57 protein-coding genes and 2 other annotated features (1 of these 59 running past the window's edge) are annotated in these 57,671 nt (G+C 44.5%); of the genes, 44 read left to right on the plus strand and 13 right to left on the minus strand.

The window, feature by feature from the left end; genetic code table 11:
* A partial coding sequence (locus FC07_RS02340) for a zinc ribbon domain-containing protein (RefSeq protein ID WP_157050111.1) occupies positions 1 to 194 on the plus strand: 194 nt, incomplete at its 5' end.
* A gap of 183 nt (positions 195 to 377) precedes the next feature.
* Positions 378 to 1,733 carry an 8-oxoguanine deaminase gene (locus FC07_RS02345; RefSeq protein WP_057903517.1) on the plus strand — a complete coding sequence of 452 codons (1,356 nt, stop codon included), beginning with the start codon at positions 378 to 380 and terminating at the stop codon, positions 1,731 to 1,733.
* Between the two features lie 45 nt (positions 1,734 to 1,778).
* On the opposite strand, the gene FC07_RS02350 is transcribed toward FC07_RS02345, so the two are convergent.
* The 3 genes from FC07_RS02350 to FC07_RS02360 form a co-directional block, all read right to left on the minus strand.
* The gene (locus tag FC07_RS02350; protein ID WP_057903518.1) at positions 1,779 to 2,276 is read right to left on the minus strand and encodes a universal stress protein; all 498 of its coding nucleotides are present in this window, start codon (positions 2,274 to 2,276) and stop codon (positions 1,779 to 1,781) included.
* 77 nt (positions 2,277 to 2,353) lie between these two features.
* The gene (locus tag FC07_RS02355; protein ID WP_057903519.1) at positions 2,354 to 2,629 is read right to left on the minus strand and encodes a hypothetical protein; all 276 of its coding nucleotides are present in this window, start codon (positions 2,627 to 2,629) and stop codon (positions 2,354 to 2,356) included.
* Positions 2,630 to 2,921: 292 nt separating this feature from the next.
* On the minus strand, positions 2,922 to 4,196 hold the full coding sequence (locus FC07_RS02360) for a replication-associated recombination protein A (protein ID WP_057903520.1): 1,275 nt from the start codon (positions 4,194 to 4,196) through the stop codon (positions 2,922 to 2,924).
* Positions 4,197 to 4,302: 106 nt separating this feature from the next.
* Between FC07_RS02360 and FC07_RS02365 the strand changes: the two genes are divergently transcribed.
* The 3 genes from FC07_RS02365 (at position 4,303) to FC07_RS02375 (ending at position 7,125) form a co-directional block, all read left to right on the plus strand.
* Positions 4,303 to 6,195, plus strand: coding sequence for a hypothetical protein (locus FC07_RS02365; RefSeq protein WP_057903521.1), 1,893 nt, complete (start codon positions 4,303 to 4,305; stop codon positions 6,193 to 6,195).
* Positions 6,196 to 6,206: 11 nt separating this feature from the next.
* Positions 6,207 to 6,821, plus strand: coding sequence for a DUF1054 family protein (locus FC07_RS02370; protein ID WP_057903522.1), 615 nt, complete (start codon positions 6,207 to 6,209; stop codon positions 6,819 to 6,821).
* Between the two features lie 100 nt (positions 6,822 to 6,921).
* Positions 6,922 to 7,125, plus strand: a complete 204-nt coding sequence (locus tag FC07_RS02375; protein ID WP_057903523.1) for a DUF4649 family protein — start codon at positions 6,922 to 6,924, stop codon at positions 7,123 to 7,125.
* A gap of 64 nt (positions 7,126 to 7,189) precedes the next feature.
* On the opposite strand, the gene rpsD is transcribed toward FC07_RS02375, so the two are convergent.
* Together rpsD and FC07_RS02385 are read right to left on the minus strand one after the other, a co-directional pair.
* Positions 7,190 to 7,798: a 30S ribosomal protein S4 gene (gene rpsD / locus FC07_RS02380; RefSeq protein ID WP_057903524.1), complete on the minus strand. Its 609-nt coding sequence runs from the start codon at positions 7,796 to 7,798 to the stop codon at positions 7,190 to 7,192.
* Between the two features lie 205 nt (positions 7,799 to 8,003).
* Complete coding sequence (locus FC07_RS02385) at positions 8,004 to 8,474, minus strand: GAF domain-containing protein (protein ID WP_057903525.1); 471 nt, start codon at positions 8,472 to 8,474, stop codon at positions 8,004 to 8,006.
* Positions 8,475 to 8,638: 164 nt separating this feature from the next.
* Here FC07_RS02385 and ezrA point away from each other — a divergent pair, with 164 nt between their 5' ends.
* From ezrA to FC07_RS02470, 17 genes are all read left to right on the plus strand, one after another.
* The gene (gene ezrA / locus FC07_RS02390; protein ID WP_057903526.1) at positions 8,639 to 10,354 is read left to right on the plus strand and encodes a septation ring formation regulator EzrA; all 1,716 of its coding nucleotides are present in this window, start codon (positions 8,639 to 8,641) and stop codon (positions 10,352 to 10,354) included.
* Between the two features lie 110 nt (positions 10,355 to 10,464).
* On the plus strand, positions 10,465 to 11,613 hold the full coding sequence (locus FC07_RS02395; RefSeq protein ID WP_057903527.1) for a cysteine desulfurase family protein: 1,149 nt from the start codon (positions 10,465 to 10,467) through the stop codon (positions 11,611 to 11,613).
* Positions 11,614 to 11,629: 16 nt separating this feature from the next.
* A complete protein-coding gene (thiI, locus tag FC07_RS02400; RefSeq protein ID WP_057903528.1) occupies positions 11,630 to 12,847 on the plus strand; it encodes a tRNA uracil 4-sulfurtransferase ThiI in 1,218 nt (405 codons plus the stop codon).
* A gap of 61 nt (positions 12,848 to 12,908) precedes the next feature.
* Positions 12,909 to 13,119 (plus strand) — a binding site (T-box leader).
* 53 nt (positions 13,120 to 13,172) lie between these two features.
* Entirely contained in the window at positions 13,173 to 15,836 is a 2,664-nt protein-coding gene (locus FC07_RS02405; protein ID WP_057903529.1) for a valine--tRNA ligase, read from the plus strand.
* Positions 15,837 to 15,929: 93 nt separating this feature from the next.
* On the plus strand, positions 15,930 to 16,637 hold the full coding sequence (locus tag FC07_RS02410; RefSeq protein ID WP_057903530.1) for a pentapeptide repeat-containing protein: 708 nt from the start codon (positions 15,930 to 15,932) through the stop codon (positions 16,635 to 16,637).
* An 82-nt stretch (positions 16,638 to 16,719) separates the two neighbouring features.
* The gene (locus tag FC07_RS02415; protein ID WP_057903531.1) at positions 16,720 to 18,042 is read left to right on the plus strand and encodes a bifunctional folylpolyglutamate synthase/dihydrofolate synthase; all 1,323 of its coding nucleotides are present in this window, start codon (positions 16,720 to 16,722) and stop codon (positions 18,040 to 18,042) included.
* A 14-nt stretch (positions 18,043 to 18,056) separates the two neighbouring features.
* Complete coding sequence (locus FC07_RS02420; protein WP_057903580.1) at positions 18,057 to 18,713, plus strand: HAD family hydrolase; 657 nt, start codon at positions 18,057 to 18,059, stop codon at positions 18,711 to 18,713.
* A 229-nt stretch (positions 18,714 to 18,942) separates the two neighbouring features.
* The gene (radC, locus tag FC07_RS02425) at positions 18,943 to 19,611 is read left to right on the plus strand and encodes a RadC family protein (RefSeq protein ID WP_057903532.1); all 669 of its coding nucleotides are present in this window, start codon (positions 18,943 to 18,945) and stop codon (positions 19,609 to 19,611) included.
* 75 nt (positions 19,612 to 19,686) lie between these two features.
* Positions 19,687 to 19,890 carry a cold-shock protein gene (locus FC07_RS02430; protein ID WP_057903533.1) on the plus strand — a complete coding sequence of 68 codons (204 nt, stop codon included), beginning with the start codon at positions 19,687 to 19,689 and terminating at the stop codon, positions 19,888 to 19,890.
* Positions 19,891 to 20,201: 311 nt separating this feature from the next.
* Positions 20,202 to 21,203, plus strand: a complete 1,002-nt coding sequence (locus tag FC07_RS02435) for a rod shape-determining protein (protein WP_057903534.1) — start codon at positions 20,202 to 20,204, stop codon at positions 21,201 to 21,203.
* Positions 21,204 to 21,322: 119 nt separating this feature from the next.
* Positions 21,323 to 22,183, plus strand: coding sequence for a rod shape-determining protein MreC (mreC, locus tag FC07_RS02440; RefSeq protein WP_057903535.1), 861 nt, complete (start codon positions 21,323 to 21,325; stop codon positions 22,181 to 22,183).
* A 1-nt stretch (position 22,184) separates the two neighbouring features.
* Positions 22,185 to 22,712 (plus strand): rod shape-determining protein MreD, encoded by a 528-nt coding sequence (mreD, locus tag FC07_RS02445; protein WP_057903536.1) that lies wholly within the window; start codon positions 22,185 to 22,187, stop codon positions 22,710 to 22,712.
* 19 nt (positions 22,713 to 22,731) lie between these two features.
* Positions 22,732 to 23,403: a septum site-determining protein MinC gene (locus FC07_RS02450; RefSeq protein WP_057903537.1), complete on the plus strand. Its 672-nt coding sequence runs from the start codon at positions 22,732 to 22,734 to the stop codon at positions 23,401 to 23,403.
* A gap of 2 nt (positions 23,404 to 23,405) precedes the next feature.
* Positions 23,406 to 24,203: a septum site-determining protein MinD gene (gene minD, locus FC07_RS02455; RefSeq protein ID WP_057903538.1), complete on the plus strand. Its 798-nt coding sequence runs from the start codon at positions 23,406 to 23,408 to the stop codon at positions 24,201 to 24,203.
* A gap of 48 nt (positions 24,204 to 24,251) precedes the next feature.
* Positions 24,252 to 24,480: a binding site (T-box leader), on the plus strand.
* Between the two features lie 173 nt (positions 24,481 to 24,653).
* The gene (locus FC07_RS02460; protein ID WP_057903539.1) at positions 24,654 to 25,295 is read left to right on the plus strand and encodes an amino acid ABC transporter permease; all 642 of its coding nucleotides are present in this window, start codon (positions 24,654 to 24,656) and stop codon (positions 25,293 to 25,295) included.
* A 14-nt stretch (positions 25,296 to 25,309) separates the two neighbouring features.
* Positions 25,310 to 25,942 carry an amino acid ABC transporter ATP-binding protein gene (locus FC07_RS02465; RefSeq protein ID WP_057903540.1) on the plus strand — a complete coding sequence of 211 codons (633 nt, stop codon included), beginning with the start codon at positions 25,310 to 25,312 and terminating at the stop codon, positions 25,940 to 25,942.
* A gap of 14 nt (positions 25,943 to 25,956) precedes the next feature.
* Positions 25,957 to 26,787 carry an amino acid ABC transporter substrate-binding protein gene (locus FC07_RS02470; protein WP_057903541.1) on the plus strand — a complete coding sequence of 277 codons (831 nt, stop codon included), beginning with the start codon at positions 25,957 to 25,959 and terminating at the stop codon, positions 26,785 to 26,787.
* Positions 26,788 to 26,838: 51 nt separating this feature from the next.
* On the opposite strand, the gene FC07_RS02475 is transcribed toward FC07_RS02470, so the two are convergent.
* Positions 26,839 to 28,212: an aspartate kinase gene (locus FC07_RS02475; RefSeq protein WP_057903542.1), complete on the minus strand. Its 1,374-nt coding sequence runs from the start codon at positions 28,210 to 28,212 to the stop codon at positions 26,839 to 26,841.
* Between the two features lie 224 nt (positions 28,213 to 28,436).
* On the opposite strand from FC07_RS02475, the gene FC07_RS02480 reads away from it, so the two are divergent.
* A complete protein-coding gene (locus tag FC07_RS02480) occupies positions 28,437 to 28,652 on the plus strand; it encodes a hypothetical protein (protein WP_155797753.1) in 216 nt (71 codons plus the stop codon).
* A 93-nt stretch (positions 28,653 to 28,745) separates the two neighbouring features.
* Here FC07_RS02480 and FC07_RS15540 read toward each other — a convergent pair whose 3' ends face one another.
* A complete protein-coding gene (locus FC07_RS15540) occupies positions 28,746 to 28,862 on the minus strand; it encodes a DUF4044 domain-containing protein (protein ID WP_083483170.1) in 117 nt (38 codons plus the stop codon).
* 169 nt (positions 28,863 to 29,031) lie between these two features.
* Between FC07_RS15540 and FC07_RS02485 the strand changes: the two genes are divergently transcribed.
* From FC07_RS02485 to dapF, 18 genes are all read left to right on the plus strand, one after another.
* Positions 29,032 to 29,385: a DUF3397 family protein gene (locus FC07_RS02485; protein WP_057903544.1), complete on the plus strand. Its 354-nt coding sequence runs from the start codon at positions 29,032 to 29,034 to the stop codon at positions 29,383 to 29,385.
* 181 nt (positions 29,386 to 29,566) lie between these two features.
* A complete protein-coding gene (gene mraZ, locus FC07_RS02490; protein WP_057903545.1) occupies positions 29,567 to 29,998 on the plus strand; it encodes a division/cell wall cluster transcriptional repressor MraZ in 432 nt (143 codons plus the stop codon).
* Positions 29,999 to 30,015: 17 nt separating this feature from the next.
* Positions 30,016 to 30,963, plus strand: a complete 948-nt coding sequence (rsmH, locus tag FC07_RS02495; protein WP_235807437.1) for a 16S rRNA (cytosine(1402)-N(4))-methyltransferase RsmH — start codon at positions 30,016 to 30,018, stop codon at positions 30,961 to 30,963.
* A 32-nt stretch (positions 30,964 to 30,995) separates the two neighbouring features.
* Complete coding sequence (ftsL2, locus tag FC07_RS02500; RefSeq protein ID WP_235807438.1) at positions 30,996 to 31,394, plus strand: cell division protein FtsL; 399 nt, start codon at positions 30,996 to 30,998, stop codon at positions 31,392 to 31,394.
* On the plus strand, positions 31,395 to 33,551 hold the full coding sequence (locus FC07_RS02505) for a penicillin-binding protein (RefSeq protein ID WP_057903548.1): 2,157 nt from the start codon (positions 31,395 to 31,397) through the stop codon (positions 33,549 to 33,551). It abuts the gene before it with no gap.
* 24 nt (positions 33,552 to 33,575) lie between these two features.
* Complete coding sequence (gene mraY, locus FC07_RS02510; protein ID WP_057903549.1) at positions 33,576 to 34,541, plus strand: phospho-N-acetylmuramoyl-pentapeptide-transferase; 966 nt, start codon at positions 33,576 to 33,578, stop codon at positions 34,539 to 34,541.
* A 100-nt stretch (positions 34,542 to 34,641) separates the two neighbouring features.
* The gene (murD, locus tag FC07_RS02515; protein ID WP_057903550.1) at positions 34,642 to 36,021 is read left to right on the plus strand and encodes a UDP-N-acetylmuramoyl-L-alanine--D-glutamate ligase; all 1,380 of its coding nucleotides are present in this window, start codon (positions 34,642 to 34,644) and stop codon (positions 36,019 to 36,021) included.
* A 1-nt stretch (position 36,022) separates the two neighbouring features.
* Positions 36,023 to 37,117: an undecaprenyldiphospho-muramoylpentapeptide beta-N-acetylglucosaminyltransferase gene (murG, locus tag FC07_RS02520; RefSeq protein WP_057903551.1), complete on the plus strand. Its 1,095-nt coding sequence runs from the start codon at positions 36,023 to 36,025 to the stop codon at positions 37,115 to 37,117.
* A gap of 17 nt (positions 37,118 to 37,134) precedes the next feature.
* Positions 37,135 to 37,986 (plus strand): cell division protein FtsQ/DivIB, encoded by an 852-nt coding sequence (locus FC07_RS02525; RefSeq protein WP_057903552.1) that lies wholly within the window; start codon positions 37,135 to 37,137, stop codon positions 37,984 to 37,986.
* 140 nt (positions 37,987 to 38,126) lie between these two features.
* Complete coding sequence (gene ftsA / locus FC07_RS02530) at positions 38,127 to 39,473, plus strand: cell division protein FtsA (RefSeq protein ID WP_057903553.1); 1,347 nt, start codon at positions 38,127 to 38,129, stop codon at positions 39,471 to 39,473.
* Positions 39,474 to 39,516: 43 nt separating this feature from the next.
* Positions 39,517 to 40,785, plus strand: coding sequence for a cell division protein FtsZ (gene ftsZ / locus FC07_RS02535; protein ID WP_057903554.1), 1,269 nt, complete (start codon positions 39,517 to 39,519; stop codon positions 40,783 to 40,785).
* 19 nt (positions 40,786 to 40,804) lie between these two features.
* Positions 40,805 to 41,479, plus strand: coding sequence for a YggS family pyridoxal phosphate-dependent enzyme (locus FC07_RS02540; protein ID WP_057903555.1), 675 nt, complete (start codon positions 40,805 to 40,807; stop codon positions 41,477 to 41,479).
* Positions 41,480 to 41,502: 23 nt separating this feature from the next.
* The gene (locus FC07_RS02545) at positions 41,503 to 41,973 is read left to right on the plus strand and encodes a cell division protein SepF (RefSeq protein ID WP_057903556.1); all 471 of its coding nucleotides are present in this window, start codon (positions 41,503 to 41,505) and stop codon (positions 41,971 to 41,973) included.
* 22 nt (positions 41,974 to 41,995) lie between these two features.
* Positions 41,996 to 42,286: a YggT family protein gene (locus tag FC07_RS02550; RefSeq protein WP_235807439.1), complete on the plus strand. Its 291-nt coding sequence runs from the start codon at positions 41,996 to 41,998 to the stop codon at positions 42,284 to 42,286.
* Positions 42,287 to 42,454: 168 nt separating this feature from the next.
* A complete protein-coding gene (locus tag FC07_RS02555; protein WP_057903557.1) occupies positions 42,455 to 43,237 on the plus strand; it encodes a YlmH family RNA-binding protein in 783 nt (260 codons plus the stop codon).
* Positions 43,238 to 43,255: 18 nt separating this feature from the next.
* Positions 43,256 to 44,014 carry a DivIVA domain-containing protein gene (locus tag FC07_RS02560; protein WP_057903558.1) on the plus strand — a complete coding sequence of 253 codons (759 nt, stop codon included), beginning with the start codon at positions 43,256 to 43,258 and terminating at the stop codon, positions 44,012 to 44,014.
* 264 nt (positions 44,015 to 44,278) lie between these two features.
* Positions 44,279 to 47,065 carry an isoleucine--tRNA ligase gene (gene ileS / locus FC07_RS02565; protein WP_057903559.1) on the plus strand — a complete coding sequence of 929 codons (2,787 nt, stop codon included), beginning with the start codon at positions 44,279 to 44,281 and terminating at the stop codon, positions 47,063 to 47,065.
* Between the two features lie 154 nt (positions 47,066 to 47,219).
* Positions 47,220 to 48,200 carry a diaminopimelate epimerase gene (gene dapF / locus FC07_RS02570; RefSeq protein WP_420814211.1) on the plus strand — a complete coding sequence of 327 codons (981 nt, stop codon included), beginning with the start codon at positions 47,220 to 47,222 and terminating at the stop codon, positions 48,198 to 48,200.
* 44 nt (positions 48,201 to 48,244) lie between these two features.
* Here the strand turns inward: dapF and FC07_RS02575 are convergent, their stop codons facing one another.
* Positions 48,245 to 49,426: a toxic anion resistance protein gene (locus tag FC07_RS02575; protein WP_057903561.1), complete on the minus strand. Its 1,182-nt coding sequence runs from the start codon at positions 49,424 to 49,426 to the stop codon at positions 48,245 to 48,247.
* Complete coding sequence (locus FC07_RS02580) at positions 49,413 to 50,099, minus strand: 5-bromo-4-chloroindolyl phosphate hydrolysis family protein (protein WP_057903562.1); 687 nt, start codon at positions 50,097 to 50,099, stop codon at positions 49,413 to 49,415. The genes FC07_RS02575 and FC07_RS02580 overlap by 14 nt, the downstream gene beginning before the upstream one ends.
* Before the next feature lie 177 nt (positions 50,100 to 50,276).
* Between FC07_RS02580 and FC07_RS02585 the strand changes: the two genes are divergently transcribed.
* Together FC07_RS02585 and FC07_RS02590 are read left to right on the plus strand one after the other, a co-directional pair.
* Positions 50,277 to 50,834 (plus strand): NUDIX hydrolase, encoded by a 558-nt coding sequence (locus FC07_RS02585; protein WP_057903563.1) that lies wholly within the window; start codon positions 50,277 to 50,279, stop codon positions 50,832 to 50,834.
* Positions 50,831 to 51,100 carry a hypothetical protein gene (locus FC07_RS02590; protein ID WP_057903564.1) on the plus strand — a complete coding sequence of 90 codons (270 nt, stop codon included), beginning with the start codon at positions 50,831 to 50,833 and terminating at the stop codon, positions 51,098 to 51,100. Before FC07_RS02585 ends, FC07_RS02590 begins: the two co-directional genes overlap by 4 nt.
* Before the next feature lie 550 nt (positions 51,101 to 51,650).
* Here the strand turns inward: FC07_RS02590 and FC07_RS02595 are convergent.
* Both FC07_RS02595 and FC07_RS02600 read right to left on the minus strand, forming a co-directional pair.
* Positions 51,651 to 53,231: a GIY-YIG nuclease family protein gene (locus FC07_RS02595; protein WP_083483171.1), complete on the minus strand. Its 1,581-nt coding sequence runs from the start codon at positions 53,229 to 53,231 to the stop codon at positions 51,651 to 51,653.
* Positions 53,140 to 55,674 carry a transglycosylase domain-containing protein gene (locus tag FC07_RS02600; protein ID WP_057903566.1) on the minus strand — a complete coding sequence of 845 codons (2,535 nt, stop codon included), beginning with the start codon at positions 55,672 to 55,674 and terminating at the stop codon, positions 53,140 to 53,142. Before FC07_RS02600 ends, FC07_RS02595 begins: the two co-directional genes overlap by 92 nt.
* Before the next feature lie 157 nt (positions 55,675 to 55,831).
* Between FC07_RS02600 and rarD the strand changes: the two genes are divergently transcribed.
* Positions 55,832 to 56,719 carry an EamA family transporter RarD gene (rarD, locus tag FC07_RS02605; protein ID WP_057903567.1) on the plus strand — a complete coding sequence of 296 codons (888 nt, stop codon included), beginning with the start codon at positions 55,832 to 55,834 and terminating at the stop codon, positions 56,717 to 56,719.
* A gap of 30 nt (positions 56,720 to 56,749) precedes the next feature.
* Here rarD and FC07_RS02610 read toward each other — a convergent pair whose 3' ends face one another.
* A complete protein-coding gene (locus tag FC07_RS02610; RefSeq protein ID WP_057903568.1) occupies positions 56,750 to 57,160 on the minus strand; it encodes an Hsp20/alpha crystallin family protein in 411 nt (136 codons plus the stop codon).
* 85 nt (positions 57,161 to 57,245) lie between these two features.
* Positions 57,246 to 57,671, minus strand: the 3' portion of a protein-coding gene (locus FC07_RS02615) for a biotin transporter BioY (protein WP_057903569.1). It continues 123 nt past the right edge of the window; only the last 426 of its 549 coding nucleotides appear in the window; the start codon falls outside the window, past its right edge; it ends in the stop codon at positions 57,246 to 57,248.

Raw genomic sequence — 57,671 nt, forward strand, 5'->3', positions numbered from 1 at the left:
TAGCGGATCGGCATTATCCTAGTACCCAACGGTGTTCTAATTGCGGACACGTTAAAAAAGGGCCGGATAAAATTGGCCTGCGAGGGAATGCCAAACATCAAACAAAACACCATGAATATGTTTGTTATGTTTGTGGTGTCACGTTAGATCGTGATGAAAATGCCGTTCAAAACTTATTACAACTCGCACTTTAAAATAATTAAAAAGGGGCAGGCTATGCCCTTAAACTTCAAGAGTTAGTCCCTGCGATTACCCGTTTTTCGGCTATCGGAATACTAATGATGACGGAAGTAAACGAAATTCGGAAAGGAAAAACTATATTTCTTTCTCATTATGTTGGATGACATAATTCTACATTTTGTATAGCAGTACATTAAATGACAACTTTATTAATTAAAAATGCGCACACGATTGTGACTTGTGATGAGCAAGACACCGTTTTACATGACACCAATTTACTAATTGAAAACGGCCAGATTACTTATATTGGACCACAGGTGAAACCAGCGCAACAAGTGTTGGACGCGCAATATAAACTGGTTTATCCCGGATTGGTTAATACGCATCATCATCTCTATCAAACGTTTACACGTAATCTGCCACAGGTCCAAAATATGGAATTGTTTGATTGGCTAACGACACTTTATGGGATTTGGAAAAACTTAGACGAACAAATCGTTTATGCTAGTAGCGTAACGGGACTAGGCGAACTACTTAAAAGTGGATGTACCACTGCCTTTGATCATCATTATGTTTTTCCAAAGGATCACGACACAGGTTTAATTGAAGCAGAATTTCGTGCAGCTGAAATGCTAGGTATTCGACTGCATGCCTCTCGGGGCAGCATGAGTCTCAGTCAAAAGGATGGGGGGTTGCCACCTGATGATGTCGTACAAGCGATTGATACGATTTTGAAAGATTCAGAACGCGTTGTGTCACAGTTCCATTATTCCAAGCCATTATCGATGCGTCAGGTCGTATTAGCGCCGTGTTCACCTTTTAGCGTATCAGGTGACTTAATGCGGCAAACAGCGCAATTAGCACGTCAGCTTCACGTTAGATTGCATACACATTTAGCGGAAACCAAGGATGAGGAAGCCTATGTCCAAGCCCACTTTGGGATGCGTCCCTTAGCTTATATGGCGTCGCTGGGGTGGACGGGGCCTGATGTGTGGTATGCGCATGGTATTCACTTTAATGAAGCAGAATTAAAATTTTTAGCGAAGACACAGACCGGCGTCGCACATTGCCCAATTTCGAATATGAAGTTAGCCTCTGGTATTTGTCAAATTCCGGAGATGTTACGCTTAGGTGTGCCAGTCGGTTTAGGGGTGGATGGCAGCGCCAGTAATGATGCCTCCAATTTGTTAATGGATTTACGCACAGGCTTCTTGTTACAACGTTTGGCGGCCAGTAATGCAGCGCCAACTGGTTATGACTTTTTGAAAATGGCAACGTGTGGTAGCGCACGTTTACTGGGACGCTCGGATATTGGTCGTTTAGCGGTTGGGAAGGCTGGGGATCTGTTTATGATCGATACGCGGCAATTGGGATTAGTTGGGACACTACAAGATCCGAAGGCGTTATTGGGAACGGTTGGGGTGACAGGCCCAGTTGATAGTACGGTGGTCAACGGGCAGGTCGTCGTATCAGAAGGGAAATTGGTGAATTTAGATGAAGCGGTATTTGCCGAAAAAGCAAATCGGCTACAAGCGGCATTTTTAAAACGATAAGCACCAAAAAGGCCACCCAAGCGGGCGGCCTTTTTAATAACAGGGTTATTTTGGTTGAATATCAGCTTTTTTACCAGCTTGGTTCAGTGCCGGTTTGTTGTTTAAATCAGTCCGGACGACTAACACATCACAAACGGCGGTTCGTGTTACATATTCAGTGACAGAACCAATCAGTAAACGTTCAACAGCGTTTAAACCAGTGGCACCGATCATAATCAAATCAATATCTTGCGCCTTTGGAATCTCTTTGGCAACGACTACTTTTGGTGCACCATATTCGATGCTAAAGTTGACTTTGTCAAGGCCGTTTTCCTTGGCCATTGCAACATATTGTTCCATGGTCTTTTTGGCGGTTTCGGTGACTTGTTCAACCATTGCAGAATCGAAACTAGAAACGTTTTGGAAAGCGCGGGTATCAATAACGTGCACTAAGAATAATTCGGCTTCATTACGCTTGGCAACTTCTACGGCTTTTTGGAAAGCCAATTCAGCTTCATAAGAACCATCGATTGCGACAAGAATATGTTTGTATTGTTGTAACATTTAAATCACCCCAATTCTTTTGCTACCTTTATTGTACGTTATTTAGGGACAAATTGTAAATGAAAGCAAAGTATTTCTTATAAATACTTTGCTAAGGCAATGGCAAACGCTGACGTTAAGATGGCAACGAAAATCAACAGTACCACCCAAACAATGATGATATTGCTGATAGCGCCTAAAAGGGTCACGATCCCGGTGATCACAAAGTAGGTCCGGTAACGTTTTAGGAATTGACCGAATCGGGGTTCTTTCACAGGATCGTGCATGAGAAAAGGGCGGGTTAAGTGGCGTTGTAAATAGTAAGCTAATAAAAATTGAACCAGTGCAAAAATAACCATTGCAATGTGACTCATAAAATAACCTCCATCAATAAAAAAGGACTCACCACGAAAGTGAGCCCAACAAAGTAATTGAACTTTGCGATATCTGGTAGTGCCGTTGTCATTTCTTGTGTATTGAACCCGCTGAATGGCAGGTGGGCTCAGCTGTTTAATGATACTAGCTTCCTCGTGAAAAGGCATGCTTGATCATCAACTATAAGTTGATCCCAATACTTTGTTACTTGATCGGTCAATACTAGAGTAGAAATACTCGTACACCTCAGATGATCTACTCTTATATTAGCACATGGTGCTAGGTTTGTCATTAACGACCTTTAGCGCGTTCCAATCGATCATACTGTTGTTTTAAAGCGGTTTCGTAACGGCCATTTGTTTTGGGTTGGTAATAGTGTGCTTGTTTTAACGTGTCGGGCAAGTATTGTTGTTTGACCCAATCACCAGGAAAGTCATGTGGATACTGATAGCCTTCACCACGATGTAATTGTTTTGCCCCTTGATAGTGCGCATCGCGTAAATCATTGGGAATCACACCAGCATGACCGGCTTGAACGTCAGCTAAAGCAGCGTCGATCGCTGCTATGCCGGAGTTTGATTTAGGTGATAGACAAAGGTCGATCACAGCATCCGCCAGGGGAATACGGGCTTCTGGAAAGCCTAATTGATTGGCTGCCTGTACGGCCATTACGGTGCGCTGACAGGCCTGTGGATTGGCCAGACCAATGTCTTCATAGGCAATAACGAGTAGTCGGCGGGTCAAACTCACCAGGTCACCAGCGGCGACTAAACGCGCCATATAATGTAAGGCAGCGTCTGCGTCACTACCGCGAATTGATTTTTGAAATGCTGAGATCACGTCGTAATGCGCATCCCCATCTTTATCTTGGGTGATGGCTTTGCGTTGTAGACATTCCTCGATGATCGGCAGGGTCAGATGGATAACTTGTTCGGCATCAGCAGGCGTAGACTTTGCGGCTAATTCCAGGCCGTTTAAAGCACTACGCAAGTCCCCATTGGTCATTTCAGTGAGCTGTTGCTTTGCGTCAGGGTCTAACTGGATTTTAAACTGACCCAGGCCGCGTTCAGCGTCACCTAAAGCACGTGTAATTGCTTGTGCAATATCAGCCGGTTGTAAAGGTTTCACTTCAAAAATTTGTGTTCGGCTACGAATCGCGGGGTTAATGGCGATGTAGGGATTTTCAGTGGTCGCGCCGATTAAAATAATGCGGCCATTTTCCAAATGTGGCAGTAAAAAGTCTTGTTTGGTTTTATCCAAGCGATGGATCTCATCTAACAGTAAAATCACCGTACCACTCATTTTGGCTTCTTCCGCAACGACTTGTAAGTCTTTTTTGGTGTCGGTTGCGGCGTTTAGCATACGAAATGCATATTTGGTTGAGCCGGCAATGGCACTGGCGATGCTGGTTTTACCAGTGCCAGGTGGGCCGTATAAAATCATGGAACTTAACAGTTTAGCGGTGACCATTCGTCGAATAATTTTACCAGGGCCAACTAAGTGTTGCTGGCCGACGATCTCGTCTAAATTTTGCGGCCGCATCCGGTAGGCCAAGGGCTGTTGCATGATAAGACCACCTTTCTGAATTGTGCAGCGCCATTATACCATAGACCTTTCAGAAATAATTTAAGGTATAATGAAATTGGCATCAAAAACGAGGGGGAAAACAAATATGAATTTCGGACAAGTCGTGCAGCAACAGCAGCGCATGCCGTTTTTATATGAAGGAACGTTTGCATTACAACAACAATTGACGATTGTAGATCCACAAGGGCAGGTTGCAGCAGTATCGGCGGCAACATTAGGGGTATCGCCTTATATGACGCTGAATGAAGCGGGGACTCAGGTTGCGTTTAGAACGGATCCGTTTACCGTATTAACAGCAGGCATCGCCCAGTTGCAAGCTTTGAAACAAACTGTTTTTGCCGCATTACCTGAGCAACGCTTATTGTGGCCGTTAAACCAGGTTACAGGGGTAACAACGGCCGCAGGACAGCAATTGCGCTTTACATTACCACGACGCTTAATGGTGCATTTGTTTGATGATTATTACCATGATTATTTCGAAAACTATGTGGCGTTTCAAAATCAGATCTACTTGCAACTGGCACAAAACATTCAGGCGTATCAATTTGTGTTAACGACATTATTTGGGACCCCACCGGCAGAAAGAGAGACTGACTATACAACGCTGGCGCGCTATTTAAAAACCGTTCAAATGGTCGACGGCACATCGCCGGTGATTTTTGGCGGTGAATTGCCGGACCAGCTGGCAGCGCGCGGTATTCATTATATTGAACTGACCACCTTGGGGTTCGTGCCGGAGCAGGTGGACTTATCAGCAACACAATTGGCCTTTTTAAAAGCATTCATCGTATTTTGTTTAGTCACGTCAGCACAACCAACAACGTTCAAGGCCTTCCAACAAGCGTTTAAAACCTTTATGGCGGACTACCAGGTACCAGCAGCGTTACAAGCCGCTAGTCAGTCTGTTTTAACAGCACCGGCTGCCGCAACGGTGCAACAGTCAGTTGGTCTGAAATGGGCTCAGCAGTACGCGCAACAGTTTCGATTACCGGCGCCGACACTAGCAGGCTATCAAACGCTGAGCTTGGACACACAGTTGTTGATGAAAACAGCATATCAAGCTGGTTGCCAGGTGGCTTTAATCGACAAACAGGCCGAAATAGTCAAGCTCCAGCATCAGCAATCAACTTGGCTTAAAGCGGGCCTATTACCGTTTGATCAGCAGTTGACCACGGCATTGTTGGCAGACAAGTGGTTTTTAAAGCAGCAATTGGGGCAAGCAGGTTTTCACGTGGTGCTAGGCAACCATTATCAAAGTGTAACGGCGGCCGTCGCCGATTTTCCCGATTATGCGCAACAGGCCTTAGTGGTGAAACCGAGAACAGCAAGTGCCAGTCAAGGCTTAACGATTTTTAGATTGCCACCACAACCAGCTGAGTTTGCAGCAGCGGTTAAACGGGCGTTAGCAGTTGCTGATGATTGTTTGGTAGAATCCTTTACACCTGGAACGATTTATCGCTTTTTGGTGTTAGATCAACAGATCTTAGCGGTGAATGAAGAGGCACCGGCCAATGTGGTTGGGGATGGGCGTCAGACGATTGTACAATTGGTACAACGCAAAAATCAAAAACGTGGGGTCCAGCGTCCATGGCAACCGATTCCGCTGGATGACCAAACCACATTTGATCTGCAGCAACAAGGGTTAACGGTTGCAAGTATTCCGCAACGTGGCAATCCGGCCTATTTGCGCTTAGCAGCATCCTGGATAACTGGGGCGGATGAAATCGAATCTCGTTCAGAAGTCGATCAAAGTTACCAAAAATTGGTTTTGCAGATCACCCAACACTTAAACTTACGTTATGGTAGTGTGACGTTGGCAATTGCCAATCCTTATCAAACGTATCAGGCTGATCAGCCAACGCAATTAGCTGTGATCGATGTGGATAGCATGCCACATTTAACTGCGTTTGAAGTGCCATTTTTTGGTGAAGCTGCACAACCAGCCCAGCAGATTATGAAAACGCTGGTGCAACCTTAGGGGGGATCGGAATGCCTTTTACCCAACAAGATTTTTCGGTATTTGATGATCAAACTGTAACCGGACGGTTAGCGAAAATTCAGCAACAACTTGATCCTAAGTTTACGACATTAGGCACACAGTTGGTGGCACAAGTGGCAACACCGACCCAACCAGCTTATTTACAACTTGCACGGCATGCACGTCGTTACCGCAACCCAGCGCCTAATACCTGGTTAGCAGTAGGGCCTAAGCGGCAAGGCTATAAAATGGTGCCACATTTTGAAATTGGCTTTTGGGATGATCGCCTTTTTTTATGGTTGTGTGTCTTAAACAGTGTGACAACAAAAGCGGTGTATGTGCCTTATTTAGCAGCACACCAAAAAGCGATACTGGCTTTAAAGTCAGTTGATCGGCCGTGGCAACTGTCAAATTTGCATACGACCAAGCAAGTACAGCCATTAACAGCGACCAACTTGCAGCAGCAACAACATGATTTTACCCACACCAAAAAAGGCGAATGGCTACTTGGGCTGGTTTGGTACAAGCAGCAAAAACCTTTTCAAGGCCCTGGACAAGTGGAGCGTCAGATTCAACAAGCAGTTGCCGTTTTGACACCTTTGTATCAAGATTTAATAAAGTTATAATTGAAAATTGACCAACTTTTTGAATCAAAATCTGTCTTTAAATGCAGAATAGGCTTATAATGTAGTTATTAAAAGTAAGCAATTGAAAGGGGCAATGAACATGCTTGAAATTCATTATCTTGAAGGTCAAAACGAACAAACGAAGACTTATCCAGCACCAGCTGATTTTGTACGGCAACAACAATTAGAAGTACCTGATTTTGAGGACTACACGAAGCTCACCAAGGTCACAGTTGACGGGGAACCATTGGCATTAACCGATGCAACAATGGGTGGGCTTTACAATTATTTCATTCAAAAATAGCATTAAAAAAGAGGCTTTCCCAAATTGGGAGCCTCTTTTTTTGTCTTGAAACGGATGACCAATACTAGAATTGGTTATAGTATTCAACGACTAAGGTTTCATCGATATCTGGTTCTAATTCTTCACGTTGTGGTAAACGTGTTAATGAACCTTCAAGTTTGTCAGCGTCAAAGCTTACGAAAGCAGGACGGCCAACAACAGATTCGATAGCGCCTTGGATGATGGTTAAGTTCTTAGACTTTTCACGAACAGAAACAACTTGGCCAACTTTAACTTCGTAAGAAGGAATGTCAACGCGTTTGCCATCAACCAAAATATGGCCATGGTTTACTAATTGGCGTGCTTGTGGGCGAGTTGTTGCTAAGCCTAAACGGAATACTAAGTTATCCAAACGACGTTCCAATAAGATCATGAAGTTAACACCTTGTTTACCTTCTTTGATCTTGCCGGCACGGTCGAATAAGTTAGCGAATTGGCGTTCGTTTAAACCATACATGAAACGTAACTTTTGCTTTTCACGTAATTGAACACCGTATTCAGATAATTTACGACGGTTGTTTTGGCCATGATCACCAGGTGCGTAAGGACGACGTGCTAATTCTTTACCAGTACCTGAAAGTGAAATGCCGAGACGCCGTGATTGACGCCATTTTGGACCTGTATAACGAGACATAAAAAAATCCTCCAATAAAATAAATTTGGAGTAAAATAAGCGAAATGTAAACTCAGTATACGTGCAGTTATTTTTGCAGGTTTCACCAATTGCAGCCGCTGGTTACTAACTGAGCTAAAATGCAAATAACTGTTGACGTGCTTACCGTCTACTGCTGCATATTTTACACAATGGCTAGTCTATCAGGAAAAAGCAGTGAAGTCAATTACTTTAGGGATAAGTGCTGGCTTAAAGCTTGCACAAATTCGGTTAATTGTACCCGATCAGTTTCCTTAAAGCGGTCAAATGATTGTGAATCTAAATCAAGCAACGCGATCACTTGTCCAGCCTGAAGGATGGGGACCACTAATTCCGAATTTGTGGCGCTATCACAGGCGATATGGCCTTGAAATTGGTGGACATCAGGAACTAATTGCGATTTTTGTTCGGTGTAGGCCGTTCCCACAACGCCTTTACCAGGTTGAATGTGCATGCAAGCCACTTTGCCTTGGAATGGGCCTAAGTAAAGATCATTTGCGGCAGGATCTGCAATATAAAAGCCTGCCCAGCTAACATCAGTGAGATTATCTTTTAAAAGTGCCGCTGCATTGGCTAAGTTTGTGACCCAATTGGTTTCACCTGTGAGTAACGCATCGATTTGTTGTGTCAAAAGAGAGGGGGTATTTGTGGTGGACATGACAGAATTCCTTTCCTGAAGCGAGATTAAAGTATTAAATATTTGGAAATGGTAGTGCTGATAGAATGGCACTATGCTATAATTTAGATTAGATTTTAGCCATCTAAAGAAGTTTTTGCAAGCTATTAACTTACAAAAACAAAGCACGCGACGGGGGTTTGATGATGATATACATTTTTCTAGGCATTATAATAGTTGCCTTATTGGCTTATTTTGGGGTGATTTTAGCACAGCATCGAAATTCGAAAACAATTGATCAACTGCAGTCCCAAGAACAAGCCTTAAATGAAATTCCTGTTCAAAAAGCAGTATCAGAAGCACGCAACTTAAAATTAACGGGGCAAAGTAAAAAGACGTTTACCGCGCTAGAAAAGCAATTTAAATTGCTTAACGAGAAAAATATTGCGACAATCGATGAACAGCTTTATACAGCTGAAACTGCAAATAATCATTATCATTTTTTACAAACACAACAGATGGTCAAAAAGGTCACGGAACAGTTGGCTGAAGCAGAGCAGGCCTTTAAAGAAGTGTTAGCCGGATTTGAAACGATTATTGAACAAGTCGATGAAAATAACGCAAAGCTAAAAGAATTGGAAAAAACCTACCAAAAGTTGCGTAAACAAATTTTAACGAAAAGTTTTGTTTATGGACCGGCCATTGATCAACTGGAATTAAAGTTACGCCAGTTGGAAAAGGCGCTTAAAAAGTATCGTCGGGTTACCGCAGCAGGGGACTATGATGAAGCCGCTGCAATTTTAAAGACCCAAGGCGAGGCCATTGAAACCTTGGACAAGCTGATGGTTCGAATCCCAGATCGATACAAAGAAACGAAAACGGAATTTCCAGATCAATTACGAGAATTACGGCACGGCTACGCCGAGTTGGCAGAAACCGACTATCAGTTTTATGACATTGATATTCCTAAAGAGCTGGATCAAATCGAACAAGATATTGATGCCACTAACCAATCTTTGAAAACGCTGGACTTGGAACGGGTTGAAACAGATAATCAGGCGATTGCCCAGCGCATTGATCATTTATACGATGTGATGGAAGCCGAAATTAAAGCGCGGCAAAGCGTTGAAAAGCGTAATGGTGAATTAAGTGCGTTTTTCAAACATGCGAATCAGCAAAATCGAGCGCTTTATTTTGAATTGGATCATTTGGATCAAAGTTATCATTTAAACCATGATGAGATCAGTCAATGCCAGGACCTTAAGTCGCAAATTGATGATTTAGCCAGCATTTATCAAACGGATATGGATAAAATCACGCAGAAACAAGCGGTTTATTCGATGATCAACGATAATTTTGACACAGCTTTTGCAGGCTTAACGAAGATTGAAGAACAACAAAAAGCTCTAAACGATAGTGTCCAAGGGATGCAAAAAGGCGAACAAGAAGCGCAAAAGAGTTTGCAGGGCTTTGAGTTTGAACTGCGCAATATCAAGCGTCAAGTTGAAAAGTTGAATCTGCCAGGCCTTAATCAAAAGTATTTAGATACGTTCTTTATGGTATCGGATGAACTAAAGGCGTTAGACGAAGCGCTTAATCAAACCAAAATCAATTTGGACGAGATTACCAAAGCCTTGATCACCACGCAAGCAGACTTGGATCATTTAAAAGAAGCAACCAACGATATGATCGACAGTGCTTTGTTGGCTGAACAAATGATTCAATACGCCAACCGTTATCGTCATTCACATGCGGACGTAGCCGCGGCAAGTGAACAGGCTTTTCAGAAGTTTGAAAAGGACTACGATTATAAAGGGGCGTTGGAAACCATCGCCACGGTGCTAGAACAAATTGAACCAGGTAGCTATAAGAAAGTTGAAGATAGCTATTACAATAGTAAAGACCAAGAGTTAAACGTATAAAGGGCTGTAAGGCCCTTTTTGATTGGACTTACTTTTTGTTAGTGTTGTATTTTTAATAGTTTCTGCTATAATCAATGAGGAATTTTAGACAGATATTAGGGAGTGGCATTTTGATATATTTTGATAACAGTGCAACAACAGCGGCGGCCCCGGAGGTGCTGGCAACCTATCAAAAAGTCAGTGAAGATTTTTGGGGGAATCCATCTAGCTTACACGCGTTAGGCAATAAAGCGGATGGTTTATTGCAAGCATCCCGGCAGCAGATCGCTGATTTAATGCAGGTTCAGCCAGAAGAAATCTACTTCACCAGTGGTGGTACAGAAGGCGATAATTGGGTGATTAAAGGGACCGCAATCGCGAAACGCCAATTTGGCAAGCATTTAATCACCACCGCCATTGAGCATCCAGCTGTGAAAAATTCAATGGCACAATTGGAGCAGCTCGGATTTGACGTGACGTATTTGCCTGTGAACCGGCAGGGGATGATTGACCCAGCTGATTTAAAGGCAGCCTTGCGTTCCGATACGATTTTAGTGTCGATCATGGGTGTTAATAACGAAATTGGGAGTATTCAACCTTTGGCAGAAGCGGCACAGATTTTGGCGGACTATCCCAATGTGCATTTTCATGTGGATGCGGTTCAAAGTATTGGGAAAGGCCTGATGGACCTGTTAAAATTGCCTCGAATCGACTTTTTAAGCTTTTCTGCGCATAAATTTCATGGACCACGTGGCATGGGCTTTTTATATGCTAAAAAAGGGCGTCAGCTGGCACCGTTGTTAACGGGTGGCGGCCAAGAACACGATTGGCGTAGTGGTACTGAAAACTTACCGGCCATTGCCGGGATGGCGAAGGCACTGCGGTTGGTGTTGGCGGATGAATCTGCAAAAGTAGCACGGCAACAGGCCATTAAAACTAAAATTTATAACCACTTACAAGAAAAGCCGAAAGTCACGATTTTTTCCGGCAATGATGCCCATTTTGCGCCGCATATTCTTTGTTTTGGCATTGCAGGCGTCCGTGGCGAAACGGTGGTCCATGCATTTGAAGCGCATGACATTTACATTTCAACGACGAGCGCTTGTTCTTCTAAAACCGGTGAGATCTCCGGTACATTGGCGGCCATGCACGTGCCGGATAAAGTGGCGACCAGTGCCGTGCGAATCAGTTTAGATGAAAATAATACGCTGGCGGAGGCAGATACTTTTATCAAGGCCTTTGACCAAATTTACCAACGTTTTGAAATTATTAACTCTTAAGAAAGTCAGGTGACTTATGGAATATACAGAAATTATGGTGCGTTACGGTGAATTGTCAACCAAAGGCAAAAACCGGCGGACGTTTATTGATCGTTTATGTGGCAATGCCAAAAAGGCCTTGCACGATTTTCCAGAATTAAACTTCCACCCCAAACGGGATCGGTTGCACATTGTGTTAAATGGGGCCGATAGTCAAGCAGTGATGACACGGTTAGGTTTGGTTTTTGGGATTCAAAGTTTTTCACCTAGTATTCGTCTGGAACGGGATATGGATTTAGTTCGCAAAACAGCCGTTCAAATGATGACCGAACAATTCCGACCCGGGTTGACCTTTAAAGTGAACACTCGCCGTTCAGATCATAACTTTGAAATGGACACCAACGAGATCAATGCTGATTTAGGGGATACTTTGTTAACGGCTTTGCCTGAACTCGTGGTTCAAGTGCACAATCCTGAAGTCACCTTACGCGTTGAAGTGCGTTTAGACGGCATTTACCTTTCCAGTGAAACCATCTTAGGCGCCGGTGGGTTGCCAGTGGGAACTGCCGGTCGCGGCATGCTCATGTTGTCCGGTGGCATCGACTCACCGGTTGCAGGTTACTTAGCCATGAAGCGTGGTGTTGATCTGCAAATGGTGCATTTTTTCAGTCCGCCTTATACCAGTGAAAAGGCGTTGGCCAAGGCCAAGGAGCTTACGGCTAAAATTGCGCCTTATGCCGGGTCGTTACAGTTTATTGAAGTGCCGTTTACCAAGATCCAAGAAGAAATCAAGAACAAAGTCCCTGAAGGCTATTTAATGACCGTTCAACGGCGCATGATGTTACGGATCACAGATCGGATTCGTGCAATGCGGCGTGGCTTAGCGATTTTTAATGGCGAATCCTTAGGCCAAGTTGCGTCACAAACCATGGAAAGCATGGTGGCGATCAACGATGTGACCACGACACCGATTTTACGGCCAGTTTTGTCCTTGGATAAAAACGAGATCATTAAAATCGCCAAAGATATTGATACCTTTGATCTATCAGTGATGCCATTTGAAGACTGTTGTACAATTTTTGCACCACCAGCCCTTAAAACGCGGCCTAATTTAGATCGGACTCGGCATTACGAAACGTTAATTGACGTGGACGGTTTAATTGAGGCTGCGATTGCCGGCATTCAAGTCAGTGAAATCAAACCAGGGGAACATTACTTGGTACAAGATCAAGCTGAAATTAACAGCTTACTTTAAAGTTTGGCGGGTTTTATCCCAAACAACAATTGACCCTACGTCTTTTTTTTGCTAGACTAACGTCAAAGCATTGAACAAGAGAGTAATCAATGAAGGCTGTTCAGAAAGAGCGTACGAGCTGCGAAGCGCTTCAGTTTTCCTTGATGAAGGTAGCTTGTGAGCTGTTGCGCTGAACAGATTAAGCGTAGCCGGACTGAGTTCGTTAACAGAAGAGTGGCGCTAAAAAGCGCAATTTAGGTGGTACCGCGAATACTCAAACATTCGTCCTTTGTTAAGGACGGGTGTTTTTTTTATGGGTGACCATCAAGTGAAAGGATGCGACATCATGGCTGAAACAGAAATGTCAACCAAATATGATCCACAAAAAGTTGAACCGGGTCGTTACGATCAATGGCTCAAAGATAATCGCTTTAAACCATCAGGTGATCCTGATGCAAAACCTTATTCAATCGTTATTCCACCACCAAATGTAACGGGAAAATTGCATTTAGGGCATGCGTGGGATACCACTTTACAGGACATGATCATTCGGCAAAAGCGGATGCAAGGTTACGATGTGCTGTGGCTCCCTGGTTCTGATCATGCTGGCATCGCCACCCAGGCCAAAGTTGAAGCTAAATTACGTACGGAAGGCAAAACCCGTTATGATTTAGGTCGCAGCAAGTTTATTGATGAAGTTTGGGATTGGGTCCATAAATACAGTGGTATCATTCACGAACAATGGGCAAAATTAGGAATTTCCGTTGATTATTCACGGGAACGGTTTACCTTGGATGAAGGGCTATCTAAGGCCGTTCGAACCGTTTTCGTTAAGTTATATGAAAAAGGCTTGATCTACCGTGGCGAATACATTATCAACTGGGACCCTCAAGCACGGACTGCCTTATCTGATATTGAAGTCATTCATAAAGATGATCAAGGGGCATTTTATCATGTGAAATACCCATTTGTGGATCCTGAGTATACGTTTAATGGGCAACACTACATTGAAATTGCCACCACACGGCCTGAAACCATGTTTGGTGATACGGCTGTGGCGGTTAATCCTAAGGACGAACGCTATAAAGATTTAGTGGGTCGCGACGTGATTTTGCCATTACAAGGGCGGCACATTCCAATTATTGCCGATCAATATGTTGATATGGAATTTGGGACTGGGATGGTTAAAATCACACCAGCGCATGACCCTAATGATTTCCAAGTGGGGAATCGGCATGATTTGCCACGCATCAATACCATGAACGAAGACGCAACAATGAACGAAAATGCAGGGAAGTATCAAGGCATGGATCGTTTTGAAGCGCGTAAAGCCATGGTGGCTGATTTGGAAGCCGGCGACTATATGCTGAAAATCGATCCGATTGTCCATAGTGTCGGTCATTCTGAACGAACCGGTGTGCAGGTGGAAGCTCGTTTATCAACGCAATGGTTTGTGAAGATGCAGCCATTAGCAGAAGCCGCTTTGAAAAATCAACAAACCGATCAAAAGGTTGCGTTTGTACCAGAACGGTTTGAAAATACCTTTACCCAGTGGATGGATAATGTGCATGATTGGGTGATTTCGCGTCAGTTATGGTGGGGCCATCAGATCCCAGCTTGGTATAACAAACAAACTGGTGAAACTTATGTTGGCATGGAAGCGCCTAAAGATGCCGAAAATTGGGAACAAGATCCAGATGTATTAGATACTTGGTTCAGTAGTGCGTTGTGGCCATTTTCAACCATGGGCTGGCCGGATACGGAAAGTCCAGACTACAAGCGTTATTTCCCAACTAATACACTGGTAACCGGTTATGATATTATTTTCTTCTGGGTCTCTCGGATGATCTTCCAAAGCTTGGAATTCACTCAGCAACGGCCGTTTGAGCATGTCTTGATTCACGGCTTGATTCGGGATGAACAAGGCCGCAAGATGAGTAAGTCTTTAGGCAACGGAATCGACCCAATGGAAGTCATTCAAAAGTACGGTGCAGATGCCTTACGCTGGTTCTTGGCCACGGGCTCAACGCCTGGTCAAGATGTGCGCTTCTCTTATGATAAGATGGATGCCGCTTGGAATTTCATTAATAAAATTTGGAATGCCAGTCGTTTTGTGATCATGAACTTAGGTGATATGCAGGCACCAACGCTACCAGCAGCGGACCAACGTGATTTAACAGACCGTTGGATCTTAAGCCGGTTGAATAGCACGGTGAAAGATGTGACCCGCTTATTCGATAGTTTTGAATTTGGTGAAGCAGGCCGCTTATTGTATAACTTTATTTGGAATGATTTGTGCGATTGGTACATTGAAATGAGTAAAGAAGTGCTTTACGGCCAGGATGAAGCAGCTAAAACGGCCAAACAAAATGTTTTAGGTTACGTGTTAGATCAAACATTGAAGCTGATGCATCCGATTATGCCATTTGTGACCGAAGAATTATGGCAACATATGCCGCATGAAGGAGATTCCATTGTGGTGAGCGCTTATCCAGTGGTACAGGCTGACTTAGCTGATGCTCAAGCAGAAACACAAATGGAACACTTGATCGACTTGATCCGCTCCGTACGGAATATCCGTTCTGAGGTGAATGCACCAATGTCCAGTCCAATCAACGTGTTGATCAAAACCACGGATGCCGACGTCCAAGCCGTTTTTGAAGCCAACAAAGACTACATTCAACGGTTTGTTCATCCAAAAGACTTACAAATTGGTGCGGACACCACAGCACCTAAACTGGCCATGTCTGCTGTGATCACTGGCGCTGAAGTCTATGTGCCATTGGCTGAATTGATCGATATTGATGAAGAAGTGGCGCGTTTGCAAAAAGAAGCAGACAAGTGGCAGGCTGAAGTCACACGCGCTGATAAAAAATTAGGCAACGAACGCTTTGTCGCCAATGCACCTGAAAAGGTTGTGGCTGAACAACGCGATAAACGTGCTGATTATGTGAAGAAGTTAGCTGCAACACAAGCACGAATTGCTGAATTAAAGGCAAGTCAAGCTTAGTGGCGCTGACGAGGGGACGATTCAAACGAATCGTTCCCTTTTTTTCGGTTAAATGCGTTAAACTAACAGTAAAGACTGAAAGGTGGGGGGATCATGGTTGAAAACATGACACAAACAGCATTGGAACAGGTTTTGCAGTTACCAGTGGCACAACGTGCAGGGGTTGATTTGACCCAGCGGCTTTTTGTGGCGCTGGACTTACGTAATCGGAATCTAACCCAATTAGATTTAAGGTGGAGTCGGTTTGAAAACTGTCAATTAGCAGGGGCTGACTTGTCAGATAGTCAGTTGGCCAATGCGCGGTTTATTCAGAGCAACTTACGTGGCGCTCAATTACGGCGCTGCAATTTACAGGCCACAGATTTTCGCGGGTGTGATATTCGCGAGACGCACATCGAAGGGGCTAATTTGCAACATGCGGCATTGGATCACGCCCAAACGGCAGGGATGATTGCCGATGATCAGACGCAGTTTTTCAAAATGACTTGTCCTGCTACCGGGCCATTTATCGCCTATAAAAAATGTTTTAATGAGACGTTGGTGACGTTGCTGATTCCCCGTGAGGCGAAGCGGGTGATGGGAACGGTTCGCGCTGGCCGCTGTAATCAAGCACGGGTCCTTGCGATTACCAGTTTTGATGGCAAGGAAGCCTTTGAAGAAACCACTGCCCCTTACCATCCGAACTTCGTGTATCGATTAGGCGCTACCGTCACTGTACCTGATTTTGACGACAATCGGTGGTTGGAATCTGCACCTGGCATTTACTTTTGCATGACGCCTGCAGAGGCGATTGCATACTAATTTGAAAGTCACCTAACAGTTGTTGTGAGGGGCTTTTTTTATGGTAAACTGGAAGCAGATGATGGGAACGAGGGGTTATGAGATGTATGCAGAAAATTATGAAGCCGCTTTAGAATTGATTCATAGTCGGCCTAAGATGCACAAAGAAGGTAGTTTAAAACGAATCAAACGTGCCATGGCCGCATTTGGGCACCCGGAATTGGCCCATCCGGTGATTCATGTTGCCGGGACCAATGGCAAAGGCTCGGTGGTCAATGCACTGCGTCAGATCTGCCAAGCCCATGGCCTAACGGTGGGGACCTTTACGTCACCTTTTTTAATGCGCTTTAATGAACGGATCAGCGTTGATGATGTTCCGATTCCAGATGACAAGTTGTTGGCTTTGGTGAATGAAGTTGGCCCACAAGTTGACACACTGGATCAGGCGGCACCTGACAGTCAGCTAACTGAGTTTGAATTCATTACATTATTGATGTTTGTTTATTTTTCACGTCAGCCATTGGACGTTGCCATTGTAGAAGTTGGCATCGGTGGCTTAACCGATGCAACGAATGTGGTGAAACCAGACGTTGCAGTGATCACTACCATTGGCTATGACCATATGGCACTATTAGGTGATACGTTACCAGAAATTGCCCAGCATAAAGCGGGGATCATTAAGCCACATTGTCCCGTGGTTGTTGGCCGGGTGCCAGCCGAAGCACAGGCTGTGATCGACGCCCAAGCCAAGGCTCAAGCCAGTCCCATGCTCCGGTTAGGGCATGAGTATACGGCCAGTACCGGGCAACCATTACCGGAATGGGCTGAACAATTTAATTATCAAATGTCGGGGTATCACTTTACTGCTTTGAAGATCCCCATGTTAGGGGCCTATCAAGTGGATAATGCAGCAGTGGCAATCACCGCTTTTATTGTGTTCATGACCCAAAAACACTTGCCATTGGACCCGCGTGCGCTGCAGCAAGGTTTGGCGCATGCCAGTTGGGCCGGGCGACTTGAAAAATTAAATGATGCGCCTTTGATCGTTTTAGACGGTGCTCATAACGAACCTGGGATTCGGGCGTTAGCCCAAACCTTGAAAACGACCTTTGCACAACGCGAGATTTATGTGATTTTTGCGGCATTACAAGATAAAGCAACCGATAAAATGTTACCGTTGTTGGCACAGGTACCGAATGTTCATTTAGTGTTGACGCAATTTCAAGGGCCACGCAAAACGGAAACAGCGACTGATCTAGCGCAGGCATTAACCACGGATGTGCCGCAATATGCTGTTTGGCAACAGGCCTTACAAGCCGTTTTGCAAGCGGCATCGGCGGAAGATATGATTGTGTTAACGGGCTCGTTATATTTTGTATCCGATGTCCGACAGTACTTTATGGCTGATGAGGCCACCAATCAATGATCGTGAGGGATTTTATGCTTAAAGGTGTTATTTTTGATATGGACGGGCTGATGTTCGATTCTGAAAAATTGTATTATCAAGCGAACTTAGCCGCTGCAAAAGTCATGGGGCTAGGTTATCCAGACGACTATTATGAACGCTTTATTGGGGCTTCTGACGAAGATCTCATGGGCTTTTTTGCAGCAGCTTTTGGTGGTCAGGCTCAAATGGAACGGTTTATGCAATTGACTTACGACAAGATCAATGCCTTTGTCAAAGCGGGGAAGTTAGTTAAAAAGCCAGGCTTAGATAACTTACTGGCTTTTTTAGACCAGGTACACTTGCAAAAAATTATCGCTTCCAGTAATTATCAGGATAAAATTGATGCATTTTTAACGTCTGGGCAGATTCGGCATGAGTTTCCTAAAATTGTTTCTATGGATGATGTGACGCAAGGGAAACCTGCACCAGATCTATTTTTAAAGGCAGCGGCTAAATTGAACTTGCCAAAGGACCAATTGGTGATCTTAGAGGACTCAGCAAATGGCTTCCAGGCTGCACAAAATGCCGGTATTCGGTGTATTATCGTACCGGACATCGTGCCGCCAACAGCCGAGATCAAGGCCAATGCGTGGCAGGTCTTACCAGATTTAAATGCCGTTCAGGATTTTTTAAAAACGCAATTGGTTTAATTAGCGCACCTTCTTAATAAGGAGGAGCCATGTTTCTGGCGTGACGGTTTTCGTCCGCCAGAATGGACAACCAGCGAAAATAAGACCTTTGCGCAGCAAAGTTACACAAGAGCACTTAGCTGGTGCCATGTTTCTGGCGTGACGGTCTTCGTCCGCCAGAATGGACATCCTCCGGAAATGAGATCTTTGCGTTAGCAAAGATACATTAGAGCATTTAGGAGGTGCATCAATGCTGAAACAACTAGCAGTACAGCAACCAAGAGAACAATTACAGCGTTCAGGGGCGCAAACGTTAACCGACGCCCAATTAGTGGCGTTATTATTACGCACTGGCACAACGCAGCAAACGGCTTTACAGTGTGCCCAAAGATTATTGCAAATTTACCCACTGCAAACGTTAGAAACGGCCCAGTTGGACCAGCTGCAGCAAATTTCTGGGGTTGGTCCCACCAAAGCGTTGACGTTAAAGGCGGCCATTGAATTTGGGCGCCGGGTACAACAGGCCCATTATTGGCGTTATGGGACGGTGGTTTCCAGTGAAATGTTAGGTCAACGGATGCTAGAACGACTTGCAGGAATCGATCAGGAACAATTGTGGGGGCTGTACTTGGATACGAAGAATCAGATCTTGTTGGAAAAATGTTTATTTGTAGGCACCTTGAACACATCTGTGGCCCACCCACGGGAGATTTTTCAAATTGCCGTTCAAGTGGCAGCCGCTCGTTTTATTTTGGTTCACAATCATCCTAGCGGCCAAACCACAGCATCCCATTATGACTTACGCTTTACGGAGCGGGTGCAGCATTGTGGTGAATTAATGGGCATTGAACTTTTAGATCATTTGATCGTGGGGCAGGATGCTTATTTAAGCCTAAAGGCCAGTGGCCAATTGACCTAGCGCCTTTGCTTGTGATGCCTGAATGAGCATGCTAGAATAATTGCGTTAAGTGATGTCATACAAGGGGGACGCAACATGGCACAAGGAACAGTGAAATGGTTCAACCCAGAAAAAGGGTTTGGTTTCATCACACAAGAAAGCGGACAAGATTTATTTGTGCATTTTTCTGCCATTCAATCAACTGGTTTTAAAACGTTAGAAGAAGGCCAAAAAGTGACGTTTGAGGTTGAGGATAGCCAGCGTGGGCCACAAGCCGTTAATGTGGTGAAGCAAGCATAGACCAATCAAAATTCTTGAAGGCAACGTGCTTTCAAGAATTTTTTTATGCAGGTGAATGCGTCAAACAAAGGCCACTTTTTTTGACGCAAGTCAGTGTACAGTTGGAAGTGCTTTATTGGTGCCAGCGCCTTTTTAACAATTTCTAAAAAACGATTAAGTTTTGAAAAGGGCTTATCAAAGCCTGGGTTATTCGGTATCATAGAAGGTGAGAGAAGCGGCTAAAGCATCATGATTTATGGTATAATGCCACTATTCTAGCAAAGTTAAAAATCGTTGAACGGTTCATGTTTAGATTTGAAGGAGAGAATATCGTGTTCGGATTAGGAACGAAAAATATAGGAATCGATTTAGGAACCGCCAATACCTTAGTTTATATTGATGGCAAAGGCATTGTTTTGCGTGAACCGTCGGTTGTTGCCAAGAATACCAAAAGTGGTGAGATCGTTGCTGTCGGTACGGAAGCGCGGGATATGATTGGGCGGACACCAGGGAGCATTGTGGCGATTCGACCGATGAAAGATGGGGTTATTGCAGACTATGACACCACAGCCGCAATGATGAAATATTTCATGGAAAAAACGCAAGGTGCTGCTGGTAAACCGTATGTGATGGTGTGTGTGCCAAGTGGTGTTACCGAGGTTGAAAAACGGGCTGTGATTGACGCCACACGCGTTGCAGGAGCCCGGGATGCTTATGTGATTGAAGAACCTTTTGCCGCTGCGATTGGCGCCGGGCTACCTGTCATGGACCCAACAGGCAGTATGGTGGTTGATATTGGTGGTGGGACGACTGATGTGGCCACGATTTCATTAGGTGGTATTGTTTCAAGTCGTTCGATTCGAATGGCAGGCGATAAAATCGATGAAGCCGTTATTTTCTATATCAGACAGCATTTTAATTTATTAATTGGCGAACGAACGGCTGAGGATGTTAAAATTCAAATTGCCTCTGCTTCTGTTGAAAAGGCGAAAGAGATTGAATCCATTACCGTACGTGGTCGTGATTTGATCTCCGGTTTACCTAAAACCATTGAAGTCACAGCTGTTGATGTGGCAAAAGCGATTCAAGAAGTGGTTCAAGAAGTGATCGGCGCCATTAAAGAAACGTTGGAAGAGACCTCACCTGAAATTGCGGCCGACGTGATCGATCACGGCATCGTCTTAACCGGCGGTGGGGCTCTTTTAAAGCATTTGCCTGAAGTCATCGCAGATGCCACTAAAGTTCCGGTGTTCATTGCTCAAAATCCATTGGATTGTGTGGCAATTGGCACTGGGGAATCACTTAAAAATATTGATGTCATGAAGAAACGCTAATGATAGCATTGTAAGTGGAACAAAAAAACGAATTATGAATTGGCTTGTGTGACAAACTAATTTATAATTAAAGCGTTCTAAGTTCCACTTTTTTCATGTTGCTTATTGGAGGCAAACGCATGCAGAAGTTTTTTTCAAATCGAAAACTAATTATCTTACTGATCGTGATCATTGTGAGCATGGGCTTAATGGCCTATTCTGTTACAATGCGCAATCGCAAAAGTGCCACACCGTTGGTGCAACAATTTGGCAATGATATTGTCGGCTTGGCGGACCGCGTGATTGCAGCGCCTGCTAATGGCATCAAAGGCGGTGTATCATCAATTGCAACCTTGATGAATACCTATGAAGAAAATGCTGAGTTAAAACGTCAGGTCGATGATCTGGCGCAAGCAAAGGTACAAAATCAAACATTGAAGGCTGAAAACAAAGAGCTGAAAAAGCAATTGAAATTGAATAAAACGTTGACGGATTATAGTCCGATCAGCGCAGCCGTTTTAACACGCTCACCATCGGCTTGGCAAAATAACGTTGTCATCAATCGCGGGGCCACATCAGGCATTAAGAAAAATATGCCTGTGATGGTCGGCTCTGGTTTAGTCGGGCGCGTGATCGAAGTCAATCAAACAAATTCGAAAGTGCAATTGATCAGTACGGATAATCAATCGGCCAATCGTTTCGCAGCAGATGTGACGACAAAAGCCGGCAAAACCGTTAACGGTGTGATCTCTGGTTATGATAAAACCACAGGCACATTAACGTTATCACAACTCAATACAGACGACACGATTGAAAAGGGCGATACCGTTGCCACTTCTGGCTTAGGTGGCGTCACACCAAAAGGTTTGTTTATTGGGAAAGTAACCAAGGTCAAGCATGATGAATATGATTTGGCACGTTCTGTCAGTGTCCAACCGGCTGCTGATCTTAACAACTTTAGTGTGGTCACCGTGATCAATCGTGAGGTTGGAGGCGACTAAAATGCGGAAATCGATGCTACAGTTTTGGGTCGCCATTGGACTGGTGGTGTTATTGTTTTTAGATGGTTCACTGGATTATCTGTTTCAAGATCATTTCTTGGTGTATCCCAATATGATGCAAAGTCGGTTAGTGGTTATGGCAGTGGTCATGTTGGTGTTCTTTTTACCAAAGTGGCAACACCAGCTGGTGACGCTGATGGTGATTGGCTTTTTATTTGATTTGTTTTATACCGGGATCTTAGGCATTTATATCTTTTTATTACCGTTGATCTGGTTATTTACAACTTACATTGAAGGCTTTTTCCAGGCCACGCTACCGGCAATCGGGGCCATTTATTTGATCGACTTAACGCTTTTGGAAACAATGACCTATATGCTGAATTCGTTTATGGGCTTAACTGATATGAGTGTTGCAACTTTTATTCCCAGTGTTTTAGGGATGACGCTGTTGTTAAACGTGATGTTGTTTGTGATTTTGTATTTTCCTTTCCGAGGATTGTTGCTAAAATTAGAAATGATAAGTGTGTAATTGAAATGAGGAACATTTTATGAAGGATGTCGTATTAAAGGGGCACCAGGATGGGTACCTTTTAACATTAAAAGCAACTGGTTCATTTGAGCGGATCTTAACTGAACTAACGGACTTATTTGCCCAGCTGAATCATGATCAGCAAGTGGCCAAAAAAGACCTCGTTCAGTTTAAAATTGATACAGAAAATCGTCTGTTAACGGCGCAGCAACGGCAACAAGTGCTCCATTTGATTGAACAATACCCTGCGTTTCGCGTATCGGAATTAAAGTCAAATGTCATTTTAAAAACCGAAGCACAGCGCGAAAAAGAGCAGGACTCAGTTCATATCAATCGGGCCACGATTCGCAGTGGGCAAGAAGTGACAGTTGAAGGCGACGTTCTGTTTGTAGGCCAAATTCATCATGGGGGCATTTTAAAAGCAACCGGCCACATTTTCTTATTAGGCGATGTTGCCGGTATCGTCCAAGCGGGCTTCCCGGATAATGAAGAAGCTGTGATCGTCGGTGATCTGTCAACCGCTTTTCAAGTGAGGATCGCCGATCAAGTTGCGATCATGGCAGATGATCAGCATGCGTTTACGGCGCGTTCAGTGGCGTATATCAACGATTTACATTTATTAGATTATGGCACATTGGCCGACCTAAAAACGATTCGACCGAAATTGTATAATAAAATGGGGGAGGCCTAGTCATGGGAACAGCTTTGGTAGTAACTTCTGGTAAAGGGGGCGTTGGTAAAACAACGTCTAGCGCTAACTTAGGCACTGCATTAGCCTTGCAAAATAAGCGTGTTTGTTTAATGGATCTAGATATTGGGTTGCGGAACTTGGATGTTGTGTTGGGACTTGAAAACCGCATCATTTACGATATTGTTGATGTGGCACAAGGTCGGGCAAAATTACATCAGGCTTTGGTAAAGGACAAGCGGTTTGAAGACAATCTGTATCTTTTGCCAGCGGCACAGAATACGGATAAAGATGCTTTGTTGCCAGATGAAGTCAAGGCCATCGTGGCAGAATTAAAGGAAGAATTTGATTTTGTGATTTTAGATTGTCCTGCAGGAATTGAGCAAGGGTTTCAAAATGCCATTGCCGGTGCCGATGGCGCAATCGTGATCTCAACACCTGAAATTTCAGCGGTTCGTGATGCTGATCGGGTGGTTGGCTTGTTAGAACAACAAGACATGAAGTATGAACCACGGTTGATCATCAACCGAATTCGGCAACACATGATGAACCAAGGTGACGTGATGGATATTGATGAGATCACCAAGCATTTGTCGATTAAATTATTAGGGATCGTATTAGATGATGACGGCGTGATCAAGTCATCAAATCATGGGGATCCAATTGTGTTGGATCCTAAAAACCCAGCTAGCCAAGGGTACCGCAACATTGCCCGCCGCTTGTTAGGGGAAACCGTGCCTTTAATGTCCATCAAGGAAGAAAAGGTTGGTTTTTGGCAACGGTTGTTCGGCCACAAGAAATAGTGGTTTGACATTAAAATTAAATTATGCTAATCTTATTCTCATAAATAAGGAAAAGCAGTGAACAGATCAGTAGCTTAAGGTTGCTTCGCAGAGAGTTTTCGGTTGGTGCAAGAAAACAGGCAGGTTAGGTGAACACACATCTGGGAGTTGGCGTGTTGAATTCAAGTAGGCATGCTCGGTTGAGCCCGTTAGCGCTGTAGTTAGTTTAACTACCTGAGGTAAGCGATGTGAGTCGTTTACAAAATTGAGGTGGAATCACGAGATAATCGTCCTCTAAGCGCCAATGGGTGCTTAGAGGCTTTTTTAATGGTGATTAACTAACTACTAAGGTTTATTGTGCGAACAATAAATAAATTGAGGTGGTACCACGGTATTGATCGTCCTCGTAAGCGATGCTTACGAGGATTTTTTAATTGACTGCTATTATTTTAAATTTAGGGGGGCTTTGTCATGGACTACATTTGGCAAATCATGCCATCATTACTTTCTGGTGTCAAAATGACATTATCGATTTTCTTGTTAACACTGATTGGTTCAATTCCATTAGGCATTATTGTCGGGTTAGGGCGGTCATCACGCTTTAAACCGTTACGCGATATTTTAGGTATCTACGTGTGGATCATGCGTGGGACACCACTGTTACTGCAGTTGATCGTGGTTTTCTATGGGTTACCGGTTGTTGGTATCGTATTCCAACGTTATAATGCCGCTTTGTTTGCGTTTATTTTAAACTATACGGCTTACTTCGCTGAGATCTTCCGTGGTGGGTTGCAGTCCATCGATCGCGGCCAATACGAAAGTGCGCGGGTACTGCGGTTGTCTTACGGGCAAACGATTCGTAAAATTGTGTTGCCACAAGTCACCAAAATCGTGTTGCCTTCTATCGGGAACGAAGTCATTAATTTGGTGAAGGATTCATCCTTGGTTTATGTGATCGGTTTAGGCGACTTATTGCGGGCTGGTAACGTGGCCACTGCTCGTGATGTGACCTTAGTACCGCTGGCGTTAGTGGCGATTATTTATCTGCTGCTTACCGCGGTGTTGACCTTTGCACAGCGTCGAATTGAAAATCACTTTAGTTACTTTAAATAGGAGGTGGCAAGATTATGCTTGAATTAAAAAACGTTTCAAAACAATTTAATCATCGTCAAATTTTAAATAAAATGAATTTAACGGTTAATGACGGCGATGCCATTGCCATTGTGGGTCCCTCTGGTGCCGGGAAAACCACCTTGCTCCGTTGTATTAGTGGTCTGGAAAAAATCGATTCTGGTGAGATCACCATGGATGGTGAACCCTTTGATCCGTATACCAATCGTGATAACGACCGTGTGATTGGCGTGGTTTTCCAGGACTTTCAACTGTTTCCAAATCTGAGTGTGATGGAAAATATCACGTTGGCGCCGACTTTGGTTTTAAAGCAATCCGCTGCAGAAGCTAATCAAGCAGCGCGGCAATTACTTGATCAATTGGCGTTAAGTGGTAAAGAGGATATTTACCCTTATCAACTATCTGGTGGGCAAAAACAACGGGTGGCATTGGCGCGGGCGTTGGCGATGAATCCTAAGATTTTATGTTATGACGAACCAACCAGTGCATTGGATCCTGATTTAAGACACGAAGTTGAAAAAATTATTTTGAAGCTTAAAAAGGCCGGGATGACCCAATTGGTGGTTACCCACGACCTTGAATTCGCGGAACACATTGCAGATAAAATTAAGCACGTTGAAGCGTTGTAGGGAAGGTGAACGGGATGCGAAAATGGTTGAAAGTGCTCCTGGTCAGCTGTTTCTTGCTGATTGGCTTAGGCGGGTTAACCAGCTGTGGCCGACAACAATTAAAGCAAGACTCATGGTCGACGATCAAGCAGCGTAACAAAGTGATTATTGGGTTAGATGATAGTTTTGTGCCCATGGGATTTCGGGCGAAAAGTGGCCAGTTACAAGGCTTTGATATCGACTTGGCGCGGGCTGTTTTTAAGCAGTATGGGATCAAGGTTGATTTTCAAACCATTGATTGGTCAATGAATGCAACGGAATTGAATAACCATACCATCGATTTAATTTGGAACGGGTACTCTGTCACACCAGAACGGCAAAAAGTAGTTCGTTTCTCAAAGCCTTATTTACAAAATGATCAGATCTTAGTGACATTGAAGAAAAATCATATCAACAAGTTCTCCGATATGCAAGGTAAAGAGCTAGGGGTCCAGGCCGGGTCATCTGGTTATTCGGCTTTAGAATCTGAACCAAAATTATTGAAACAATACATTCATAAACAAACACCGGTATTATATGATACGTTTAACGAAGCGTTTATTGATTTAAATGCCGGACGGATCAAGGGATTATTGATCGATAAGGTGTATGCGAATTATTACATTGCACATCAAGCAAATCGTAATGACTATCAAACCGAAGATGGTGGCTTTGCGCCAGAAAGTTTTGCAGTTGGGATGCGTAAGTCTGATAAAACAATGCAACGCAAAATCAATCAAGCTTTTAAAAAGCTATACCGTGATGGCACCATGGCCAAAATATCTGATAAGTGGTTTGGCGAAAATGATGCGATGAAACAAGATTAAGGACAATCAAAAAGTCGATTTGCTTAAAAATGAGCAAATCGACTTTTTTGATTAGCGCTGTAGCTTTTTGGCAGGCTTGAAAAAGGCCTTGTAGAGACTGCGGACTGTGTTGGCAGTGTCCTTTTCACGGATCCCAAACATAATTGAGACTGGGGAAGCGCCGTGGTTTAAGGTCACCAGGGAAACACCCGCTTGGGCAATGCTGGTCGTGGCTTTGGCCATCATCCCAATATGATCTTGAATGCCTTCACCAACGATCATGACTAAGGCGTAGTGATGGATCACCCGTAAGTCATCTGGTTTGATGGCTTGCCGAATTTCATTGAGCACTTTTGGTTCAATGTCCGGGGTCAATTCGCTTTCGCGAATGATGATCGTCACATCATCGATTCCTGATGGAATGTGTTCAAAGCTCACATGGTTCTCGTCTAAAATTTGTAGAATTTTAGCCACAAACCCGACCTGCTTGTTCATTAAGTATTTACGCACATAAATGCCTAAGAAACCTTTGTCACTGGCAATCCCTGAGATCGGCTTTTTTGGATCATAAATTTTTCGAGCAGAGATCAATGTCCCGGGTTTTTCAGGATGGTTGGTATTCTTGACCCGGACAGAGATCCCGCCTTCAATGGCTGGAATCAAGGCCTCATCATGAAAAACTGAGAAACCAGCATAAGAAAGTTCACGCATTTCACGGAAGGTGAGATGGTCAATGGGTTCTGGGTGAGGGACGATTCCAGGATTGGCGGCGTAAATCGCGTCAACGTCCGTAAAGTTTTCATATAATTCGGCTTTAAAGGCGCGGGCGAAAATGGCGCCAGTAATATCGGAGCCGCCACGCGAGAAGGTGCAAATCGCACCATTTTCAGTATAACCGAAGAAACCAGGAATAATGAGAATTTCCTTGGATTTACGGAAAGTGGCCAACTGTTGGTAGCTACTTTCTAGGACCTGTGCATCGCCCGGGCAATCTGTAACCACTAAACCAGATTCGTGCGGGCTTAAGTAATGGCTGGGCATGCCCAAATGGTTTAAAATCGCAGCGACTAATTTGGCGTTATTATCTTCGCCCGCGGCCTTAAAGGCGTCTAAAACATAAGCTTCTGATGCATAGTCTTGTTCTGGTAAGCCTAAAATATGGGTCTCGATCGGCTTGAAGTCAGCAGCCGGTAGTTCAAAACCGGCTGCAATCTCGCGGTAACGCGCTAAAATTTGAGATTGAATGGGTTCTAAAGGTTGTTTTGCCAAGTAGGCTTGGGCGTATTGGATCAATAGATCGGTCACCTTAATATCGCCACTAAATCGTTTACCTGGGGCCGAGACAACCACTGCTCGGCGTTTACTATCGGCGCGAATAATATCGATCACCTTTTGGAGCTGACTACTAGAAGCCAGGGAACTGCCCCCGAACTTTGCAACTTTCACAACCAATCCACTTCTTTCCAAAATTAAAAATAAATTAATTTTAGAATAGCAAATCCTCATAGAAAAGGCAATTAGGGATTGGGTGCATCTCGACCGATCTGCATGTGTTTGTCGGGGGGCTGTTCCTAGCAAAGAAGGGGCAAGCTTGCTAAGCGTTCCGCAGTAAACGGCATTATGATCACATGCTGTCCATTCTAGCGGCCGAAAACCGTCACGCCAGAAACATGGCACCAGCTAAAGACGCTATTGTATCTTTGCTGTCGCAAAGGTCTTATTTTCGCTGGCTGTCCATTCTGGCGGCCGAAAACCGTCACGCCAGAAACATGGCACCAGCTAAAGACGCTATTGTATCTTTGCTGTCGCAAAGGTCTAATTTTCGCTGGCTGTCCATTCTGGCGGCCGAAAATCATCACGCCAGAAACATGGCGCTAAAAAAATAGCCCCAGACCCAAAAATAGGTCTGCGACGCTGTTTGTCGTTTATTCTGGCAAGGTGTAGCGCCAAAAAAATAGCGTTGCAACAACGCTACAACGCTAAAATAACCCCAGAGAGCCAGCTGCACCGAGGAAGACGCCACCGACTGTTGCAATCAACATGATCCAAATGAAAATTTTTGTGATTTTTGTAAACGTGCTGGTTTCTTTCTTCATTGATTAGACACCTCAATTAAATCGTTTCAAGGACATTTTAAATTCTAACCTAGTTTACCTTGTCTGATTTTAGATTGCAACTAAGCTGGCCAGTTGTTTTAAACAAAACTTGCCAGTTGGCCAGGCTGCGGGTTAAGATGACATTAATGAATAGAAAGTGGGAAATGACATGCGCTATTTTTGGCTTTGGGTTGCGTTACCGTGGGTGCTTACATTGGGCTATTACGTTGTGCGTCAAGTTTTGCCGCTAACGTGGCGCCGCCGTTTACGGCCGGTGGATCTCATGACGCTGTGCTTATTGATTCCCCTTTATGTGATGCTCCGCTTTAAGTATCAATTAGCAGCCGGTAGTTTGATTTTGGTTTTTGTCATGTTAGCAGGGATGTTTAGTGCCTTTTTCCTAGCGTGGCATCGTGGTGAAATTTTATTTAAAACTTTCTTTAAGTTTTGGTGGCGCCTGATGTTCTTTGTGAACTTGATCAGTTACGTCGGATGCCTGATTGGCCTAATATTCGTGAAATAGCGACGCGGGAAACTGCGTTTTTTTTGTACCTAAAAATCGTCCCCCACACCTTGAAAAGGCTGTTAATTCAAGTTAAATATGACATTCTCGTGACAAAAAAGGGATTTCATCTTGAAGTTATGGTAGAAAGTGGGGGGATGTGGTAGACTTTAAATTGTGCATCAGTGAGTGAGGTGAGAGTATGTTTATGGGTGAGTACCATCATACGATTGACACAAAGGGTCGCTTGATCGTTCCCGCGAAATTTCGGGAAGCGTTAGGCCCTAAATTTATTGTGACACGTGGGATGGATGGCTGCCTATTTGGATACGCCGTTACGGAATGGGAACTGCTTGAGCAAAAGCTCCGACAGTTACCCTTGACAAAACGCGATGCACGGGCATTTGTTCGGTTTCTTTATTCAGCTGCAACTGAATGTGTGGTGGATAAACAAGGCCGCATCAATTTGCCAGAATTACTGCGGCAACACGCAGGACTTGAAAAAGCATGTGTGTTGCTGGGGGTTTCCAATCGTATTGAAATTTGGGACCAAAGTCGTTGGGAAAAAGCCAGCGCTGAAGCGGCCGAAAATTTTGATGACATTGCGGAAAATATGCTTGATATTGACTTTTAAAAACAAGGGAGTAACCGTTGATGGCCTTTAAGCACCAAACCGTTTTGCGACAGGAAACGATTGACCAATTACAAGTAAAACCAGATGGTATTTATGTCGATGCCACATTAGGTGGCGGCGGTCATAGTGAATTATTATTATCGCAGTTGGGACCAGCTGGGCATTTATATGCGTTTGATCAAGATCAAACGGCAATTGATAATGGTCAACAGCGTTTGGCACCTTATATTCAGCGGCAACAAGTGACGTTTATCAAGGCCAATTTTCGGTCGTTAACCGCGTCATTAGCTGAACAAGGGGTAACGGCCATTGATGGGATCATTTACGATTTAGGTGTTTCATCGCCGCAATTTGATGAAGCGCAGCGTGGCTTTAGTTACAAATTAACGGCACCACTGGATATGCGCATGGATCAAAGCGCCACCTTAACGGCACAGACGATTGTAAATGATTGGCCGTATGCTGATTTAGAACGGGTGCTTTACCGTTATGGGGAAGATCGTTTTCCAAAGCGTGTGGCGCGGGCCATTGAGCGGGAACGCCAAATCAAACCGATTGAAACGACGACAGAATTAGCTGAAATCGTTAAAACAGCGATTCCAGCAGCGGCGCGTCGTAAAGGCGGCCATCCTGCCAAACGAACGTTTCAGGCGCTACGGATTGCCGTCAATGATGAATTAGGTGCCGCGGAGGAGTCTTTGGAAGCCGCGATTGCTTTATTGAAACCAACTGGACGGGTTTGCGTGATCACATTCCAGTCCCTTGAAGATCGGTTGGTTAAAACCATTTATCGCGATCATGCGCGGCTACCAGAAATGCCACGCGGGTTACCCGTACGCGGCGATTTAGCGACGGCTGAGCTTAAAATCATTACCAAGAAACCCATTGTACCAAGTGAAACAGAATTAGCTACCAACCGCCGGGCGCACAGTGCCCACCTACGTGTTGCTGAAAAACAAATTTAAATTGAGTGATCTTATCAAATAGGATGTGGTGCATGATGCTAGATGAAAGTACAGCAAGAGATTTAACGGCCTTAACACAGCCCGAAACAACAGCCCCTCAGGTGCAGCCTGAGATACATACAGCGGCGCAACCTGCACCACAAGCAGTGCCTCGTCAGCATGTGGCCTTTTCAGTGTTTGAAAAGGCCGCCGTGGTTGCTTTAGGGTTAGTTGCTGTAGCTTTGTGTACGTTGATTGTTTCCAGCAAAATTGCATTGGCCAGTACCCAACGCAATTTAGAAAATGTTGGGCGGTCGATTACCAAAGTTGAATCGGACACCACCGATTATAAGCAAGAGGTCAACGAATTGATGCAGACGAACCATCTTGATTCTGTTGCGTCTAAAGATGGCCTAAAACTTAATGAAGCAAACATAAGGAATGTTAAATAAATGAAGTTTTTTCAAAAAGAGCGATTGTTAAATAAGGAGAATCCACGGGTGAGCCGACGTTATTTAGGCGCCACTTTCTTTGGCATTATTATTGTGGTATTTTTCATATTTATCGGTCGTTTTTCTTATATTGCCATTCATGGGCAAATTAATAATAATAATTTAAGCCAAAAAACGGCTGCACTTTATCGAAAAGATACGGTTATCAAAGCCAAGCGAGGGACGATTTACGACGCCTCTGGGAATGCCATTGCAGAGGACACCACGACTTATTCGGTTTATGCGGTTTTGGATAAAAAATATGTCAATGCCAAGCATAAAAAATTGTATGTCACGGATAAGCAAAAAGTGGCAAAGCTGTTAAGTGCGTATTTACCAATGAGCCAGGCGAAGATTTTAAAGACGTTACAAACCAAAAACGCCTTTCAAGTCGAATTTGGCACAGCAGGTAAAAATTTATCTCTGGCGATCAAACAAAAAATTGAAGCAGCTCATTTAAGCGGGGTCTACTTTACGGCAACCCCGGCCCGATTGTATCCCAACGGCATTTTTGCGTCGCATCAAATCGGTTTGGCGCAGGCGGCCAGTAATTCAACGGACACCACCCTAAAAGGTGTGATGGGAATCGAGCAAGGGTATAATACGATTTTAAGTGGTAAAAACGGCAGTAAACAAGTCGACCAAGATTCCTATGGTTACCAATTGCCAGATAGTAAAACCAAATATAAAGCGGCTAAAAATGGCAGTGATATTTACTTAACTTTGGATTCACGGTTGCAGTCTTATCTGGAAACATTAATGACGAAGGAACAAAAAAAGTTCAATCCCAAGTCAATGACGGCCGTTTTAATGAATCCGAAAACGGGGCAAATTTTAGCTGCCTCACAACGGCCAACTTTTAACCCACAAACCGGGGCGGGCTTTGGTTCAGCCAATGCTTGGCGCGATATTTTAACGGAAGATAGTTATGAACCTGGTTCTGTGATGAAAGTCTTCTCACTGGCATCGATTATCAATGCCGGTAAGTATCCCCCTAACGCCTACTATCAGTCTGGCAAGATCACAGTCGGCGGTGTCACCGTGCATGATTGGAACACTACTGGTTGGGGCAGTATTCCGTATTCTCAGGCGTTTCCAAGATCAAGTAACGTTGGGTTTGTTCATCTAGAACAGATCTTAGGTCACAAGAAATGGTTGGCTTACTTAAAGAAGTTTAAGTTCTTAAAAGCGACGCATTCTGGGTTGCCAGGTGAAGCTAGTGGCAGTGTTCAATTTGGCTCTGCTGCTGATCAGTCGATCACCGCTTTTGGGCAAGGCATCAATGTGACAGTGATGCAAATGATGCAAGGCTTCTCAGCCATTGCCAATGGCGGAAAAGAAATGAAGCCGCAGATCATCAGCAAAGTTGTGAATAGCCAAACCGGCAAAACCACCACGTATCAACCGCAACAAGTGGCAAAACCAGTCACCAAGAAAACCACTAAAAAGGTGATCAGTGCCATGCGGGATGTGGTGAATAAGAAGTATGGCACTGGGACGGCTTATAAGATCAAAGGACAAGATATTGCGGTTAAAACTGGGACGGCGCAAATTAGCGGTTCTAATGGCTATTTAACCGGATCAAATAACTATATTTTCTCAGTTGTCGGGATGGCACCTGCTAGCAATCCAAAGTATGTGTTGTACATTACCATGAAACAACCACAAAATATTCAGTCAACTGATGCCACGAACTTGTCTGATATTTTCAAACCAATGATGACGCGGGCATTAGCTTATAGCAATGTGACCACCACCAGTAGCACTGAAAGTACTGCAACCATGAAAAAGTTAAGTGGTGAAAGTGTGACGAAGGCCAAACAGGTCCTTGACAAGCAAAAGTTAAAGCCGATTCAAATTGGAACTGGGAATACGGTGGTCCAACAATCACCAGTTTCCGGTACACAGCTGTTAAGCAATCAACGGGTCTTACTATTAACCAATGGCGCCATGACCATGCCAGATGTGAGTGGTTGGTCCAAGAGTGATTTGTTGCGCTTAGAACAATTAACGGGTAAGACCTTTAAAATCACGGGGACTGGTTATGCCAAAACCCAAAGTTTACCAGCCAATTCGTTAATGAATTCGGCAAAAACCATTACTGTTACCTTAGAATAACCAAAATAGGAGCGAGAGAGAATTATGCAAGCAACAGCAACATTGATCCCCATTGTCAGCAGCTTTGCCATTACGTTTATGGTGATGCCACTGTTTATTGGTTACTTCCGGATGAAAAAGGAAGGCCAAGTGATTCGTGAAGAAGGACCGAAATGGCATGAAAAAAAATCAGGGACGCCTACCATGGGTGGTTTGGTGTTCTTGATTGCCAGTGTGATCTCAACGATTTGGGTTGCCATTTGGCAGCATCAATTGACACCACATGTTTTGATCACTTTGTTTATCCTGGTGCTCTATGGTGCCTTAGGGTTTATGGACGATTCGATTAAACTGTTTGAAAAACGGAACCTGGGTTTAAGAGCTTGGCAAAAGCTGTTAGGTCAAATCGTTGGCGGTTTGATTTTTACTTGGGTGTACGTTGCCACAGGGTTACCATTGTCATTGAACCTGCCCGGTTTGGGTGAAGTGCCGTTAGGCTTTTTATACGCGGTTTTCATTTTGATCTGGTTGGTTGGCTTCTCCAATGCGGTGAACCTCACGGATGGGTTAGATGGCTTGGTTGCTGGTACGGCGACCATTGCGTTTGTCACGTACGCGATTATTGCCCAACACGAAGGCCGCACCGATATTTTGATTTTCTGTTTAACGATTATTGGTGGCTTGATCGCATTTTTCTACTTTAATCACAAACCAGCAAAAATCTTTATGGGGGATGTCGGTTCGCTGGCCTTAGGTGGCGCCTTAGCCGCTGTTTCCATTTTGTTACACCGTGAATTTTCATTGTTATTGATCGGCTTGGTTTTTGTGATTGAAACCGCCAGTGTCATGATCCAAGTGGCAGTGTTCCATTTAACCGGTAAGCGGGTTTTCCGGATGAGTCCGATCCATCACCATTTTGAAATGCTAGGTTGGTCTGAATGGCGCGTGGTTTTGACGTTCTGGGGCTTTGGTTTATTGTGCGCAGTGGTTTACTTGGCGTTATTCTTATAAGATTCAGTTAAGAGCAGTTGGGCGGCCTTGAGCCGGACTGCTCTTTCGTTGACAATAAAGGTTAGTGTACTTATTTTATGAATAAAGGGAGATTTTGGCAGTGAAGTCAATTCAGGATTATAAAAATAAGAAAGTACTCGTATTAGGGTTAGCCAAAAGTGGGGTTAATGCAGCACGGTTGTTAGTGAAACTAGGGGCTTTCGTCACGGTAAATGATAAGAAAAAGTTTGACGATAACCCAGAGGCACAATCCTTATTAGCAGAAGGTATTCGTGTGATCACCGGCAGTCATCCGTTGGCCTTGCTAGATGAAGATTTTGCTTTGATGGTGAAAAACCCTGGTATTCCTTACGATAACCCATTGGTTGCTGGTGCTTTGAAAAAAGGCATTCCCGTGATCACGGAACCAGAATTGGCTTATGAAGTCTCAGAAGCGGCCTTTATTGGGGTCACTGGGACAAATGGGAAAACCACGACGACCACGATGATCAGTCTGATGCTGAACCAAAATCGACCGGCTGGTAAAGCCTATGTTGCTGGGAATATTGGGGTGCCTGCCAGCAAAGTGGCGCAAGAGGTTACCGCGGCCGATACCATGGTGACTGAATTATCCAGCTTTATGTTAATGGGTATTACCAAATTAAAGCCACATATTGCCGTATTGACCAATGTTTATACCGCGCATATTGACTATCATGGCAGTCGTGAAAAGTATATTGAAGCCAAAATGCGGATCGTGATGAATCAAACCGCTGACGATTACTTTGTTGTGAACTGGGACAATCCTGAATGGCGTGAACTCAGCAAACAAACTAAAGGGCAAGTGGTGCCATTTTCACGACAAGATCAGATTGAAACCGGTGCTTATGAAAAAGATGGCCTATTATATTTCCGTGGGGAAGCCATTTTACCAGCAAGTGAGATCAATGTGCCTGGCGATCATAACGTGGAAAATGCGTTGGCAGCTTTAGCAGTGGCAAAATTATCCGGCCAATCAAACGAGGCGATTGCGGAAGTGTTACGCACGTTTACTGGCGTTAAGCATCGCTTACAATTCGTGACAGAATGGCAACAACGGCGTTTCTACAATGACTCAAAGGCAACTGATATTGAAGCCACTGAAATGGCCTTAAAAGGCTTTAAACAGCCAGTCGTTCTGTTGGCAGGCGGCTTAGACCGCGGCTTTACGTTTGAACGGTTAGTGCCGGCCTTAAAGGCGCATGTCAAGGCCATGGTCTTGTTTGGTGAAACGGCCGAACTGTTGAAACAAGCAGGCGAAGCGGCAGGCATTCAAAACATCACGCTGACCAAAGATGTGGCAACAGCTTTGCCAATTGGTTATGGGTTTAGTGAACCAGGTGACATTGTCTTACTGTCACCTGCTAACGCTAGCTGGGATCAATATCCTAACTTTGAAGTGCGTGGGCAAGTCTTTATTGATGGTGTTGATGAATTGAAACGTAAAAATGGAGGACAATAACATGCGGGTTATTTTTTCAGGTGGCGGCACGGGCGGCCATATTTACCCGGCACTGGCCTTGATCCAGCGGCTACAAGAACGCCAGTTAGCAGATGATATTTTGTACGTTGGGACGCAACGTGGACTGGAAAGTCGCATTGTGCCACAAAAACAAATTGCGTTTAAAGCAATTGAACTACAAGGGTTTAAACGTTCTTTATCATTGGATAACGTTAAAACAGTTGAACTCTTTTTAAAGAGTGTTCACACGGCTAAAAAGATGATCCGCGACTTTAAACCGGATGTGGTGGTTGGCACTGGTGGGTATGTTTCCAGTGCGGTGCTTTATGCAGCGGCGCGCTTGCATATTCCGACGATCATCAATGAACAAAATAGTGTGGCTGGGGTGACCAACCGTTTCTTAGGTCATTTTGTGGATCGGATCTCCATTGCGTTTCCCGATGTTGCGGCGCAATTTCCAAAGCAAAAGGTGGTTTTAACTGGGAATCCACGGGCGCAACAAGTGGCCAACATGCAGCCGAGTGATCGGTTAAGCGATTATCATTTAACAGCGGATCAGCCCACCTTATTGATTTTTGGCGGCAGTCGTGGGGCTGAAAAAATCAACCAGGCGTTTATCGAAGCCGTACCAGCTTTAAATCAAAAGCCTTATCAAGTGTTATTTGTGTCAGGTCGCGTACATTTTGATAAAATTAAAGCGGCTTTGGCCGATCAAAAAGTGAATGCCAATATTTCCGTGCAACCTTATATCAACGATATGCCTCAAATTTTACCAGAGGTCGCTGTAATTTTAGGTCGGGCAGGAGCGACTTCCTTATCGGAGATCACAGCGCTAGGGATTCCATCGATTTTGGTGCCAAGTCCGTATGTGACCAATGATCATCAAACCAAAAATGCCAAAAGTTTGGTGAATCAGCAAGCAGCTAAAATGATTACAGAGGCCGAATTAAACGGCCAAACATTGGTTAAAACGGCTGATGACATGATGACAGATGCGGCATTGCGGCAGTCAATGGCCGCAAATGCGAAAAAATTAGGCGTGCCGGATGCGGCGGATCGCTTTATTGAAGTGATGCAGGCCTTGATCTCAGATTAAAAGAGGGGGCGAAACTGGTGGCAAAAAAACGCCAGCAACCGCAAAAGTCTGAACCAGCTGAGCTCACCCCTTGGGAAGCCTATCAGGCTCAGCAAAAACAAACAAAACAAAAAAGTTCGGGTCATAAGCGAACCATTGAAAGTAAGTTACCGAAGCTCAAAGAAGTGCGCCGCAAACGATTACGCCGCCGGTTATTGGTGTTAGTCGTGATTTTAACGGTCTGCTTGTTAGGGGCTGGTTATTTTGCCTCACCACTGAGTCGGGTAGGCACCTTGAACATTGAAGGCAAGGGGCAAACCACGTTAAGTGATCAGGCGGTATTGGATGCCACGGGCATTAAGCCTAATGATTTGGTAATCAAAACTTTGTGGCAACGTAAACAGATCACCCAACGCGCCCTTAAAAAAGAAGCCAAGCTCAGTGCGTTTCAATTTAAGCTCACTAACTACCATCAGTTAACCTTACAGTATCGTGAACATAAAATGGTGGGGGTCTTGTTGCAGGCCGGTCGATATTATCCAATTTTGTCCACAGGCCGGATCACCAACGATGGCAGTGGCAAACAATCAAAAAGTAATTATACGGTTTATAGTCAATTTACCCCAGGAAAAACGTTAACGGCCATGGTGACACAGTATGATCGGCTACCGGTTAAAATTCGCAGTGCTATTTCTGAGATTCATTATGTGCCCACCAAGGTCAACCCGCAGCGCATTCATTTATACATGACAGATGGGAATCAAGTCTATGCGACCATTAAAACATTTGCCAAAAAGATGCACTACTATCCTAATATTGCGAAGCAAATGACGAAAAAAGGAATTATCAATTTTGAGGTCGGCGCGTATTCCTATCCGGCAAAATCATAGATTGTTCATTATCTCATAGAAAACGCATTGTTTTAGGTTAAATTGAACTTTAAAAAACAAGTTTGAATGTGTTAAAATCGAGCTATATGATGTAAAAATAACTACAAATATTGAAAATAATTTAAGGAGGTTCCACACTTATGGGAAATACTGGCATCTATGTTGGGCTAGATATTGGAACCACCTCAATAAAGGTCATTGTCGCGGAGTACATTAAAGGGCAAATGAATGTTATTGGTGTGGGGAGTGAACGCTCTGAAGGCCTTAGTCGTGGTGTCGTTGTTGATATCGATAAGGCCGTGACCGCCATTCAAAAAGCAGTAAAGCAAGCAGAACAAAAAGCAAGTATTGAAATTCAACACGTTTCAGCCGGCATTCCAGCCAATTTGTTGGAAATTGAATCCTGTCAAGGGATGATCGCCGTTGCCAATGAATCACGTGAAATCAGTGATGCTGATGTAAAAAATGTGGCATCCGCTGCATTGGTCCGTAATTTACCGCCAGAACGTGAGATCTTAACGATTTCACCAGATGAATTTATTGTCGATGGTTTTGATGGCATTAAGGATCCCCGGGGCATGTTAGGGGTGCGCTTGGAAATGCATGGCACCATTTTAACAGCGCCTAAAACCGTGATCCACAATATGCGCAAGTGTATTGAACGGGCTGGTTTGGTGTTAGACCAATTGGTGGTCAGTCCATTAAGCATTGGCAAATTGGCGTTAACTGACGGTGAACAGGATTTTGGCACGGTACTGATCGATTTAGGCGGTGGCCAAAGTTCAGCAGCTGTTATTCATGATCATAAATTAAAATATACATATGTTGATCAAGAAGGCGGCGACTACATCACCAAGGATATTTCAGTGGTGTTAAACACGTCATTTGAAAATGCCGAAAAGCTCAAACGTGATTACGGTTACGCTGATTCACTACAAGCATCAGAAGCGGAAACTTTCCCAGTGGAAGTCGTGGGCCAAGATGCACCCATTTCAGTTAATGAAAAGTATTTGTCTGAAATTATTGAAGCGCGGCTCACACAGATCTTTGAAAAAATGGCAACTGCGCTTGGTCAAGCTGGCGCATTGAACCTGCCAGGTGGGATTGTGATCACCGGTGGGGTAGCCGCATTACCAGGTATGGTTGAATTAGCAAGTGATATTTTTGATCATCAGGTTAAACTTTATATTCCAGAGGCGATGGGCTTAAGACATCCTTCATTTGCACAAGCGCTAGGTTTGATCAACTACACCGCACATTTAAGCGACGTTGATTTAATCGTTGCCAGCACCTTAAGTGGTCAGATGCCAGTGACAAATACGGCAGAAGCACATACCAGTTGGCAAACACCGGTTGCAGAACCAACGCGGCCGCAAGCACAACCAAGCCAATCAGTGGCACAACCTGAGCAACAAGCACCAAAATCAACGGATGATCAAGGAATTGGCGCAAAATTCCGCAAATTCTTAGGCAACTTTTTCGAATAGCAGCTAGTGGCTTAAAAAGCCCGCAAATTTAGGAGGGAAAATTATGGAATTTTCATTAGACTCAACGCAAAACTCTGGGGCCATCATTAAAGTGATCGGTGTCGGTGGCGCTGGTGGCAATGCGGTTAATCGGATGATTGCCGAAGATGTAAAAGGGGTCGAATTTATTGCGGCCAACACGGATGTGCAAGCATTGGACAACTCTGATGCTGAAACCAAGATTCAATTAGGGGCTAAGTTGACCCGCGGTTTAGGGGCTGGCGCAACACCTGAAATTGGGCAAAAGGCCGCTGAAGAAAGTGAAGAAGCCATCGCCGAATCATTAAAAGGTGCTGACATGATCTTCGTTACAGCCGGTATGGGTGGCGGCACTGGGACTGGTGCAGCACCAATTATTGCTAAAACGGCCAAGGATCTCGGTGCATTAACCGTTGGGGTGGTCACACGGCCATTTAGTTTTGAAGGACCACGCCGGGCTAAAAATGCTGCTGAAGGCATTGCCGAAATGAAGACACATGTGGATACTTTGGTGATTATTTCCAACAACCGGTTATTGGAAATCGTGGATAAAAAGACACCAATGTTGGAAGCTTTCCAAGAAGCCGACAATGTTTTACGTCAAGGTGTCCAAGGAATTTCTGATTTGATCACCTCACCTGGCTATGTCAACTTGGATTTTGCCGATGTGAAAACCGTGATGCAAAATCAAGGTTCTGCTTTAATGGGTATCGGTTCTGCAACGGGTGAAAACCGGACTGCAGAAGCAACAAAGAAGGCCATTTCATCACCACTTTTGGAAGTGTCCATTGATGGCGCTGAACAAGTCTTATTGAACATTACCGGTGGTCCAGATCTGTCCTTATTTGAAGCCCAAGATGCATCTGATATTGTGTCACAAGCATCAACCAGTGATGTTAATATTATTTTCGGGACTTCAATCAACGAAAGTCTTGGCGATGAAGTGATCGTCACCGTGATCGCAACTGGGATCGATGCGAAGAAGGAACAAAACGCACGGCGTAACGCACGTGGTACCGCTGCACCACAACAACAAACAAAGCCACAAACGTCACAAAACACGCAACAAGCAACACCGCAAAAAGATCCATTTGGTGACTGGGACATTCGTGAAGAACCTAGTAAACGTCAAACAACAAACAACGACAACACTGAATTTGGCCAAACGAAAAAACCAGAATTTGATATTTTCAAACGTAGCCAATCTGCCGATGAAGCAAGCAATGATAACAGCGCCAACGAGAATAATAGTGGCTTAGATACACCACCATTTTTCAAACGGCGTCGGCACTAAAAAGAAGAGATGATTGAGCATGGCAATTGCAGATAATGTGGCGGCTGTTGAAGCAGCTATTGAAAAGAACAAAGCCTTGGCCAATCGCCAAGATCAAGTCACGTTGGTTGGCGTGACGAAGTACCATACCGTGGCGGAAGCCCAACAAGTGGTGGCAGCTGGTGTCAAAAACGTCGCTGAAAATCGACCAGAGGGCTTGGCTGAAAAGCAAGCCGCTTTTGCAGATCACAAAGATCTGGTTTGGCATTTTATCGGCACGTTACAACGCCGTAAAGTGAAACAAGTCATTAATGAAATTGATTATTTTCATGCATTAGATCGACGCTCACTGGCACAAGAAATCCAAAAGCGTGCTTTAAAGCCAATCAAGTGTTTTGTTGAAGTCAATGTTTCTGGCGAAGCCAGTAAATCTGGGTTGCAATTGACAGATGTGGCGCCATTTATTCAGTCGTTAGCTGAGTTTGATCGGATCCAAGTGGTCGGGCTCATGACAATGGCACCAATCGATGCGGATGCAGCGGCTCTGCACGGCTATTTCAAATCATTACGTGAAAAACGTGATGAGATCAAAGCGTTAGGCTTGGCCTGGGCGCCTTGTCAGGAACTGAGTATGGGGATGACCCATGATTATGAAATTGCCGTTCAAGAAGGCGCCACTTTTGTCCGTGTAGGCACGCGTTTGTTTGAAGCTTAATGATCTAAGGGAGGGTAGCGAAGATGAGTAAATTTAACTTAAGTAAATTTTTTGGCATGGGCGAAGAAGACTATGAGTCAACTGACAGCACGGCACCAAAGTTTACCACGGTTGCAGCGACTCCCGCAGATACAGCAGCGGCACGACCTGTTGAAAAACCACGGAAACAGCAAGCAGCAGCAAATCGTAAAAATATCGTTTCGATTAACACGCCGACCACAAAGGCCAATAAGATCATTGTGTTTGAACCACGGATCTATTCAGATGCGAAAGAAGTGGCCACCCATTTGTTGAACAATCGGGCAGTGGTGTTGAGCTTTAAACGCATTGAGCAAGGGCAAGCAAAACGAATCGTTGACTTTTTAAGTGGTACCGTGTTTGCCATTAATGGTGATATTCAACGTGTTGGTGAAGACATCTTTTTGTGCACGCCAGCAAACTATGAAATTGATGGTGGGTTAACGGAAGCCTTGCGTCAAGATAATTTTAAATAACAAGGTATAAGGAGGCCCACGTTTGAGCGCAGTAATTATTGGACTTTACATGGTTTTAAATTGGCTGATCAAGGCTTACATTGTGTTATTAATGGTGTTTGTACTGATGTCCTGGTTCCCAGGGGCCTATCAAACCAAACTTGGTGAGATTTTAGGTCGGATCTGTGCACCATTTCTGAACGTTTTTTACCGCATCGTGCCAGCATTTGGTGGCATTAGTTTTGCCCCTTGGGTGGCCATGATCGTTTTATGGTTAGTCCAGCGTGGGTTGTATGTTTTAGCAAGCTTTTTGTTACGCCTTACCGGTCAGTAAAAAGTGTTTCGCGCAGCGACCGACCGCTTGTAAAGCAAAGTAGCCATTAAAGATGTTAGGAGGTGCCATGTTTCTGTCGTGATGGTTTTCGTCCGACAGAATGGACATCCTCCGAAATCAGATTTTGCGAAGCAAAGTAGCCATTAAAGATGTTAGGAGGTCAGCACAGTGGATCAAGCTGTTTATCAACATTTTCGCAAAGATGAAGCGCCATTTATTGATCAAGTGGGCAGTTGGCTTCAAGAAGTGTCCGATCAATACCGTCCTTACCTTTCGGATTTTTTAGATCCACGTCAGCAATATATTGTTGAAGCCATTATCGGTGAAAAAGGGGACGTTCGTTATACATTTGCCGGTGGGTATGAAGCGGCTGAACGGCGCCGTGTGCTGATTTATCCTGACTATTTCCAACCGGAGGCGGCGGACTTTGAATTACAATTATTTGAAATTCGGTATCCGCAAAAATTTGCCACGTTATCACATGGTAAAATTTTAGGCACCTTGGTTAACGCAGGTGTGGATCGCGGTGTTTTTGGCGATATTATGACGGATGGTGAACGGTGGCAGTTTGTGGTAGAAGCCAGTATGGCGCATTATATTGCTGAACAAGTGACTAAAATTGGGCGGGTTACCGTGCATTTAGATCCTTGTGACTATCGGCAATTATTGCGACCAAAAGATGCCTGGACTTTGGAACATGTCACCGTCACGTCATTACGAGTAGACGCTTTAATCTCAGCGGTTTATAATATTTCGCGCCAACGGTCCAAAGCGTTGGTTGAAAATGGTAAAATAAAACTAAATTGGCAAGCTTTTGAGCGGCCAGACTTTGAACTAGGCCTACTGGACATTATTTCGGTGCGTGGTTACGGTCGGATCCAGGTGCGCGAATTACTTGGCAAAAGCAAAAAGGAAAAGTACCGACTATTATTAGGTGTTTTGAGAAAATAGTAGAAAGCAGGTTTTCAAATGGCATTAACCCCGTTAGATATTCATAATAAAGAATTCAATGTTAAAATGCGTGGCTACGATCAAGATCAGGTCAATGATTTCTTGGATCAGATCATCAAAGATTACGAAGCAGCTTTGAAGCAAAAAGATGATCTACAAACGGAATTGAAAGCAAGCGAAGAAAAGGTCACTTACTTTAATCAATTAAAAGACGCATTGAACCAATCGATTATCGTCGCACAAGAAGCGGCTGATAAGGTGAAGACTAATGCGCAAAAAGAAGCCGACATTATTAATCAAGAGGCCCAAAAGAATGCGCAAAACATGTTAAATGAGGCCACTGAAAAATCAAACCGGATTTTAGCAGATGCGTCTGAAAAGGCCAAGCAAATTGCCGGCGAGACCGAAGACCTTAAGAAACAAACGCGGGTCTTCCGTCAACGGTTGCAAGTGATGTTAGAATCACAACTTGAAATCGTTAAAAGTAAGGATTGGGATGAATTATTGGCCCATCAAGACCAAAAACAAGCGCCAACTTTGGCAGATTTACAACAGTCCCTTGACAATGCTACTGACAGTAGCGTAAACTCAAGTGCAACTGGAGTACTTAATGAAAGCACAGTCGCTGCACAAGAGGCAGGGTCTGAAGCTGATCGGGACACAATGATCATTTTCCCAAATGATGACAAACAACCGGCTGATCATTCAGCTGCACAGGGACCGACATTGAACACTTCAGTGGCTGATGCAGAAAACGCAAACAAATCAAATCAATAAAGCAATCCCCCAATGAGAACAGCAAACCTGATGGTATCACAACAGCGAGTTAGTGGTCGGTGAAAGACTAACAGTGCTCTGCGATCAGGCAGATCATCTCTGGTATTGTGGCGCTGAAGCAAGTAAGCGTCGCCGGTTAAAACCGTTATCATGAACCAAGGAAGACAGCAATGTTTTTAAAATTGGGTGGTACCACGAAGACCTCGTCCCAGCAAGTGACGCGGTCTTTTTGTTTGCAAAAAAATGAGAAGGAGTAGTGGCAAAATGCGCGTTAAAGATACGTTAAACCTTGGGAAAACAAAATTCCCAATGCGCGGGAGCTTACCAAAGCGTGAAGGCGAATGGCAAGCAGCCTGGGAAGAAAATAAGCTATACGAAAAACGTCAAAAATTAAATGAGGGGAAACCAACTTTCATTTTGCATGATGGGCCTCCTTATGCCAATGGGAATATCCATATTGGGCATGCCCTAAATAAAATCAGTAAGGATATTATTGTACGGTTTAAGTCAATGTCAGGCTTCCGGGCGCCTTACGTGCCAGGTTGGGATACGCATGGTTTGCCCATTGAACAACAATTAACCAAACAAGGCTACAACCGGAAAGAAATGTCCACCACTGCTTTTCGTGAACTATGCCGGAAGTTTGCGTTGGAACAAGTTGCTAAACAAAAAGCTGACTTTAAGCGTTTAGGCGTTTCTGGTGATTGGGACCACCCTTACCTCACCTTAGCACCTGAATTTGAAGCTCATGAAGTCCGTGTTTTTGGTGAAATGGCCAAGAAAGGCTATATTTACCGCGGCAACAAGCCAATTCATTGGTCACCATCTTCAGAATCTGCCTTGGCAGAAGCTGAGTTGGAATATAAGGATATTGAGTCGCCATCTGCTTACTACGGTGAAAAAGTCAAAGATGGCAAAGGCATTTTAGCTGATAATACTTATTTCGTAGTTTGGACCACAACGCCTTGGACCATTCCTGCTTCTGAAGGAATCGTGGTGTCACCCGACTATGATTATTCTGTTGTGAAACCAGCAGGGGATGACCGTCAGTTTGTAATTGCCACGGAATTAGTTCAAACGGTAGCTGAAAAGGCTGGCTGGTCTGATGTTACGACTGTTAAAACCCTTAAAGGCCGTGAAATGGAACGGATGACAGCAACTCATCCATTTTACGATCGTGAATTATTAGTGATGTTAGGCAACTATGTCACCCTTGATTCAGGGACTGGTTTGGTTCATACAGCACCTGGTTTAGGGGACGACGATTTCAACGTTGGTAAGAAATATGGCTTGCCAATTTTGTCACCAGTTGATGCTCAAGGGAAACTCACCGACGAAGCACCTGGCTTTGAAGGCTTGTTCTATGAAGAGGCCAATCAATTAGCCTTAGAAAAGGTTGAAGCCACTGGCCAAATGATCAAGCAAGAACCTTACTTGCATAGTTACCCAATGGACTGGCGGACCAAGAAGCCCGTTATTTTCCGGTCAACCCCACAATGGTTCGCTTCAGTTGAGGCTTTCCGGGATGAGATCTTAGCGGCTATCAAAGAAGTCAAGTTCTTCCCAGACTGGGGCGAAACTCGCTTATACAACATGATTCGTGATCGTGGCGATTGGGTCATTTCACGCCAGCGTGTTTGGGGCGTGCCATTACCAATTTTCTACGGTGAAGATGGGGCAGCCATTATCACACCTGAAACGATTGATCATGTCGCTAATTTGTTTGCTGAATTTGGCTCAAATGTTTGGTTTGATCGTGAGGCCAAAGACTTGTTACCAGATGGGTTCACCAGCGAGCATTCACCAAACGGGACCTTTACCAAGGAAAACGACATTATGGATGTTTGGTTTGATTCTGGTTCTTCTCATCAAGGGGTACTCGCTGAACGTGATTATTTGGAATATCCAGCTGACCTTTACTTAGAAGGGGCTGACCAATATCGTGGTTGGTTTAACTCTAGTTTGATCACCAGTGTGGCTGTTTCAGGTCATGCGCCTTACAAACAGGTCTTATCACAAGGCTTTACGCTAGATGGTAACGGCCGTAAGATGAGTAAGTCATTAGGTAACACGATCTCACCAGAAAAAATCATCAAGCAAATGGGTGCCGAAATTATTCGGTTATGGGTTTCAACCGTTGATTCATCAGCCGACGTGCGGGTGTCAATGGAAAACATGAAACAAGTTTCTGATAGCTATCGGAAGATTCGGAACACCCTGCGCTTTATGCTGGCCAACACCACTGACTTTGAACCTCAGACCAATCGGGTTGATTACCAGGACTTAGCAGCCGTTGATCAATACCTGATGGTTCGGTTAAATGAAGTGAAAGCACAAATTTTAGCAGCTTATAACAAGTATGATTTTGCCACTGTTTATAAAGCGGTGATGAATTTCATCACCGTGGATCTGTCAGCTTTCTATTTGGACTTCGCCAAAGATGTCATTTACATTGAAGCTGAAAACAGTCCATTACGGCGCTCAATGCAAACCGTCATGTATCAAGTCTTAGTAGATCTGGCCAAGGCCTTAACACCAATTTTGCCACATACCATGGAAGAAATTTGGAGTTACTTAAAGGAACCGGAAGACTACGTGCAACTTGCTGAAATGCCAACTGTGACGCACTTTGACAATGAAACGCAATTGTTGGCACAATGGCAACAATTCATGGCGATTCGGTCTGACGTCTTAAAGGCGTTAGAAGAAGCCCGGGACAACAAAGTCATTGGGAAGTCGCTAGAAGCCAAGGTGACGTTATACCCAACACCGGATGCCAAACAATTGTTGGCTAACTTAGATGCCAATGTACAACAGATCTTGATCGTTTCTGACCTGGAAATCAGTACTGACCCAGCACCAGCAGATGCTTTACAATTTGATGATGTTGCTGTTCAAGTGGAACACGCCCCAGGCGAAGTTTGCCCACGGTGCCGAATGACACGGACGGATGTTGGCGTCGATCCACGCTTCCCATTATTTGATGGTCGTTGCGCAAAGATCGTAGCTGAACACTATCCAGAAGCCATTACCGAAGGTTTCGAGGATTAGGACTTAAGAAGCACATCTCTCAATAGGGATGTGTTTTTTGTTATAGACACATGACAGCGAACGTTGTAAAAGATTGCAATCAATGAATAGTTTTATCATTTAAATTGTGCTAGACTATTAATTAAATTTAACGAATAGGTGACGGCGTATGACAATTCAATTAACCAAGGTTCATGGTTCAGATAACGATTTCTTTATTTTTGATGTAACACAACTTGCAACACCTTTAACAGAGGCACAGCTGAGTCAAGTCGCACAGCATTTGACTGATCGGGAAACTGGTTTAGCCGGTGGTGCTGACGGTGTTTTAGTGGTTGATCATTCGCAACATGCCGGCGTGGCTGGGAAAATGCGGGTCATCAATGCAGACGGTAGCGAGGCTTCAATGTGTGGCAATGGCATTCGCACGGTTGCCCGCTATTTAAGCGAAAAAACGGATCAAACGGCGTTTAAAATCGAGACGATGTACGCAGACCTGGCCGTTCAACAGGCACCTGAAATTGCAACTGGTATCGCCACCTATCAGGCCGAAATCTCACCGGTTTGCTTTGGTGCACAGGAATTAGGGCTCACACTACCAGATGTTACGTCATTGCGGCATAAGCGGCTACCATCACTTTCAAAGACACTGTACTTTACCGCAGTGGCTGTTCCTAATCCACATTTGATCAGTTTTGTAGACCATGAAACATTGTTAGGCCCTGAATTAGGCCGAATTGCAGGCTATTTAAATAATGGCACCAACACCATTTTCCCAGATGGGGTGAATGTCACTTTTGTGGAAGTGCTTGGCCAAAACCATATTTTTGCACGGACTTTTGAGCGCGGCGTAGGCTTTACCAATGCTTGCGGCACCGGGATGTCAGCGGCGAGCTTGATCTATGTTTTGGAACAAGGTGGCATTGCTGAAAAGCCAATTACGGTTCGCAACCCAGGGGGCATGGTGCAAACTATTGTCCACCAAAAAGCAGATGGCGCTTACTGGATGGATCTGATCGGGAACGCCACATTTGTCGGTACGGTGGAACTGACTTTAGACCAACTTTTAACAGCACCAGTGGATCAATTAACCTTACAAGAAACTGGTGAACAAACCACTTATCGGCAGTTTGTGGCGCAATTAGCAGAAGCTTAATCAAAAGCGCCGCCTTGCATTTTTTTGCAGGGCGGCGCTTTTGATTAATGTCGTTGTTGGGTCATGGTTAACAGTTGTTGTTTCAAATTGTTTTCCATGTTGGCCAACTCTGATTCGGCGTTGATGCGTTTTTCACGACCTTCTTGCTGAATCTTTAAGGTTTCTTGTAAGGTTTCAATTAAATCGTTTTGGGTCTTTTGTAAGGTCTCAATGTCCACGACGCCACGTTCATTTTCTTTGGCTGTTTCAATGGACGATAACTTCAACATTTCGCTATTCTTCTTTAACAGGTCATTGGTGGTGGCTGAGACTTGGCGCTGTGCAGTGACAGCATCTTTTTGCCGTAGTAAGGTCAAAGCGACGGCCACTTGATTTTTCCATAGTGGAATGGCGGTGTTAATAGAAGCTTGAATTTTTTCGGCTAAGACTTGGTTGGTGTTTTGGATCAAGCGAATTTGCGGCGCCTGCTGAATGGTGATCTCACGCGCTAATTTTAAATCGTACAAGCGTTTTTCCAGTCGGTCCACAAATTGGTTGAGATCAGTCACGGTTTGGAGATCCATTTGATCACCAGTGGTTTTTGCCTTTTTCTCGGCAGCTGGAATCGTATTGGCGCGTAATTCCTGGACCTTTAATTCACCAGCGGCTAGGTAGATATTTAACGCATCAAAATAATCTTTATTTTTATCGTAAAGCTGATTTAGCAGACGGTTGTCGTTGACCAACCCATTTTTTTGTTGATCTAGTCTTGCGGCAATGGTATCAATTTGCGCGCCTATTTTTTGATATTTGGCTTGAATCTCAAAAATTGATTTTTTCACCTTGCTGAACATCCGCTTAAACAAGTTATTATCACCAGCCTGAAGATCAGAGGGACTGGCTTCATTTAGACGAAACATCAAGTCGGAAAGGGCATCACCAATGGCACCTGTATCCTGGCTTTGGACCTTACTCAGCATGCCTTGAGAAAACTCACTGAGCTTGGTTTGCGCCGGCGCACCGTAATCCATTACCGATTGGGGATTGTGCACGTCAATATCGGTGGCCAACTTTTGGGCAGCCGCTTGTTGTGCTGGGGCCAACTGCGCATACAACTTTGGTGGCGCTGCTTGCGTGGCAGCAGGGCTGTCAGTTTGTAAGGTCGGTTGGGTAGGGGTGGTAAGGGGATCCTCTAAAAGGTTCGCTAAAAGATCAGTAGGTTGTGTTTGGTTATCAGTTTCTGTCATTATCGGACGGCTCCTTTTCAGCGTTTGCTTTGGCAAGTTCTTCGCGGGCAAGCTGCATATTAACGGCTAAATCGGCTTGATCATCAGCCACGACTTGTTGATAGTCAGCCTTTAAAGTTTGGGCGAGTTCTGTGATCAGTGCGGCGCTTTCACTTAATACGGTGTACGTATCTTTATCCTTGACGGTATGCTGACTGATTGCCAAGTAATCCTGACTGAGTTGTACCAGCCGTGGTAAATGCCGATAGAGAAAGTCAGCAGCAACAGTCAATTTTTGCGGGGTTTGCACCAGCGCCTTGAAAGTCGCTTGGCTCACCTGAACAGGTTCATCGTGTAATTCGATGGCCTTTAGTTTTGGGGCAGCCGCCATATTGGTCTCAAGTTGTTCAATTTGTTGGGCAGCCGTTTGCATGGTGCTTCTAAAAAAGCGAATGTCAGCGTTGCTCATGCCTAAACTGCGGTAATGCGCTAACCGTTCCGGCGAAGCGGTTGGTACGGTCTCATCAACAGGCTGTTTACGTTTTAAATAATAGTGTAACAGTAATCCTAGCACTAGCGCCACGATAAGGCTAGGTAATGGCCGATCCGTCACGAATGCAAGTAGGATAAAGCCTAAAGCACCGCCTAGGATGCTTAAGACCCATGGTCGTTTGTGAAAGACACTTGTCTTCATTTGGCTCAACTCCAATCATTCCTAAGTAGCTTAAGTTTACCATATCCAGAATTTTAGGCTCTAAGTCTAAAGGTTGATTTTTTGTAAAGCTATCAGCGGATTTTTAAAGTTAAATTGAAATTGCAACCGTTTGTCGGTAAGATGAAGCTAATAAGATTGTCGAAAGGATCTGATTTCATGGATTTCGCTGAAAAATTAGTCAGTCAAGAAGTACTTTATCACGGACATGTGATTCAGTTAGATTTAGAAAACGTGACGCTTCCCAATGGGCAACCTGCCAAACGGGAAGTGATCCATCATCCAGGGGCCGCGGCGATCATGCCGTTTTTGCCAGATGGGCGCATGCTTTTTGTCGAACAGTGGCGCCAACCATTACGGCAAATAACCTACGAAATTCCAGCTGGTAAATTAGATCAGCGTGATCAAACGCCATTGCATGCGGCCTGGCGGGAGCTTAACGAAGAAACCGGCTATACCGCTGCACGAATGGAACTGGTTAACACGTTCTTCTCGTCGCCAGGGTTTGCAGATGAAAAAATGTATTTGTACAAGGCGCTGGATTTGAAGCCTGTTACTGAGCAACTCCCACAGGATGATGATGAATTCATTCGATTGCATGTGTTGACGTTGGATGAAGCTTTAGCAAAGCAACAAGCTGGGGTGATCTGTGATGCCAAAACGGTTGTCGCAGTGCAGCAATGGCAAATTATGACGTTACAAGAGGCGATGAAATGAGAAACGAAGAACCCCAAACACGGGCTTCATTGCGTGCTGCCCGACAACAGGAAGCACAGACCCAGCAACGCCAGACCCGCGAAGCTGAGTTTGAGCAAGCACCATTTGATGATCCGACCAGTGAATCACGACGCGGACACCGACAGCAAACCGCTGAAACTGGTACGGATGCCAAAATTAGCCGGTTAAAACATCGCTTGAACTGGGCCATTATTGTGGTCGGGGTGTTGATTGTTTTGGTGTACTTGGTGTTATTTTTTGTTTAAACCAGTCAGAGCAGACCACTATCCAAAATGGGATGGTGGTTTTTTGTTGGCAACGGCACAAACAGGCACAATTTGTGCAGACTTTGGCATTGAACCAACCCGCTTTTTTCTTTAAGCCTTTATCTATATAAAGCCCGCACCCCCCCAGTTTGTGCAAAAAAAGAAGATTACAGTTGTGTTACAAAGCACCGAAAGCGCATGATACCGCGGCTAAACGCACTTATTTTGACTTGCGATTTTTGACCGATTTTCCCCAAAAATGCAAATCGCATTTTAAAAAGTGTAACAGTTTAGTGGGAATCGGTAACAGTTTAGTAGGAAGCGGTAAAAATTCAAATCATGAGAATTTGCCTCTTTTTATTAATTTTAAATGAGTTTGTGCAGTTATTTTGATGAGAATGCCGTCAAATCAAGCTTTTGCATTTTAAAACCCTGCAAACGTGTACGGATTTGGCATAATTGGTGATTTGACGTTAATGGCAGGTCCCGTTATGCTAAATCAAGGCAATGAAAAAAGCCCTCTCAAAGGACTTTTGTCGTGGGGCAGTGCTTAGTGGAGCTTGACATGTTGCGCCAGCGTGTCATGTTGTTTCAGGCGTTGGGCAAGGGTGGTGCGAATGGAATCAGCTAATTTATCAGTGATCACGGCATCTTCTAAAAATTGATAGTGCTTTGCTTGCGCCATTGTAAAGGCCTTTACGGTGGCATAAGCGTCAGCTGAATTATCATCAAGAATGTGATAGGTATTGACAATGCGGGTCAAATGCACATGATGGTCTTTCAAAAAGCTGAATTGACCGGTAAACAAAGCGGCCACGTTATTTTCCAAGGTTTTCTTCCGGCGGGTAAAGGCCACGTAGCGCTGGTCGTTTAATTGACCGACTAGTAGCAAATAGCTTTTGTCGGTAATGTTATCATCGGTTAAGCGATAACCGGTTTGTGGGGCATCGGCTAGCGAGGTGATTTTGACAGCGGGCTTAGTCTGAGGCGACCTTGGTTTTGACCGTGGCAAGGGTTTAGCAGACGCTTTAGCCGTTGGTTTTGAACTTAAGGTCACCACGTGCTGGTTAAACTGGTAGCCAAAGCGTTGCTGATTTTCAGGGCGTTTTAAGGCGTTTAAAACATCAGTGGTTTTGGCTTGGGCGAACACCCCACCACGCACCTGTTGGTAGCCATATTCGGCCATTAACGCCAAGGTGGCTAAGTTTTCCACTTGATCAATGTCTTTACCAGCATATTCTTGTTGGACCAGCTCGGTTAAACCAATGAGTTGGGTGGCACCGTGCTGACGCACCCAAGCGGAAGACTTGATGCCATCATTAATTTGTTCGTTAAAATGGGTTTGAATCCGTTGCCGCAGGTTATGGGTTTGCCCGACGTAATAGGTGCCATCGGCCAAGCGTAATTGATAAATGTAGTTGTGCAGTTGGTCACTACCAGTGCCTTCCAAAATCTGCCACAATTCATTGTCCAGACCGTAAGGGTTCTTCGTCTGTTTTTCAGCGATTTCATGGGCTTCTGAATGAACCAAAGCGTCGCGCAACTGTTTGGTTAAATCAGCTACCGTGGCTTGATATTGGGCAATTTGAGCGGCGTCATCTTGCTGTTCACGTTTAAGGCGATTGACTTCTTGTTGCAGCACTTGATTTTCTGCCGCAACTTGGGCAGCATCATCTTGCTGTTCACGTTTAAGTCGGTTGACTTCTTGTTGCAGGATGCGATTTTCTGATGCAGTTTGCCGGGTATCTTGCTGGTTTTGTTGTGCCTGAAACAACTGGGTTTCTAACAGGACGATCTTATCGGCTTGCTGATCGGCGTTGGTGCTCGCCTGTTGCAGCAGTTCGTTTAAACGGGTAATTTCAGTTTGTAAGGGTTTGTCATTGGAAAATAGCGCCATGCTTTGGCCGCCTTTCTGTTTCATGTCTAATGCTATCATTACTGATTTTGTGTTATCTTGCAAGGTTAAATCTGGATTTTTGTGCATGGATGTTAATTTTAACCGCAAAAAAGCCTTCGTCGCAGTTGACGAAGGCTTTTGCTTACTGACCTTGGCTGGTGCCAATGCCATGGCTTGAGTTGGTATTAGTGCTACCGGTGACTTCACCGCCAAGTAAGGCGGCGTCTGCATCATTACCACTAAAGTAATTTTTCCAGAAGGCCTTGTAATCTTTGCTTGTGCCACCAATGGCGAAATGATACTTAGTCGGATCAGGAGTCCAACCAGCATACAAGGATTTTACCTTGGTGCCAGTCACGCTGGTGCTGCTACCATCATACGTAATCGTACCTGATTTCATCCCAGTGGAAGCGACAACTGAAACAGATTTCACGCCGCTTGGCTTTTTGATTTTTTGACTGGTGCCTAAGACGCTACTGTCACTATCGTTAATGGCGTTGGCCATTTTGGTCCAATACTGATCCGTCACTGTCCCAGAGGTGTCGGTTAAGTTGTAGTTATTGCCATAGAAGTTATCATAACCGTTCCAAGTGGCTAAGGTGACTTTTGGCGTACTGCCGACAAACCAACTATCACGGTTATCGTTAGACGTCCCAGATTTCCCAACTAAATTGCTGGTGTCAAAAGTTGCTTCACTGCTAATAGTGCTGGCCGTACCTTCTGTGACAACTTTCCGCATCATTTTGGTCATAATGTAGGCCGTTGCTTTCGAGAAGACCTTCGTCTTTTTGGCGTGGTGTTTGTAAACCACATGGCCGTTTGCATCTGTGATCTCAGAGATCACATACGCGTCAGTATGGGTCCCACCATTTGCAAATGTGGAGTAGGCGCTGGCCTGATCGGCAACGGAGATCCCATATTCAGTCCCACCTAGCGCTAGTCCTAATTGGCTGTAATCCTTTTTGGTTAAGCTAATGCCCATTTTGGTCATGTAGGACTTCACGCTGCCTGCTTTTTTAACCGCTTTGTAAAGGTTAACGGCAGGGATGTTGTAAGAATACTTCAAGGCGTCAGTGGCACTCACATAGCGATTTTGAATGGTTTTCCCATAGTCAGTGGGTTTGTAACCATTGAAGTTGACTTTAAAGTCGGCAATCTTGGTTTGAGACCCAATGATCTGGCGCTGAATCGCTGGCGCATAAACCAGTAATGGTTTGATGGATGAACCAGGGGAGCGTGAGGTGTCAAACGCATGGTTGATCTGGGTTAACGAGAATTTGGTGCCACCGACAAAACCTAATACGGCACCAGTTTTGTTGTTTAAGAGCACACTACCACTTTGCACCGGTTCGGTGACTTTAACCGTTTTACCGGTGGTTGAATCCGTTGCGGTACTGTGGTGTGTCGTGCCCAGTGAACTGTTTTTGGTAACAGTTTGCATACTGTCATAAGCTGCTTTGTTTAATGTGGTGTGGATCTGATACCCACGTTCATTTAACAAGTTCGACGCTTGTTCATAGTATTGTTCATATAAGGCATTATCGTTTTTCAAATCAGCGGCCGTTAAACCATCTTTTTTGTACAATTGTTTCATTAAAATGTTGCGGGCATCTTTCGTGACTAAATTATAAACATAACCGTAACGCTTGGTTTGCGTCGTCTTGGTGCCTTGAGATTGGAAGTCCTTTTTAAGATCATACTTCACAGCCGTTTGCCATTGCTGCTTGGTGATCTTACCATCCCGGTACATCCGAAATAAAACCACGTTTTTTCGTTGCATCCCAATTTTTAAATTCTTTTTCAGTTTACCGCTACTGGTATAAGGCGTGTAAACGGACGGACTTTGCGGCAAACCAGCAATAAAGGCGGCCTCTGGTAAGGAAACTGTTGCAGCTGTTTTACCAAACAGGCCTTCAGCGGCTTCTTCAACGCCGGCAATTTCTTGCCCCTTGTTGTTGATCCCAAAAGTAGCGGCATTTAAGTAAGCCTGTAAGATCTCTTGTTTCGAGAAATATTTATCGATCCGTAAGGCTAATAAAATTTCACTGGCTTTTCGTTTAAAGGTTGTTTCCGAATTCAATAATTGCATTTTCACTAATTGCTGGGTCAACGTTGAGCCACCGGTTTGTGTCCCGATCCCAGTTAAGCTAGAGATCAGTGCCCGAATCACGGCCTTTGGGACGACCCCTTTATGTTGATAGAAGTAGCTATCTTCAGTGGAGGTGATTGCTTTGGTCAAATTAGGCGAAATTTGATTAATGGAAACCGGCTGACTGACGATATTGGTTTGTAACGCACCTAGACTAATATTATCCGCAAAATAAAGATTAGCAGGCTGATAATCGCTATTAATGCTGGTTTTCATCGTTTCGTAACTCGGAACGGATTCTTTGCTGAGGAGAGCCGCAAAATAACCAAGGCCCACCCCAACCAGCAACATTCCAGCAACTAATAGAAATGATAAAATATGTAAAAATAAGCTTTTGGCAACACTGATCGTAATATTGAAATAATAAACAAGTGTGGCCCGGCGACTTTCCTGAGGTTCCAAAGCCAGTTCGGGAAACTTGAAAAATTCAATAATATGATGCCATAAACGGCCGAAAAAACTGCGATTGCCAGTTGTCGGACTGGAACGCTTACGTCGTTTAGGCCCTGAGTTATGGTCTTTCAACATGATCCCACCTTAAAATTCAAAATACTCTCTCGTATTATACCAGATTGACATTTTTCTTGTTTGGGATTTCAAGGAAAGTTAAGAAAATCGCAATGATTGCTTGTTTTACGCCTGAGACACCGGTAAACTAAATCCAAATTGGAAAATAGGTGAGGCTATGGAAAACAGACGATTAGGGGTCAGTACGGGATTGGCATCCTATAGTTTATGGGGATTGCTAGGGGTATTTTGGGAAACATTACATGCTGTGCCAGCCTTTGATACACTGGCCTATCGCATTGTGTGGTCGATCATTACCATTGCACTGGTGTTAACGGTGCAGCGTGATTGGCGCCGTGTTGGTCAAACATTAAAACAGCTGGTGACCCAACGGAAGCTAGGGTGGATCGTGTTAAGTTCAGTGTTCATTTCACTCAATTGGTTGATCTACATTTACATGGTCACGCATCAGCAGGCCACTGAGGCCAGTTTAGGCTATTACATTATGCCACTGATCAACGTCTTAGTGGCCGTTGTCGTGCTGCATGAACGTTTGTCGCGGGGCCGGTTACTGGCGCTGGGATTTGTGGTGATTGGCGTTGCCGTACTCACCCTTCAATCAGGGCAGTTACCGCTGATGACCTTGATGATGGCAGCCTCCTTTTGTTTTTACGGGCTGATCAAAAAACAAGTGCCATTGCCGGCTACGATCTCATTAACCTTAGAAACGCTGTTTGTGTTACCACTGGCCGTGGGTTACTTGTGGTGGTCACCGTATCATATCCTGCAAAGTGGCCCGCAGGTCACCGTGTTGTTGATGTTAAGTGGCGTGGTCACGGTGATTCCGTTATTACTGTTTGCAGTGGCTGCAAAAAATACGGATTTTGTGACGCTGAGTTTTTTACAATATCTAAACCCCACCATGCAATTATTAATGGCGGTTTTCGTGCTTCATGAACCCTTTCAAATGCAACAGCTACTGGTGTTTGGTTTAATTTGGATCGGCGTGCTGATTTTTACCATTGATAACGTAGTGGCCAACCGGCGGCCACTTAAAAAGTCGTGAGCAAGTTGCCCACGACTTTTTTTAATGACATTATTCAATGGTAATTGGCGGTTCGTCAGTGGCACCAGCTTTTTTCGGGATCGTAATACTTAATAAACCATCCTGATAGCTGGCCTTAATGTGCGCCCGGTCACCATTTTTAAGGTAAAATTGCCGACTGACCGTGCCCATGTGCCGCTCATGACGGACTACTTGGTCTTGATCATTTTTCGTGTCCGTTTCTTGGCGGTGCTGGGCACTAATGGTTAACGTGTCGTGGCGGTAGTCTAGCTGTAACTCGGCTTTGTCAAAGCCCGGTAACTCTGCTGTGACCTGATAAGCTTGTTCCTTATCGTGAATATCCACGTTAAACGTTGGTGTTTCAAAATGAAAAGGGGACCAGTTGTTAAAGAAATCAAAAGGGTTCGGATAATTGTCGTGACGGTCAACTTCGTTTGTCATGTAAAAAACCTCTTTCCTTTCGTTTTTTTGGAACATCCTTATTTTGCAAGCTTCGCCGTTGGGATGCAAGTAAAACGCACTGGGTTTACGCGGCTTTTTGTGGCCGTAATTGTGGCAACCGTTGGTACAATAAACCGCCACAATACGCGGCAGCCACACCCTTGATCAGTGCTGGCAGTAAAAAGGGGACCAAACCACTGGTGAAGGCGGCTGTCAGGCTAAGCTGCCCGGTAATCACAAGCCATAAACTGCCGACAATCAGCGTCCCCAGTGCACCACATAAATTAGCGCAAACCGCTTGCCAATGATGAAAGCCCCGCCGTTGGACCCAAGTGCCGGTGATCAAAGTTGTGGCAAAAAAGCCCCAAATGTAACCGCCTGTTGGCCCAAATAACGTACCGAGCCCAGCGGCCATCCCTGCAAATACCGGTAAGCCCAACAGGCCAAGGAGAATGTACAAGCCAATGGTGTAGCTACCATAACGTGGTCCCAAAATCGTGGCAATCAGCCC

It is taken from the genome of Loigolactobacillus bifermentans DSM 20003 (genome assembly GCF_001434575.1).
In the GTDB taxonomy this organism is placed as follows: Bacteria; Bacillota; Bacilli; order Lactobacillales; family Lactobacillaceae; genus Loigolactobacillus; species Loigolactobacillus bifermentans.

Bases quoted from the DNA above. Each gene is read 5' to 3' on its own strand.
- FC07_RS02600 (WP_057903566.1), bottom strand. From the start codon at position 55,674: ATGTTGAAAGACCATAACTCAGGGCCTAAACGACGTAAGCGTTCCAGT.
- FC07_RS02370 (WP_057903522.1), top strand. From the start codon at position 6,207: ATGCCTTTTACCCAACAAGATTTTTCGGTATTTGATGATCAAACTGTA.
- FC07_RS02360 (WP_057903520.1), bottom strand. From the start codon at position 4,196: ATGCAACAGCCCTTGGCCTACCGGATGCGGCCGCAAAATTTAGACGAG.
- FC07_RS02355 (WP_057903519.1), bottom strand. From the start codon at position 2,629: ATGAGTCACATTGCAATGGTTATTTTTGCACTGGTTCAATTTTTATTA.
- FC07_RS02410 (WP_057903530.1), top strand. From the start codon at position 15,930: ATGGTTGAAAACATGACACAAACAGCATTGGAACAGGTTTTGCAGTTA.
- FC07_RS02545 (WP_057903556.1), top strand. From the start codon at position 41,503: ATGAGTAAATTTAACTTAAGTAAATTTTTTGGCATGGGCGAAGAAGAC.
- mreD (WP_057903536.1), top strand. From the start codon at position 22,185: ATGCGGAAATCGATGCTACAGTTTTGGGTCGCCATTGGACTGGTGGTG.
- FC07_RS02595 (WP_083483171.1), bottom strand. From the start codon at position 53,231: ATGATGCAGACGCCGCCTTACTTGGCGGTGAAGTCACCGGTAGCACTA.
- FC07_RS02590 (WP_057903564.1), top strand. From the start codon at position 50,831: ATGAGAAACGAAGAACCCCAAACACGGGCTTCATTGCGTGCTGCCCGA.
- FC07_RS02350 (WP_057903518.1), bottom strand. From the start codon at position 2,276: ATGTTACAACAATACAAACATATTCTTGTCGCAATCGATGGTTCTTAT.
- minD (WP_057903538.1), top strand. From the start codon at position 23,406: ATGGGAACAGCTTTGGTAGTAACTTCTGGTAAAGGGGGCGTTGGTAAA.
- FC07_RS02365 (WP_057903521.1), top strand. From the start codon at position 4,303: ATGAATTTCGGACAAGTCGTGCAGCAACAGCAGCGCATGCCGTTTTTA.
- FC07_RS02610 (WP_057903568.1), bottom strand. From the start codon at position 57,160: ATGACAAACGAAGTTGACCGTCACGACAATTATCCGAACCCTTTTGAT.
- murG (WP_057903551.1), top strand. From the start codon at position 36,023: ATGCGGGTTATTTTTTCAGGTGGCGGCACGGGCGGCCATATTTACCCG.
- FC07_RS15540 (WP_083483170.1), bottom strand. From the start codon at position 28,862: ATGAAGAAAGAAACCAGCACGTTTACAAAAATCACAAAAATTTTCATT.
- FC07_RS02580 (WP_057903562.1), bottom strand. From the start codon at position 50,099: ATGAAGACAAGTGTCTTTCACAAACGACCATGGGTCTTAAGCATCCTA.
- ftsL2 (WP_235807438.1), top strand. From the start codon at position 30,996: ATGATGCTAGATGAAAGTACAGCAAGAGATTTAACGGCCTTAACACAG.
- ileS (WP_057903559.1), top strand. From the start codon at position 44,279: ATGCGCGTTAAAGATACGTTAAACCTTGGGAAAACAAAATTCCCAATG.
- FC07_RS02375 (WP_057903523.1), top strand. From the start codon at position 6,922: ATGCTTGAAATTCATTATCTTGAAGGTCAAAACGAACAAACGAAGACT.
- mraZ (WP_057903545.1), top strand. From the start codon at position 29,567: ATGTTTATGGGTGAGTACCATCATACGATTGACACAAAGGGTCGCTTG.
- mreC (WP_057903535.1), top strand. From the start codon at position 21,323: ATGCAGAAGTTTTTTTCAAATCGAAAACTAATTATCTTACTGATCGTG.
- FC07_RS02420 (WP_057903580.1), top strand. From the start codon at position 18,057: ATGCTTAAAGGTGTTATTTTTGATATGGACGGGCTGATGTTCGATTCT.
- FC07_RS02575 (WP_057903561.1), bottom strand. From the start codon at position 49,426: ATGACAGAAACTGATAACCAAACACAACCTACTGATCTTTTAGCGAAC.
- FC07_RS02540 (WP_057903555.1), top strand. From the start codon at position 40,805: ATGGCAATTGCAGATAATGTGGCGGCTGTTGAAGCAGCTATTGAAAAG.
- FC07_RS02345 (WP_057903517.1), top strand. From the start codon at position 378: ATGACAACTTTATTAATTAAAAATGCGCACACGATTGTGACTTGTGAT.
- FC07_RS02385 (WP_057903525.1), bottom strand. From the start codon at position 8,474: ATGTCCACCACAAATACCCCCTCTCTTTTGACACAACAAATCGATGCG.
- ftsA (WP_057903553.1), top strand. From the start codon at position 38,127: ATGGGAAATACTGGCATCTATGTTGGGCTAGATATTGGAACCACCTCA.
- ezrA (WP_057903526.1), top strand. From the start codon at position 8,639: ATGATATACATTTTTCTAGGCATTATAATAGTTGCCTTATTGGCTTAT.
- thiI (WP_057903528.1), top strand. From the start codon at position 11,630: ATGGAATATACAGAAATTATGGTGCGTTACGGTGAATTGTCAACCAAA.
- FC07_RS02405 (WP_057903529.1), top strand. From the start codon at position 13,173: ATGGCTGAAACAGAAATGTCAACCAAATATGATCCACAAAAAGTTGAA.
- FC07_RS02460 (WP_057903539.1), top strand. From the start codon at position 24,654: ATGGACTACATTTGGCAAATCATGCCATCATTACTTTCTGGTGTCAAA.
- ftsZ (WP_057903554.1), top strand. From the start codon at position 39,517: ATGGAATTTTCATTAGACTCAACGCAAAACTCTGGGGCCATCATTAAA.
- FC07_RS02430 (WP_057903533.1), top strand. From the start codon at position 19,687: ATGGCACAAGGAACAGTGAAATGGTTCAACCCAGAAAAAGGGTTTGGT.
- FC07_RS02560 (WP_057903558.1), top strand. From the start codon at position 43,256: ATGGCATTAACCCCGTTAGATATTCATAATAAAGAATTCAATGTTAAA.
- rpsD (WP_057903524.1), bottom strand. From the start codon at position 7,798: ATGTCTCGTTATACAGGTCCAAAATGGCGTCAATCACGGCGTCTCGGC.
- mraY (WP_057903549.1), top strand. From the start codon at position 33,576: ATGCAAGCAACAGCAACATTGATCCCCATTGTCAGCAGCTTTGCCATT.
- radC (WP_057903532.1), top strand. From the start codon at position 18,943: ATGCTGAAACAACTAGCAGTACAGCAACCAAGAGAACAATTACAGCGT.
- FC07_RS02480 (WP_155797753.1), top strand. From the start codon at position 28,437: ATGGCACCAGCTAAAGACGCTATTGTATCTTTGCTGTCGCAAAGGTCT.
- rarD (WP_057903567.1), top strand. From the start codon at position 55,832: ATGGAAAACAGACGATTAGGGGTCAGTACGGGATTGGCATCCTATAGT.
- FC07_RS02415 (WP_057903531.1), top strand. From the start codon at position 16,720: ATGTATGCAGAAAATTATGAAGCCGCTTTAGAATTGATTCATAGTCGG.
- FC07_RS02485 (WP_057903544.1), top strand. From the start codon at position 29,032: ATGCGCTATTTTTGGCTTTGGGTTGCGTTACCGTGGGTGCTTACATTG.
- FC07_RS02465 (WP_057903540.1), top strand. From the start codon at position 25,310: ATGCTTGAATTAAAAAACGTTTCAAAACAATTTAATCATCGTCAAATT.
- FC07_RS02470 (WP_057903541.1), top strand. From the start codon at position 25,957: ATGCGAAAATGGTTGAAAGTGCTCCTGGTCAGCTGTTTCTTGCTGATT.
- FC07_RS02505 (WP_057903548.1), top strand. From the start codon at position 31,395: ATGAAGTTTTTTCAAAAAGAGCGATTGTTAAATAAGGAGAATCCACGG.
- FC07_RS02585 (WP_057903563.1), top strand. From the start codon at position 50,277: ATGGATTTCGCTGAAAAATTAGTCAGTCAAGAAGTACTTTATCACGGA.
- FC07_RS02450 (WP_057903537.1), top strand. From the start codon at position 22,732: ATGAAGGATGTCGTATTAAAGGGGCACCAGGATGGGTACCTTTTAACA.